Source organism: Streptomyces sp. SLBN-8D4 (assembly GCF_049739545.1).
GTDB classification, from domain to species: Bacteria; Actinomycetota; Actinomycetes; order Streptomycetales; family Streptomycetaceae; genus Streptomyces; species Streptomyces canus_C.
Genome location: NZ_JBMGQC010000001.1, coordinates 2,572,541 through 2,630,211, shown reverse-complemented (window position 1 = coordinate 2,630,211; position 57,671 = coordinate 2,572,541). Strand labels below are relative to the sequence as shown.

At 68.0% G+C, this 57,671-nt stretch carries 41 protein-coding genes and 5 pseudogenes (1 of these 46 cut by a window edge); 32 read left to right on the top strand and 14 right to left on the bottom strand.

All coding sequences use genetic code 11. The annotated features are described in order from the left end of the window. Nucleotides 1–4,198, top strand: partial view of a sacsin N-terminal ATP-binding-like domain-containing protein gene (locus RKD20_RS11520; protein ID WP_424877657.1) — the 3' portion only. Its footprint begins 197 nt before the window's first position; the window shows 4,198 of its 4,395 coding nt (coding positions 198–4,395); its start codon lies off the left edge, out of view; its stop codon occupies nucleotides 4,196–4,198. A gap of 270 nt (nucleotides 4,199–4,468) precedes the next feature. On the opposite strand, the pseudogene RKD20_RS11515 reads toward RKD20_RS11520, so the two are convergent. Beyond that, nucleotides 4,469–5,133, bottom strand: a pseudogene (locus RKD20_RS11515) (nucleotidyl transferase AbiEii/AbiGii toxin family protein). Nucleotides 5,134–5,138: 5 nt separating this feature from the next. Beyond that, nucleotides 5,139–5,531: a hypothetical protein gene (locus tag RKD20_RS11510; RefSeq protein WP_424877656.1), complete on the bottom strand. Its 393-nt coding sequence runs from the start codon at nucleotides 5,529–5,531 to the stop codon at nucleotides 5,139–5,141. Nucleotides 5,532–6,110: 579 nt separating this feature from the next. Here RKD20_RS11510 and RKD20_RS11505 point away from each other — a divergent pair. Further along, nucleotides 6,111–9,479, top strand: a complete 3,369-nt coding sequence (locus RKD20_RS11505; RefSeq protein ID WP_424877655.1) for a type ISP restriction/modification enzyme — start codon at nucleotides 6,111–6,113, stop codon at nucleotides 9,477–9,479. A gap of 699 nt (nucleotides 9,480–10,178) precedes the next feature. On the opposite strand, the gene RKD20_RS11500 is transcribed toward RKD20_RS11505, so the two are convergent. From RKD20_RS11500 to RKD20_RS11490, 3 genes and pseudogenes are all read right to left on the bottom strand, one after another. Beyond that, nucleotides 10,179–11,114, bottom strand: coding sequence for an MBL fold metallo-hydrolase (locus tag RKD20_RS11500; RefSeq protein ID WP_424877654.1), 936 nt, complete (start codon nucleotides 11,112–11,114; stop codon nucleotides 10,179–10,181). An 11-nt stretch (nucleotides 11,115–11,125) separates the two neighbouring features. Continuing rightward, on the bottom strand, nucleotides 11,126–11,572 hold the full coding sequence (locus RKD20_RS11495) for a hypothetical protein (protein ID WP_424883501.1): 447 nt from the start codon (nucleotides 11,570–11,572) through the stop codon (nucleotides 11,126–11,128). 268 nt (nucleotides 11,573–11,840) lie between these two features. Continuing rightward, nucleotides 11,841–12,452 (bottom strand): annotated as a pseudogene (locus tag RKD20_RS11490) (MFS transporter); the annotation flags it as partial. A 148-nt stretch (nucleotides 12,453–12,600) separates the two neighbouring features. On the opposite strand from RKD20_RS11490, the gene RKD20_RS11485 reads away from it, so the two are divergent. The 6 genes from RKD20_RS11485 to RKD20_RS11460 all read left to right on the top strand — a co-directional run bounded on the left by RKD20_RS11485 (nucleotide 12,601) and on the right by RKD20_RS11460 (nucleotide 18,976). Then, nucleotides 12,601–12,807, top strand: a complete 207-nt coding sequence (locus tag RKD20_RS11485) for a hypothetical protein (protein ID WP_031089454.1) — start codon at nucleotides 12,601–12,603, stop codon at nucleotides 12,805–12,807. Further along, entirely contained in the window at nucleotides 12,794–14,185 is a 1,392-nt protein-coding gene (locus RKD20_RS11480) for an amidase (protein ID WP_424877653.1), read from the top strand. The genes RKD20_RS11485 and RKD20_RS11480 overlap by 14 nt, the downstream gene beginning before the upstream one ends. A gap of 157 nt (nucleotides 14,186–14,342) precedes the next feature. Further along, complete coding sequence (locus RKD20_RS11475) at nucleotides 14,343–14,954, top strand: TetR/AcrR family transcriptional regulator (protein WP_424877652.1); 612 nt, start codon at nucleotides 14,343–14,345, stop codon at nucleotides 14,952–14,954. Nucleotides 14,955–15,997: 1,043 nt separating this feature from the next. After that, a complete protein-coding gene (locus RKD20_RS11470; protein ID WP_424877651.1) occupies nucleotides 15,998–17,242 on the top strand; it encodes a cation:proton antiporter in 1,245 nt (414 codons plus the stop codon). After that, nucleotides 17,226–17,681 (top strand): CBS domain-containing protein, encoded by a 456-nt coding sequence (locus RKD20_RS11465; protein ID WP_424877650.1) that lies wholly within the window; start codon nucleotides 17,226–17,228, stop codon nucleotides 17,679–17,681. The genes RKD20_RS11470 and RKD20_RS11465 overlap by 17 nt, the downstream gene beginning before the upstream one ends. Continuing rightward, nucleotides 17,678–18,976, top strand: coding sequence for an SLC13 family permease (locus RKD20_RS11460; RefSeq protein WP_424877649.1), 1,299 nt, complete (start codon nucleotides 17,678–17,680; stop codon nucleotides 18,974–18,976). Before RKD20_RS11465 ends, RKD20_RS11460 begins: the two co-directional genes overlap by 4 nt. A gap of 241 nt (nucleotides 18,977–19,217) precedes the next feature. Here the strand turns inward: RKD20_RS11460 and RKD20_RS11455 are convergent, their stop codons facing one another. Continuing rightward, complete coding sequence (locus RKD20_RS11455) at nucleotides 19,218–20,279, bottom strand: PucR family transcriptional regulator (protein ID WP_424877648.1); 1,062 nt, start codon at nucleotides 20,277–20,279, stop codon at nucleotides 19,218–19,220. Nucleotides 20,280–20,824: 545 nt separating this feature from the next. Between RKD20_RS11455 and RKD20_RS11450 the strand changes: the two genes are divergently transcribed. The 4 genes from RKD20_RS11450 to RKD20_RS11435 all read left to right on the top strand — a co-directional run bounded on the left by RKD20_RS11450 (nucleotide 20,825) and on the right by RKD20_RS11435 (nucleotide 28,648). After that, the gene (locus RKD20_RS11450; protein WP_424877647.1) at nucleotides 20,825–21,259 is read left to right on the top strand and encodes a hypothetical protein; all 435 of its coding nucleotides are present in this window, start codon (nucleotides 20,825–20,827) and stop codon (nucleotides 21,257–21,259) included. 136 nt (nucleotides 21,260–21,395) lie between these two features. Beyond that, nucleotides 21,396–23,441 (top strand): flotillin family protein, encoded by a 2,046-nt coding sequence (locus RKD20_RS11445; protein WP_424877646.1) that lies wholly within the window; start codon nucleotides 21,396–21,398, stop codon nucleotides 23,439–23,441. Nucleotides 23,442–23,518: 77 nt separating this feature from the next. After that, nucleotides 23,519–28,381, top strand: coding sequence for a DNA repair ATPase (locus RKD20_RS11440; RefSeq protein ID WP_424877645.1), 4,863 nt, complete (start codon nucleotides 23,519–23,521; stop codon nucleotides 28,379–28,381). 99 nt (nucleotides 28,382–28,480) lie between these two features. After that, complete coding sequence (locus RKD20_RS11435) at nucleotides 28,481–28,648, top strand: hypothetical protein (protein WP_424877644.1); 168 nt, start codon at nucleotides 28,481–28,483, stop codon at nucleotides 28,646–28,648. A 372-nt stretch (nucleotides 28,649–29,020) separates the two neighbouring features. Here the strand turns inward: RKD20_RS11435 and RKD20_RS11430 are convergent, their stop codons facing one another. Both RKD20_RS11430 and RKD20_RS11425 read right to left on the bottom strand, forming a co-directional pair. Beyond that, entirely contained in the window at nucleotides 29,021–29,512 is a 492-nt protein-coding gene (locus RKD20_RS11430) for a CBS domain-containing protein (RefSeq protein ID WP_424877643.1), read from the bottom strand. Nucleotides 29,513–29,870: 358 nt separating this feature from the next. Beyond that, nucleotides 29,871–31,304: a flotillin family protein gene (locus tag RKD20_RS11425; RefSeq protein ID WP_424877642.1), complete on the bottom strand. Its 1,434-nt coding sequence runs from the start codon at nucleotides 31,302–31,304 to the stop codon at nucleotides 29,871–29,873. A 197-nt stretch (nucleotides 31,305–31,501) separates the two neighbouring features. Between RKD20_RS11425 and RKD20_RS11420 the strand changes: the two are divergent. Beyond that, a pseudogene (locus RKD20_RS11420) lies at nucleotides 31,502–31,828 on the top strand (hypothetical protein); the annotation flags it as partial. Nucleotides 31,829–31,878: 50 nt separating this feature from the next. Here RKD20_RS11420 and RKD20_RS11415 read toward each other — a convergent pair. After that, nucleotides 31,879–32,079, bottom strand: a pseudogene (locus RKD20_RS11415) (cytochrome P450); the annotation flags it as partial. 96 nt (nucleotides 32,080–32,175) lie between these two features. After that, on the bottom strand, nucleotides 32,176–33,036 hold the full coding sequence (locus tag RKD20_RS11410) for an FtsX-like permease family protein (protein WP_424877641.1): 861 nt from the start codon (nucleotides 33,034–33,036) through the stop codon (nucleotides 32,176–32,178). A 46-nt stretch (nucleotides 33,037–33,082) separates the two neighbouring features. Here RKD20_RS11410 and RKD20_RS11405 point away from each other — a divergent pair. From RKD20_RS11405 to RKD20_RS11345, 13 genes and pseudogenes are all read left to right on the top strand, one after another. After that, nucleotides 33,083–33,253, top strand: a pseudogene (locus tag RKD20_RS11405) (MFS transporter); the annotation flags it as partial. Between the two features lie 730 nt (nucleotides 33,254–33,983). After that, nucleotides 33,984–35,333, top strand: a complete 1,350-nt coding sequence (locus RKD20_RS11400) for an ATP-grasp domain-containing protein (protein ID WP_424877640.1) — start codon at nucleotides 33,984–33,986, stop codon at nucleotides 35,331–35,333. Further along, the gene (gene lysA, locus RKD20_RS11395; protein ID WP_424877639.1) at nucleotides 35,330–36,619 is read left to right on the top strand and encodes a diaminopimelate decarboxylase; all 1,290 of its coding nucleotides are present in this window, start codon (nucleotides 35,330–35,332) and stop codon (nucleotides 36,617–36,619) included. The genes RKD20_RS11400 and lysA overlap by 4 nt, the downstream gene beginning before the upstream one ends. Then, on the top strand, nucleotides 36,616–36,876 hold the full coding sequence (locus RKD20_RS11390) for an acyl carrier protein (RefSeq protein WP_424877638.1): 261 nt from the start codon (nucleotides 36,616–36,618) through the stop codon (nucleotides 36,874–36,876). Before lysA ends, RKD20_RS11390 begins: the two co-directional genes overlap by 4 nt. Before the next feature lie 105 nt (nucleotides 36,877–36,981). Beyond that, complete coding sequence (gene acpS, locus RKD20_RS11385; RefSeq protein WP_424877637.1) at nucleotides 36,982–37,392, top strand: holo-ACP synthase; 411 nt, start codon at nucleotides 36,982–36,984, stop codon at nucleotides 37,390–37,392. 100 nt (nucleotides 37,393–37,492) lie between these two features. Further along, nucleotides 37,493–38,353 carry a cupin-like domain-containing protein gene (locus RKD20_RS11380; RefSeq protein ID WP_424877636.1) on the top strand — a complete coding sequence of 287 codons (861 nt, stop codon included), beginning with the start codon at nucleotides 37,493–37,495 and terminating at the stop codon, nucleotides 38,351–38,353. 47 nt (nucleotides 38,354–38,400) lie between these two features. Continuing rightward, on the top strand, nucleotides 38,401–39,342 hold the full coding sequence (locus RKD20_RS11375; protein ID WP_424877635.1) for a TauD/TfdA family dioxygenase: 942 nt from the start codon (nucleotides 38,401–38,403) through the stop codon (nucleotides 39,340–39,342). A gap of 733 nt (nucleotides 39,343–40,075) precedes the next feature. After that, the gene (locus RKD20_RS11370; RefSeq protein ID WP_424883199.1) at nucleotides 40,076–40,840 is read left to right on the top strand and encodes a hypothetical protein; all 765 of its coding nucleotides are present in this window, start codon (nucleotides 40,076–40,078) and stop codon (nucleotides 40,838–40,840) included. 78 nt (nucleotides 40,841–40,918) lie between these two features. Further along, nucleotides 40,919–41,686 (top strand): endonuclease/exonuclease/phosphatase family protein, encoded by a 768-nt coding sequence (locus tag RKD20_RS11365; RefSeq protein ID WP_424877634.1) that lies wholly within the window; start codon nucleotides 40,919–40,921, stop codon nucleotides 41,684–41,686. Between the two features lie 66 nt (nucleotides 41,687–41,752). Further along, the gene (locus RKD20_RS11360) at nucleotides 41,753–42,475 is read left to right on the top strand and encodes an FAD/NAD(P)-binding protein (protein WP_424877633.1); all 723 of its coding nucleotides are present in this window, start codon (nucleotides 41,753–41,755) and stop codon (nucleotides 42,473–42,475) included. A gap of 49 nt (nucleotides 42,476–42,524) precedes the next feature. Continuing rightward, the gene (gene cysD, locus RKD20_RS11355) at nucleotides 42,525–43,457 is read left to right on the top strand and encodes a sulfate adenylyltransferase subunit CysD (RefSeq protein ID WP_424877632.1); all 933 of its coding nucleotides are present in this window, start codon (nucleotides 42,525–42,527) and stop codon (nucleotides 43,455–43,457) included. A 95-nt stretch (nucleotides 43,458–43,552) separates the two neighbouring features. Further along, nucleotides 43,553–44,773, top strand: a complete 1,221-nt coding sequence (locus RKD20_RS11350) for an ATP-grasp domain-containing protein (RefSeq protein WP_424877631.1) — start codon at nucleotides 43,553–43,555, stop codon at nucleotides 44,771–44,773. Nucleotides 44,774–44,901: 128 nt separating this feature from the next. After that, nucleotides 44,902–46,236 carry a sulfate adenylyltransferase subunit 1 gene (locus RKD20_RS11345; protein ID WP_424877630.1) on the top strand — a complete coding sequence of 445 codons (1,335 nt, stop codon included), beginning with the start codon at nucleotides 44,902–44,904 and terminating at the stop codon, nucleotides 46,234–46,236. Nucleotides 46,237–46,391: 155 nt separating this feature from the next. Here the strand turns inward: RKD20_RS11345 and RKD20_RS11340 are convergent, their stop codons facing one another. The 3 genes from RKD20_RS11340 to RKD20_RS11330 all read right to left on the bottom strand — a co-directional run bounded on the left by RKD20_RS11340 (nucleotide 46,392) and on the right by RKD20_RS11330 (nucleotide 49,021). Beyond that, nucleotides 46,392–46,904, bottom strand: a complete 513-nt coding sequence (locus tag RKD20_RS11340; RefSeq protein ID WP_424877629.1) for an alpha/beta hydrolase — start codon at nucleotides 46,902–46,904, stop codon at nucleotides 46,392–46,394. A 134-nt stretch (nucleotides 46,905–47,038) separates the two neighbouring features. Beyond that, nucleotides 47,039–48,112: a hypothetical protein gene (locus tag RKD20_RS11335; RefSeq protein ID WP_424877628.1), complete on the bottom strand. Its 1,074-nt coding sequence runs from the start codon at nucleotides 48,110–48,112 to the stop codon at nucleotides 47,039–47,041. A gap of 225 nt (nucleotides 48,113–48,337) precedes the next feature. Continuing rightward, on the bottom strand, nucleotides 48,338–49,021 hold the full coding sequence (locus RKD20_RS11330; protein WP_424877627.1) for a sulfotransferase family protein: 684 nt from the start codon (nucleotides 49,019–49,021) through the stop codon (nucleotides 48,338–48,340). A 356-nt stretch (nucleotides 49,022–49,377) separates the two neighbouring features. Here RKD20_RS11330 and RKD20_RS11325 point away from each other — a divergent pair, with 356 nt between their 5' ends. From RKD20_RS11325 to RKD20_RS11300, 6 genes are all read left to right on the top strand, one after another. Then, complete coding sequence (locus tag RKD20_RS11325; protein WP_424877626.1) at nucleotides 49,378–49,524, top strand: hypothetical protein; 147 nt, start codon at nucleotides 49,378–49,380, stop codon at nucleotides 49,522–49,524. 126 nt (nucleotides 49,525–49,650) lie between these two features. Next, nucleotides 49,651–49,911 (top strand): acyl carrier protein, encoded by a 261-nt coding sequence (locus RKD20_RS11320; RefSeq protein WP_078612757.1) that lies wholly within the window; start codon nucleotides 49,651–49,653, stop codon nucleotides 49,909–49,911. A gap of 33 nt (nucleotides 49,912–49,944) precedes the next feature. Then, nucleotides 49,945–51,222 (top strand): condensation domain-containing protein, encoded by a 1,278-nt coding sequence (locus tag RKD20_RS11315; protein WP_424877625.1) that lies wholly within the window; start codon nucleotides 49,945–49,947, stop codon nucleotides 51,220–51,222. Nucleotides 51,223–51,904: 682 nt separating this feature from the next. Then, the gene (locus tag RKD20_RS11310; protein ID WP_424877624.1) at nucleotides 51,905–53,185 is read left to right on the top strand and encodes an aspartate aminotransferase family protein; all 1,281 of its coding nucleotides are present in this window, start codon (nucleotides 51,905–51,907) and stop codon (nucleotides 53,183–53,185) included. Between the two features lie 71 nt (nucleotides 53,186–53,256). Further along, nucleotides 53,257–54,066, top strand: coding sequence for a hypothetical protein (locus tag RKD20_RS11305; RefSeq protein ID WP_424877623.1), 810 nt, complete (start codon nucleotides 53,257–53,259; stop codon nucleotides 54,064–54,066). 246 nt (nucleotides 54,067–54,312) lie between these two features. Beyond that, entirely contained in the window at nucleotides 54,313–55,683 is a 1,371-nt protein-coding gene (locus RKD20_RS11300) for a hypothetical protein (RefSeq protein WP_424877622.1), read from the top strand. A gap of 199 nt (nucleotides 55,684–55,882) precedes the next feature. On the opposite strand, the gene RKD20_RS11295 is transcribed toward RKD20_RS11300, so the two are convergent. Beyond that, nucleotides 55,883–57,223: an FAD-binding oxidoreductase gene (locus tag RKD20_RS11295; RefSeq protein ID WP_424877621.1), complete on the bottom strand. Its 1,341-nt coding sequence runs from the start codon at nucleotides 57,221–57,223 to the stop codon at nucleotides 55,883–55,885. Nucleotides 57,224–57,671 lie beyond the last annotated feature (448 nt).

The window sequence follows — 57,671 nt, the reverse complement described above, 5'->3', positions numbered from 1 at the left end:
GACCAGCAAGGCGGAGCAGGCCGATTCCACTGGCAGGTTCGGGATCGGCCTGATGACCCTCCAGTCCCTCTCCCCGCATCTGGAGATTCACTGCGGGCATTACCGGTTCCGTATCGGGGACCCCGACCTCTCCGTGGCTGAGCCGTTCCCAGTGCCCGACTGGTTCGCGGGCGACACCTGGACGGTTCTGCGCGTTCCTCTGGAGCCGGGTGTGCTCGGTGCGGACGAGGTGGACGCGTGGCTTGCCGAGTGGGGGGACAGCGCGCTGCTCTTCCTCGGCAGTGTCGGCAGTGTCACGCACCTGGACGAGCAAGGTGGTGTCCGGCAGCGGCTGGCGCTCGTCCGAGAGGGCGGCGAGCCGTTCGAGGCCGTGGTGGGTGGGCAGAGCGTCGGCGTGGAGACCGGCGAGGCGCGCGCTGGCGACGGGTCCCGGTGGATGGTGTGCCGTACAACCGTTCCCAGCCCCTCCGGGATCACGCGGTCCCACAAGGCGGTGGGGCATACCACCGCAATCGCTGTGGCTCTTCCTCTCGGACTCGATGACGCCGGGCGGGTCTACGCCGGTCTTCCGGTCGCGGACACCGCTCTGGCCCTCTGTGTCAGCGCCCAGTACGACCCGATCGCCAGCCGTCAGGCGCTCGACGACACCCCGTGGAACCGCGCACTGAATGAACTGGTGGGCGACCTGTGGACGGCCGCCGTCCTGTGGCAGTTCTGGCGGGATCCGGCACGGGCCTGGCGCGCCGTGCCGCTCCCTGTCGACATGCGCGATGCCCGTGACCCGGTCGCCGCGCTGGAGCGACTACTCCTTGACCGTGCCAGGGCGGGCGTGTCCCACGGTCTCGTCCTGGACGTCGCGGAGCAGGGGCCGCTCGGGCTGGGTGACCTCGCGGTGGAGGACGAGACGCTGGTTGGCGTGGTCACCGAAGAGGAGGTCTCCCGCGTCGCGAAGCGGACCGCCGTACTGCCCGGGTTAGCGCGGGACGAGGACGGCCGATGGCGTGGGGTGCTGGCGGACTGGGAGGACCACAACGGTGCGGCTCCCGTGACGGTGGACCTTTACGACGCGCTGCGCCTCCTCGACGATGAAACCCGATCACCGCAGGCGAACATCCGCCTCTCCGCGGCGGGACTTGCCGCAGACATCTATTCCTCTTTGCTGTCGAGCCGTTGGCTCGTGGACAGCTCAGGGGGCCGTCACGGTGTGCCCCGACCTGCGGAACCTGTGGTGTTCACCGACGTCCCGCGGGGCCTCGGTGCCAGTCTCGGGTTCTCCCGGGAGATCCATCCGGCATTCCTCGCCGACACCGACGAGGCGCGGTCGGTGAGGGCGTGGCTCCGTAAGCGGGGGGCGCTGCTGACCGATGCGGACCCGGTGGCCGTGATCCGGCGCCTCGCAGCCATCGGTGCGGCGGAGAACGGCGGCCCGAATGTGCTGCGGCTGACGGATGGCCAGCTCATCGAACTGCGCGACGGGTTTGCACGCGTGCCGGACCCCGAACGTGAGACTTTGGGGCGCGATGTGGGCCACGCAATCCGGTTGCAGGGGCATCGCTACGACCGGGCAGGAAAACGTGAAGACATCGACGTCGCCCCCGCCAGGGCGTACCTGCCCGTCCGACTGGACAGTTCGGAACGCGAGGAGAGCTTTGCCTTCGCTGCTGGTCGCACGACTGGGCTGGTGTGGTTGCGGCCCCGGTACGCCGAGGTCCTGCAGCGCGGCGGCGCCGGGATGGGCGCCCGTAAGTTCTTGAGGCTCCTGGGAGCGGAGACCGCGCCCCGGTTGGGCAGGCACCCGCGGGCGCGGGAACGCTTCACGCAGAGCCCGAAGGGGTTGCCGGCGGACGTCACTTCGGGACCTCGGGCACGCACAGATGCCCTACGAGCTCTGGAAGCGACTTTCACGCTCGACGACCACGAAAGCCCCGACCTACGTGCCGTCGCCTCAGGCATAGCGTCGGAGCAGAACCCGCAGATCCGCAGGCGCAGGGCGGCAGCGCTGTTTCATGTCCTCGGGCGGGCCTGGAGCCGCTTTTCCGACCACGACGAGGTGGATGCCGTCTACGACTACTACGCATGGCAGAACCGGGGCAGGACTGCAGCCTTCTGGCTCTGGCAGTTGCGCGACACACCGTGGTTGGACGACGGTAAGGGTGCACCGTCTGTCCCGGCCCGACTCCGGATGCGGACCACCGGCACGGTCGCGGTGTACGGGGCGGACAACGAGCGATTCCTCCATCCCGAGATCCAGCAACTGGTCGGCAGACGCAGTGATGTGCTGCACGCCCTGGGCATTTCTGCGGAGGCCCGGACCGAGGACCTCGTGGAATGTCTGCAGCGCCTGCGCCGACGGGAGGAAGAGGGTGGCGACAGGGATGTGCCCGCGGCACTGATCCTCTACCAAGCCCTGGCCGAGCGCGCCTTCGTCCGCGGCACGGCCGCCCCGGAGGAGATGTCCTTGGGCTCGGTCCTCCGGGCGTTCGGCGAGGGGAGCGGCCTCGTCCTCACGGACTCTGGCTGGTGTCGGCCGAGCCAGTGCCTGCGCGGGGCGCCGCTCTTTGGCCCACTCCGTGTGTTCGCTCCCACGTTTCCAGGCAGCGAGGAGTTCTGGCAGCGGCTCGGAGTGCGCCTGCCGAATGTGGACGACGCCGCGGCCGTGATCAAGGAGCTGGCCCAGCGGGACCGGAAGCAGGGTCGGGACGAGCCGGACGGGACGACCCAGTCCATCGTCCTAGAGACCATGAAGATGCTCGCCGCTCCGGGCCGCACCCATCCCGGCGCGTTGACGGCCAAGCGCCTGGGACGCCTCCCTCTTTGGACGAGCCAAGGCTGGCGAAGCAAGCGGCCCGTGTACGCCGTCGAGGACCCAGTGGTAGCCGAGGCACTGGGCCGGGAACATGCGGTGTGGTGCCCGGGAGCCGAACTGGAGCGGTTCCGACCGTTGATCGGAGCCCTGCGCGTGAGCGAGCTCGCCGCAGAGCATGTCACCGTGTACAGCCCTGACCCGGCCCAGGCGGACCCGGACGCCACAGCGCTGGTCCGGTCAGCCGTCACCCACCTCCGTGAGGACCTGCAGCGCAACGCCGCGAGCGTTGCCCAGTCCCTGGACTGCTCGTGGGACCAGCTGGCTGGCCTGACCGTATGCATCGCCCCTCACCTGGCCTGCAGCCTCGATCTTCCGGACACGGGCGAGACGGTGCACATGCCCGTGGACACCGGGATCGACTGGTCCTCGGGCACGTTGTACGTCCGTGACACCGCCGCTCTGACACGCACATCCGGGGTGGGCCGATCGATCGCCGCCCGGTTTCCAGGCAGCCGCCGCGAGGTGGCCCTCGCCTGGGGAGCAGCGTGTGACCAGGTCGAGGAGGGCCGTACGGCCGTACAACTGAGCCTTGCCGACGACCAGGTGCGGCGCGACCGGGAAGCGGCGGAGGCCGAACGCGAACGACGGCTCAGGGAACTCGGAAACGAGGTGGACCAACGCCGCACCGCGACCAAGGCGCAGGCCAGCACAGCGGCCAGTACCTCGCGGACGGCGGTGATCCTCCCGCCTGTCCCCAGCGCACAGCCGCCCGCGACGGGGCCGTCAGTCCCGCCTGTGCCCCCAGCCGCCGCTCCACCGCGCAGGCTCGTCGACCCCGGCAGCCTCCGGCTCGTCGACCCGAGCGGCATCATCACGCCGCCGAAGTCCTCGGCCGCGGGCGCGCCCACCGCACGGCCGAGCGGGTACACCTCGGGAACGTCCGGCCTGCCGCAGCCCCGCGCCGGATCGGCCATCCCCCAACAGCACACTCCACCGCGCCCCTACACGGGCATGGAGCAGGACAAGGTGGCGCTGGACGTCGTGCGCAAGGCACTCGCCACCGACGACGACTGGCTGCGCGACCTACGGGCCCAGCGCGGCCTCGGCGCCGACGCGGTGGACGCACTGTCGCGGTTCTACGAACTCAAGGCATACAAAGACGCCGAGCCTGACACGGTGCTGCTGACGCCCGCAGAGTTCCAGCGAGCAGTGGAGAGTGACGACTTCTTCCTCGTCATCGTCTCAGGTCTGGAGGCGGGAACCGCCCCCGTCTCCGTACGCATCATCCCGCAGCCGCTCCAGCAACTGACCTGCCGTCCGAGCAGCAGCGTGACGGTCACGGGAATCAGAGGGGCGCACAGCCGGGTGTACCAACTCGAGGAGGAGAGATAGGCCAGCTGGCCGTGACGTCCTGGGAACCGAGGGACCACAGGGCGGGCAGGGACGCAGCGCCTGCAGCGTGGCGCGCACGCGTGGGGACGCACGAGGGTCGGCTCCAGTTGATCAGCCACGCCAATAGGGGCAGCCTGACCTCCGACTGATCTTCCCAGGGTCTGCCCGGCGTGCTTGGCGTGGGACAAGTCCGTAACCTACTGCTGTTCCACCTACTCACTTCTCGGCGCTTGTCTGATCGCTTGCAGATGCGATCTCATCTGGACGTGATCAGTCGATGTCCGGATCGTTGGCCTCTTCGAGGAGACGGGTCGCGAGGTCGTCGGCCCACTCCACGGCCCAGGAGCGGAGAGCCGTAATGGTGGCGTCATCAAGCCCATAGGCGGCGAAGGCTTCGTCGTCGGTCCACTCGGCGCCCGTGAGGTTCGCCTGCAGATCCTCGCGCTCGAAGCGGCCGCGGGCGTGGCGGCGGCCGAACTCTTCGAGCTCGGCATTGGTCCAGCGGCGGGAGGCTGCGAACACGTCGATCAGGTCGCGGGGCGCTCCACGATCGGCGAGGGCGCGGACTTTGGTCCCGATCACGTCCTCCTCCGCGAGGACGGGGCCGTACGGGCTCTGGGCGACCGGCCGCCAGAAGATCTCCTTGAGGATGTCGACTTCGCATTCCTGCCCGGTGGCCGGGTCCCTCACGGGCGGGCGGACAGCGGGGCGGTCTCCAGCGCGTGCACCTTCCAGCCGCGGGTTTCCAGGCCGGCGCGCAGCGTGGCGGCGATGTCGGCCATGGGCGCCGGGTTCTCGGTGGCGACGTCGAGGTCCTGGCTGGGGCGGTTCACGAGGCGGTGTGCCCGCACGGCGTATCCACCGGTGAGAACCAGTGGGTACGGGGAACCGAGCGCGATCACATCCGCCAGGAGCCGCGTGTGCAGCTCCGGCATGTCCGTCACGCGGCCGCCCGGGTGCGCGAGGCGAGCTCGGGGAAGGCGTCCTCCCATACGGCGCGCACGGTGCGGCCAACGAGGGTGCGCAGCACTGGCCAAAGATGGAGGAGCAGGTCCTGGTTGAGGTAGCGGGGCAGGTCGTCGTGCAGGCCCTCGTGCAAGACGGTGCGGTACAGGCCCATACGCTGGCGCGGCTTGCCCAGGTCGTATGACGTCATCCCGGACCAGGCCAGGTGCAGCGGCAGATCCACGACACCGTGTGTCGGCCCGTGCAGCTCGTCCAGCGACTCCGGCAGACGGCGACGGAACTTCTCCCGGTACAGCGCCAGGTCCTCGGCGTCCGCTCCCGGGACGTCCCGTGGGGTGGGTGCGGGGTGCTGCGGGCTGGAGGGCATGACTCCATTATGGCGGCCGGAGACGTTGCGAGTGTCATGATGAGTGAGCTGGCGTCCGGAGCGAGCGGGGGCGGATCTCCTGTGTGCTGGTCCCGTCCTCGGGGGTCGTCCGTCCAGCGGGTTAATGCGTATGGCGGCAAGCATCTGTAGGACTTTCGAGAGGCGGGGCAGAGGGGTCGCTCGCCTTCGGTGATTCGCACATTGTGGATCGCTGTGATGACGGAATGAAGGAAGGATTCCAGCACCCCGGTAGTAAATCGGGAATGGCGTCCCGAGAGCGCCTTCCCGCCTGAGGGGCGGTCCAGGGGGCTCTGGCGGTCTCTTTCCGACCAACATCCGCCCCTCTTTTCCCATCGGTCACGGAACGCGCTGTCCGTGCCCCTCGCGCGCCCCCCGTGCGCACTGAGCCGGTCCTTTCGCCTCCAACAAGCTGTGTCTGCGGTGATCCACCGTCCGCGTCCACAGCTTGGAGGGGACAAGGTGCCGGAGGAGTGGATACGGGCTCTTGTGTCGGACTTTGGGTCCGAGTGCAGGGAGCGTCTGCGGGTCAGCGACACGGAGGCGTCCATCAGCTTGCCGGTGGCGAAGCTGGTGGAGACATTCGGGGCGCGCTGGAGGCTGCGTCCTCGCCTTCATCCTGAGTATTCCTTGCCCGAGGCCCGGGTGCGTCCGGATTACGCGGTGGAGACATCGGGGCGCATCACCGGGTTCCTCGAGCTGAAGGCCCCGGGGCACGACGTCACGCCTGACGGCTTCACGAAGCGGGACCGGGAGCAGTGGGAGCTGATGCGCCGACTGCCGAATGTGCTGTACAGCAACGGTCACACCTGGTGCCTGTACCGAGGCGGGTCGCGGCCTCTGCGCACGGTTCGGCTCGAAGGTGATCTGTACCGGTCCGGCAGCCGGTTGCGTATCAGTGCAGCCGATGGAGCGGCGTTTCGGGATCTTTTGCGGGAATTTCTCGGGTGGCAGCCCCGACGCATCACGACTGTTGGCCAGTTGGTGTCGTCTATCGCTCCGCTGTGTCAGTACTTGCGCGAGGAGGTGCTGGAGCAGCTCGCCCTCGAACGCAGAACGCCAGACGGTACTCGCAGCCGACGACTTGTCCCCAAGCCGTTCACCGCCTTGGCGCACCACTGGAGCAAGGTGCTCTTCCCCTCAACCGATGGGCAAGACCCCGATCACCTCTTCGCCGACCGTTACACCCAGACGATCGCATTCGCCCTGCTGCTGGCTCGTATCGAGAACGTACCGCTCGCCGACCGCAACTTCGTTGATGTCGCGCATGAGTTGAAGGCAGAGAACACGGTCATGGGTCGAGCCCTGCAGTTGCTGACGGAGACGGTGGACGCCGAGTTCGCCCGCCGAATCGACACGCTCGTGCAGGTCATCGACGCTGTCGACTGGGAGGCGATCCGAGCACGGACGCCCGACGCCCACGTTCATCTCTACGAGGATTTCCTCCAGGAATACGACCGCGATCTGCGTAAACGCTCCGGCACGTACTACACCCCGCCTCGTCTGGTAAAGGAGATGGTTCGCTTCACCGACGCAGTCCTGCGTACCCGCCTGGGCTGTGTGGAGGGCTTTGCCGACGAGCAGGTGACGATCGTCGACCCTGCCATGGGCACCGGCACGTTCCTCAGCGAGATTATCGACAGGGTCGCCGAAGAACGCTCCCGCCGCGGGGAGGGTTTCCGCGGCGAAGCGGTGGAACAGCTGGCGGGACGGCTGATCGGCTTCGAGCGTCAGATGGCCGCCTACGCGGTCGCCCAGATGAGAATCACCCAGACCCTCCGTAAGCAAGTCACCGACACTCAACTCGGCGATCTGCGGCTCCATCTCGCCGACACCCTCGCAGACCCCTACGAGAGGGCCACGCTCTTCACGTTCCTGCCCGACGGCGATCCTCTGGTCGAGAACAGCCGCAAGGCGGACTGGATCAAGCGTGAGCAGAAGGTCACTGTCATGATCAGTAACCCCCCGGACCGGGAGAGAGCAGAGGGGGAGGGCGGTTGGGTGGAGAAGGGGCGCGAGGGGGATGACAAAGCACCCCTGCTCGATGCCTTCCGCCTTGGTGGCAGAAACGGAGTACACGAGAACAAGCTCAAGAACCTGTACGTCTACTTCTGGCGCTGGGCCACCTTCAAGGTCTTCGAACAGCATCGTTCCGAGTCGGACCGCGGAATCGTCGCCTTCATCAGTACCGCGGGCTTCCTCAGCGGGCCCGGTTTCCGAGGGATGAGGAAGTACCTGCGTGAGACTTGTTCCGAGGGCTGGATCATCGACCTCAGCCCCGAGGGTATCCAGCCACCTTTACGGACACGCCTCTTCGAGGGCGTTCAGCAGCAACTGACGATCGCCGTGTTCGTCCGCAGCAGAGCCGACACCGAACCTGCCCGTATCAGGTACGTCGCCCTGGACGGCAGCACTCGTGAGGAGAAGTACGCACAGCTCGAGGCTCTCGGGCCGGACAGTGACCAGTGGCGCCCGGTGCGTCAGGATGCCCATGCTCCGTTCACCCCTGCGGCCATCGGAGCATGGGATACGTATCCCGCATTGGATGATCTGCTGCCATGGACAGTGCCCGGCATTTTGCCCAAGCGGACGTGGGTGTACTCCGCGGACCCCGATACGCTGCGCTCCCGGTGGCGGAGGTTGACCGCCGAGACGGACCTGGCCGAGAAGCGTGCCTTGTTCAGGGAGACCAAAGGCGGCCGTACCATCGACCGGCCGGTCAAGCCGCTCCCGGGATCGGCACAGCGAAGGCGGTCGTTGCTGGAGGCGGGTCCCGAGTGTCCGGAGCCGGTGCCTGTGGCCTTCCGCCCTTTCGATCGGCAGTGGATCATCCCGGACAACAGAGTCCTTGACAGGTGCTCGCCGGAGCTGTGGGAGAACCGGGCCGAGGGCCAGATACACATCGTGGAGCTGCACTCAGAACGGTTCGGTGACGGCCCCGCCACGCTGTTCACCGCGCTGATGCCGGACATGCATTACTTCGCCGGCTGGGGTGGTGGCAGGGTGATCCCCTTCCTGCAGAAGGACGGCACCCCCAACGTGACCCCCGGCCTTCTCCAGCACCTTCGTAACTCCTTCGGCGGTCTGGCTGTCTCCGCCGAGGACTTGCTCGCGTACATCGCCGCGATCACGGCCCACCCTGGTTTCCGGTCCCGCTTCGATGACGAACTCACCACCGTCGGCGTCCGCGTACCGCTCACCGGTGACGCCACGCTGTGGTCGGAGGCGCTGCACATCGGGCGGAAGGTGATCTGGGCCTCCACCTTCGGAGAGAGACTCGTGGACCCGGTGGCGGGGAGGCCCGGCGGACCCCAGGAGGTCTGGACGACCGCACAGCCGGCGATCACGTACCGGAGACAGGTCGGCAGGGACGAACTACCCGAGAGTTTCGTCTACGACTCCGACCGTCTGGAACTCCACTTCGGCCAAGGAGTTTTCGGTGCGGTAACTCAGCAAATGCGGGATTACCAGGTCAGCGGACAGAACGTTCTCGACGGCTGGTTGAAACGTAGGACGGGACCGCCGTCTCGCAGAGCCGTCAGCCAGCTGGACCACATCCGGCCCGAGCGGTGGCTACCTGCCTGGAGTGAGGAACTCCAGTACGCGTTGTCCGTTCTGTGGCATCTGGTCGAGCTGCAATCGGCTCAGAATGAGCTGCTCGACCGTGTTCTCATGTCACCGCTGGTCAGCGTCGCCGAGTTGCAGCGTCGGAACGTCCTGCCCGTCCCGGACAACGCCCGGCGTTCTGCTCCCGCACCACTGCAGACCGACCCTATCCCCGGGACCGAGGGGATCGAGGGGCGTGAGCCGCACGCCGTAAGGCCACTCACCGTGGAGAAGAGCTCTCCGGCCGACGCTCCCACGCTGCCACGGAGGAGTAGGAACCCCGGCGCCGCGCAGTCGTCCCGCAGAAAGCGACAAGATCCGTAGAGCTCTTGATGAAGGTGACGCGCCTGCCGTACCGAGGGCGGGTGCGTCCGGCCAGTCCTGACGCTCATTTGACGCTCTGGGCGCACTCACGCTGCTCAGCGAGCCGCGAAAGCTGCTCTGACCTGGTCTTTTTCATGACTCACTCAGGCTGACACCTTTCCGATAACGCATCATGTGGAGTGCGTGGCGATTCTGGAACCTACTGCAAAGGGTGCCTGACCTGCAGTTGCGCAGCCCCGGTGGGTCGCTCGACCTGTTTCCCTCCGTACAGCGGGTCGGGCAGACGCACTACTTGTTCAAACTCGCCTGACCTGCGGTTACAGGGTGTGGCGGGGTTCGTACGAATGATGTCGGCGACGTGCGTTCATCATTCTTGACGCTCGAATGACGCTCGATGCGTGAGGCTGAGGCAGGGCCGCGTTGCTCGGCCGGCGATGGGCGAGTGGGGCCGGCAGGTTGCCCTCGTTCGCGACGCGTCGGCGTGACTGTCGCCCACGAGGGACAGCCGACAGCCGGCTTACGCAAAGGGTGCAAGCCGGTGATCGGTCATAACCTCGTCCGGCTCCATCGGTGGCGACGGAGCGTGTAACGGGGGAGTCCCGTAGCTGCTCCCGGGCCGTCCGGTCGCGGACGCCCAGGGCGTCCCCGCACGGACTCGGCGCGACTCGTGCGCGGCCGTCCGGGGTGCTCCGATCCGCTTCAGCCGCCGATGGGCGTGACCCCTGAGGGAGCCGGGACCAGTCGGTACCCGCCGTCCTCGCGTCGCACGTGTCCGGCGGTCGGCGGTGGGAAGTGGCTCCCCAGCAGGAGAGTTGACGTACCGGCCAGTGAGCCGAGCACCTGGTTCCGGGTCCTGGCCGCGAGTTCGGGAGCGACGTCCACACAGCTGCAGAGCTCCGGATGCGCCATCTGGACCGGGTGGTGGATGCTGTCGCCGGTGACCAGTGCGGTCTCGCCACGGCTGCTCAGTTCCACCGCTACCTGCCCCGGTGTGTGGCCGGGGGTGGGCAGCAGACGGATGCCCGGCGCGATGTCCGTGCCCTCGTCCGCGACATCGACGAGGTCGAACAGACCTGCTTCCCGGACGGGATGGACCGAGTCCCGGAACATCTGTCGACGCGCCTCCTCCATGTCGACTCCCGCCCAGTAGTCCCACTCGGTGCGTGAGGTGAGATAGCGCGCGTTCGGGAAGGTGGGCACCCAGGCGTCGCCCTCGGCACGCGTGTTCCACCCCACGTGGTCGGCGTGGAGGTGGGTCAGGATGACGACGTCAACGCTCTCCGGCGCGAAGCCCGCCGCCCGTAGCCGTGCTTCGTAGTCGCTGTTCAGGTTGTGCCAGGCGGGGTTGGAGCGCCGCTTCCCGTTTCCGATGCCGGTGTCCACCAGCACCCGCATGCCGTCCGTTTCGACGGCGAAGCTGTGACTCGCCAGGCGCAGGACGCCTTGTTCGTCGACGAATTCGGGGCTCAACCAGGGAGTCCGGCTCACGAGGCCGGTGGTTGCCCCGGGCAGCAGCCACGGACCGGTCTGGGCGGGCAGGACCACTTCGTCGATGCGTCGTACGGTGTGGTTGCCCACCGTCCAGGAAGAGGCGGGGGGAGTAGTGGACTTGGTCGTTTGCGATGAGGTGAACACGAAGACCTTCCTTACCTGTTACGGGCCGCGAGGACGGAGATGTCCGGGGCGGGTGTGCCGGGTGAGACGGATGTCCGATTGCTCGTTGCCGGGCGGGAGTGGGCGTCCGCAGACGGTGTCCGGCGCCGACTGCGCAGCGGCGCGGTCAGCGTCGAGACTGCGACGGTCGCCAGCACGGCCACGCAGCCGGCATGGGCCAGTGCTGCCGCACGCAGTCCGAAGGCGGCGGTGAGGGCGCCGGCGCCGATGGCGGGCAGACTCATCGCCAAGTAGCTGAGTACGTAATAGGAGGCGAGCGTGCCGCCCTTCTCCCGGGCAGGTACCGAGTCGACGACCGCGCGCAGCGCACCCTGGGAGACAGCTCCGAAGCCGAACCCGGCCAGCGCCGCCCCGGTGAAGACAAGTACGGGGTCGGCGAGGTAGAGGGCGCCCAGGGTCAGGACGGCCGCCGGAATCACCGCGCAGCTCCCAAGAAGAGCGGAGACGTCGGGACGCGTCCTGCGCGTGAAGTACACCGTCGGGGCGGCGACGGCCGTCAGCGTGAAGAAGACCAGGCCGCCGGCGTATTCGGGCCCGTCGGGGGAGATGAGCCGTGTGAAGCCCGGCCCCAGGGACGAGTAGAAGCCGCCGAGTGCCCAGACCGCGACGACGCCGGCGCCGTTGAGCAGGAGAACGTGGGCGGCCGCCGACGGCAGCGCCAGGTGGGGCCGCGTCGAGCGCAGTGCTCCGGGACGGCGGCGGACGGTCTCGGACGTCGAGACCCAGGGCGATCGCCTGCGCGGCGAACAAGGCGATCAGGGCCGCGTACACCGTGATCGCCGGAACGGGGGCGAAGCGCACCATGAGGGTGGCTGCCAGGACGCCGGCCGCCATGCCCGTCACCGGCGCGATGCTGTTGGCCAGAGCGGGGCGCCCCGGCCGGGCGGGGTCTTCCAGGTCGAGGAGAGCCGCACCTGCTGCGCTGGTCGCCGCGCCGGTCGCGATGCCCTGCAGCACGCGGGCGCCGATCAGGGTGGTCAGGCCGTCGGCCGTCGCGAACAGTGCCATGGAGGCGACCTGGGCCGCGAGCGCGCCCAGGAGCACGGGGCGGCGTCCGACATGGTCGGAAAGGGTTCCGGTCGTCAGCAGTGCGATCAGGAGTGCCAGAGCGTAGGCGCTGAAGACCACCGTGATGTCGAGGGCCGACAACTGCCACTGAGCCTGGTAGTGGGGGTACAGCGGGGTCGGCGCGCTGGATGCGGCGAGCAGCGCGATGAGGATCGAGGTGTGCAGTGCGAACGGCAGGCGTCCGGATGGGGAGGTGCGGGGAGGCGTGAGGCTCGCGGGGACGCTCTGCATGAGAGTCCTTCCCGGACTAAAAGCGATTGGTTTGCTTTAAGGCACCGTAGATCCTACGATCGGCTAAAGCAAATGATTTGCTTTTATGGTGGTCGGAGGTCCTGTACCAGCCCTGGCCCGTCGCGCCGCACAGATCCGAAAGGAAGCCATGACCAGCGAACTCACCCCGCAAGAGGCAGCCCGAGGGGCGCTGCGGGCGGGGCTCCCCCTCGGGGACGGCCGACATGAAGAAGTGGCCATGACGGCCAACTACATCCACTCCGTGATCAGCACGTTGCGCGAGCTCGATTTCGGCGAGACCCCTCCCGCGTCCTCCTACCGAGCCGGGCAGGGGAACGCCGATGCAACCGTTTGAACTGTCGCTGGTCGAAGCCTCCCGTGCGGTGCGCGCAAGGGAGCTGTCCCCCGTCGAACTCACCGAATCGGTGCTCGCCCGTATTTCCGCCGTCGAAGGACGGCTGGGCGCCTACGTCACCGTCGCCGCCGACGCGGCCCTGGCCGCAGCGGTCCGCGCCGAACGGGAGATCTCCGGAAGCGGACCGCGCGGACCGCTGCACGGGATCCCCATGGCGCTCAAGGATCTGATCGACGCAGAGGGGGCACCCACCACGGCGAGTTCACGCGTCCGGACAGGGCACGTGGCGGAACGCGACAGCCGGGTGGCCGAACGGCTCCGCACCGCCGGGGCCGTCCTCCTGGGCAAGACGCACACGCACGAGTTCGCCTACGGCCTGACCACTCCGCAGACGAACAACGCCTGGGATCACAGCCGGGTCGCGGGTGGGTCGAGCGGCGGCTCGGCGGTAGCTGTCGCCGCCGGCGGGGCGACGTTCGCCATGGGCACGGACACGGGCGGTTCCATCCGGGTCCCCGCGGCCCTGAACGGCGTCGTGGGCCTCAAGCCGACCTACGGCCTGGTCCCCCGCACAGGCGTGACCTCGCTGTCCTGGTCCCTGGACCATGTGGGCCCTCTCGCCCGCACCGTCCAGGACGTCGCGCTGGTGCTGTCGGCGACCGTCGGCCACGACCCGCGCGACCCGGCGAGCGTGTCCGGCCCCATGCCGGCCCGCTTCCCGGGAGGCGACCTGCGAGGACTGAAGGTCGGCGTACCGCGGAACCACTACTTCGACCGGGTCACGCCCGAGGTCGAGGAGTCCGTACGCGGCGCGATCGAGCGGCTGGCGGAGCTGGGGGCGGAGCTCGTCGACGTCGAGATCCCGATGGCGCGCTACATCCAGGCCGTTCAGTGGGGTCTGATGGTTCCCGAGGCCACCGCCTACCACGAGCGGTCGCTGCGGGCCACCCCCGACCTGTACGCGGCGGACGTTCGCATCCTGCTGGAGGCCGGCGAACTCACCTCTGCGGGCGACTACCTTCGCGCCCAGCGGGCCCGCACCATGATGCGAGACGCCTGGGCTCGCATGTTCGACGGAATCGACGTCCTCGCCGCGCCGACGGTGCCGATGACCGCCGCCGAGGCGGGGCAGGAAGCCGTCGAGTGGGCCGATGGCACGACCGAGGCCGTGTCGGACAGCTACGTCCGCCTCTGTGCCCCCGCCAACATCACCGGCGTCCCTGCCCTCACCGTGCCGGTCGGTCACGACCACGCCGGACTGCCGATCGGATTGCAGCTGATGGCGCGCTCCTTCCGCGACGCGACGGTGCTCCGTGTGGGCCGGGTCTACGAGGAGTCGGTGGCCGACGCGGGGCGGCTTGCTCCCCTCGCTGTCTGAGGGAAGGCGGACGATCCAGCCGACATGCCGTTGCGTCGCCGAAGGGGCGTCCGCCGTGCTCGGGTGCTCGGATACGTAGCCCTGTGGGGCACCGACGCCGACCACCGCCTAGAAGCAACAAATTCGCATTAAGGTGGATCGCATGAGTCCCAAGCCCATGGTCCGCCCCGGCGGGCGCAGCGCACGCGTACAGGAGTCCGTCCATGCGGCGGTACGTGAACTCGTGGGGGAGGTGGGCCGCGACGCGCTCACGGTCCCGATGGTGGCCACTCGGGCGGGCGTGACCCCCTCCACGATCTACCGTCGTTGGGGTGACCTGCAGGAGCTCCTGTCCGACGTGGCCGTCGAACGACTGCGCCCGGAAACGGATCCGGCCGATCTCGGAAGCCTGCGGGCCGATCTCGACGCGTGGGCGGAACAGTTCCTCGACGAGATGGCCTCGCCGCCCGGGCGCGCCTACATCCGGGACGCCTTGCTCGGCGATCCCGACGGCATCAATGCCGGTCAGTGTTCGGCGTTTGCCGCAGAGCAGATCGACGCCGTGTTGGCCCGTGCGGTGCAGCGGGGGGAGCCGGTGCCCGAGACGGAACTGCTGATCGACCGTGTCGTGGCGCCGATCATGTACCGCATCCTCTTCCGCCCTGGCCGACTGGACGCCGCATACGCGCGTGAGCTCGTGACGAACGCCGTGTACGGCCTGCAGATCGAGGCCGGCGCTCGCCCCACCCAGGCCGCCGCCCCGCGGCGCTCGAAGAAACCCGACAGCTGACCACACAGGAGGGTCCGTGCTCGCGGGTGTCTTCGGGCCGGATCAGCCGCTCGGCCGCCCCGTAGCTCAGGCTGATGCGGAACCAGATGTCAGGCAGGCCGACAACTGGCGGGGCGCGTCTTCCTGGACGAGGCGAAGAGTGACGTCGGCGGCGGGCAGGAACGCCTGCCCGCTCGACCGCCCGCTCCCGTGCGAGAGCCGTCGCTTCCCACCCCTGCACACGCGGCGGGAAGGGTCATGCCTCTCGCGGTGGATCGACATGCAGCGCAAAGGTTTCCGGCGTGACGCTCATTTGGCGCTCGGCGCGTCCGATCGTTCCAGAGGAGGCCGAAAACCAGCTCTGACCTGGGGTTTTATCGATTCCTCCTGGTGCGGCATGTTTCCGATGACGCATCATGTTGAGTGCGTGGCGATCCTGGAACCGGCTACAAGGCGCTCTGACCTGCGATTTTCTTGGGTTCCTCAGGCGTGGAAGGTGCTGCTCGACCCGATTTCGGAAGTGCGGGAGGTGGAGCACGCTGCGTTCGGCGAATGCCTCTGACGCGTAAATACCAACCGGCCTGGGCAAAACCGCAGGTAGCTGACCAGCTGACCAGCTGACCTCCGCCTCCTGCGTTGCCGCCCCCGCGATGCAGTGTTGATCAAGGGCCACGGGGTGCTCGGCGCGCCCATTTACCCGCCGCACGGCGGGCGGCGAAGCCGCCCTGGGTCGCTGACCTGCGGTTCCGATCATCGCCGGAAAGACCGGCGTACGGTACCCCCGATCTTCGCTGGGTTCGCGCAGAGCAGCCGTGGCGCTCATATGGCGCTGGACCTGATGGGGCGTCAGGTCGCGTACGTGTCCTGATCTGGCGCCCCCTCACGCTGACTCCAGAAGGGCGGCGCGGCGATGGGTCTCTGCAATTACAACGGCCGTGCCTCCGTGGCGCCGGTCGGCGATCTGTCGAAGGCGTATCAAGGGCAGGTAGGGTTCACCGTGGTGTGCCGGGAAGCCTGGTCGGCGAGTAGGGGAAAGATCTCTCTTCCGATCGGGGGTGGCCGTCATGGTGCTCGTGGTGGTGTTCGGTGCCGCGCTGTTGCTGGCGGTGCTGTTGTCCGGCCTGGCGGCGCGGACGGTGCTTTCCACGTCCTTCCTTTTCCTGATCGGCGGGGTGCTCGTCAGTGACGGATTCCTCGGTCTGATCCACATCACGCCGGACAGCGAGATCGTGTCCGTGACAGCAGACCTCGCGTTGTTCGCGGTGCTGTTCACCGACGGCATGCACGTGTCGCTGCCCAAGCTGCGAGCCGGCTGGAGGAACCCGGCGCGGGCCCTTGGCCTGGGCATGCCGCTCGCGTTCGTCTTCATGGCGCTGGTCACCCACTTCCTGGTGGGCCTGGACTGGACGACGTCGTTCCTGGTCGGAGCCGTGCTCGCGCCGACCGACCCGGTGTTCGCGTCGGCGATCGTCGGACGCAAGGAAGTCCCGGCCAAGCTGCGGCAGCTGCTGAACGTGGAGAGCGGCATCAACGACGGGCTCGCGCTCCCCGTGGTCCTGATGCTGATCGCGGCCGCCGGCCCGACCGCGGACAGCGCGGAAGCCTCCGCCTCCACCATCGCTCTGGAATTGCTGCTCGGTCTGGTCTTCGGTGTCGTCCTGCCCTTGCTGGTCAACCGTCTCGTACGTTTCTGGCTGCTGGGCGCCGAGCCGAAACTGCAGCCGCTGCTACCGCTGGCCACCGGCATCATCCTGTACGCGACCTGCCATCTCACCCACGCCAACCCCTACCTCGCCGCCTTCTCCGCGGGCGCGGCTCTGGCGCACGTGTCACCGGAGGCGAAAGCGTCCTTCGAACCTCTGGGCGAGGCACTGGCAGAGCTGGCGAAGTTCGCCGCGCTGCTGGTGTTCGGTGCACTGCTGACTCCGCAGCTGTTCGGTGACCTGTCCTTCGGCGGGTACGTGGCGGTGGTCCTCGCGATCGTGCTGATCCGCCCGGCCTCGCTGCTCATCTCGCTGCTCGGCGCTGGCGTCATCTCGCGCAAGGAGAAGCTGGTGGCGGCCTGGTTCGGCCCGAAGGGCTTCGCCTCGGTCGTCTACGGTCTGCTGGTGCTGCAGTCCGGCATCCCGCAGGCCGAGGAGGCGTTCACGCTCGTCGCGGTCTGCATCGCCTTCTCGATCATCGCCCACAGCTCCACGGACGTGCCGATCGCCCGGGCCTTCGACGTTGACGAACTCATCGGCATCCCGGACAAGGACCAGTCCGCCGCCGTCCCGTCGGAGGAGAGCCCCCTTGACACTCGCGCGTGATCTGGTGCGCCCCTGTTCGGCGGTGCGGGTCGACGACGGCGCCCGGGCGGCGGCGCGACTGCTGGTGGGTGAACGGCTGCCCGCCCTGCTGGTCGTGGACCGGGTGGGATTTCCGTACGCGATCGTCCCCGCCCCCCAGCTGCTGACCGCGCTGGTGCAGAAGTCCGGTGAGCCGGAGCTTCGCCCGGCCGTGACGACTGCTGATCGCCGTGAGAAAGCCCGGGGGACGCTCTCCGGGCTTTCGGTGGGCGACTGGCTGCCCCGGTTGCGGGCCACGCCCGGCCTGGTGGGACCGGAGAGCTCGCCCTTGGAGGTGGCGGCCCTCATGGCACGCAAGGACTGCCCCGTCGCCGTGATCGAGCGCGAAGATGCCTCCGTCTCGCTGCTCGGCGCGATCACCGCGGACGTCCTGTTCGAACACTTCATCGGAGGACCGTGAACGACTGGCAGAGCTGGGCGGCGGTCGTCGTCTTCGTCGGCGCGTACGCCCTGATCATCAGCGAGAAGATCCACCGCGTCGCCGTCGCCCTGGGCGGTGCCGGCCTGATGCTCGCGATCCGGGCGACCGACGATCAGTCGGCGTTCTACTCCGAGCACAGCGGCATCGACTGGAACGTCATCTTCCTGCTCATGGGCATGATGATGATCGTCGGGGTGCTGAAGAAGACCGGCATGTTCGAGTATCTGGCGATCTGGTCGGCGAAGAAGGCCAGGGCCAAGCCCTTCCGGGTGATGGCCATGCTGGTCGTGATCACAGCGCTGGCCTCGGCCCTGCTGGACAACGTCACCACTGTGCTGCTGATCGCACCGGTGACCCTGCTCGTCTGCGAGCGCCTCGCCTTGCCGGCCGTCCCGTTCCTGATCGCCGAGGTCATGGCGTCGAACATCGGCGGCACGGCGACCCTCGTCGGCGATCCGCCCAACATCATCATCGCCAGCCGGGCCGGGCTGACCTTCAACGACTTCCTGGTCCACCTGGCACCGATCGTGGTCGTCCTGGTGATCGCACTTCTCGTGCTGTGCCGGGTGATGTTCCGCAAGTCCTTCGTCTACGACGGAGACCGCGCCGCCGAGATCATGGCGCTGGAGGAGCGCGAGGCCATCAGGGACCGGACGCTGCTCGTCCAGGGCCTCGTGGTCCTGGCTCTTGTCGTCGTGGGCTTCGTCCTGCATCCCGTGCTGCACTACGAGCCCAGCGTGGTCGCCCTGCTCGGCGCAGGACTGCTCATCGCCATCTCCACCGCGGAGACCCGAGAGGTGCTCCAAGAGGTGGAGTGGCCCACCCTGGCCTTCTTCGCCGGGCTCTTCATCATGATCGGCGGCCTGATCGAGACCGGGGTGATCGGCGAGATCTCCAAGGCCCTGGCCGACGCGATCGGTGACAACGAACTCGGCGGCTCCATGACCATGCTGAGCGCCTCCGCGGTCCTGTCCGGCATCGTCGACAACATCCCCTACGTCGCCACCATGGCCCCCATCACCAGCGACCTCGTCCAGAACATGGGCGTGGGAAGCGACCACGTCATGTGGTGGGCCCTTGCCCTCGGCGCCGACCTGGGCGGCAACGCGACCGCCATCGGAGCCAGCGCCAACGTGGTCGTCCTCGGCATCGCCGAACGCAACCGCCAGCCCATCACCTTCTGGCAGTTCACCAAGTACGGCCTCGTCGTCACCGGCGTGACCGTGTCCCTCGCCCTCGGCTACGTCTGGCTGCGCTACTTCGCACTCGCCTGACGCCGCTCCGTGCGGCCAATCCCCTGTCCACGACGCCGGATCGAGAGCAGGGGCGTGGATGTCTCTCTCATGGCGTCGTTGGCCGTCATCACCATGCTGGTGATCAGAGCCGGTAGTTCTCGAAGGTGGGCGGTAGACCGGCGCTCAGTCGGCGCGGGCGGGGAGCCGACGTGGAGGAAGAGCAGGGTGGGGCCCTTGGTCGTCAGCGCGGGAACAGCGGCTCACGATGGGCTGTCGGCCGTCACATCTCGTCGTCGGGCCACCCGAGGAGGCGGGCCCCGATCACCGCGGTCTGCAGGGTGTAACGGTGGACGGGATCTCCGGGGTCGGCGCCGGTGAGCTTGTGGATGCGCTCCAGGCGGTAGGTGAAGGCCCGCACGCTCAGGTTCAGACGTCGGGCCGCCTCGGCGGCGACACAGCCGGAGTCGAAGTACGCCGTCAGCGTCTCCACGAGGGGCCGGGCGCCGCCTCGTGCGCTCAGCAGCGGGCCGAGGGTGTTGCCGACGAGGTCGGCCATGGCCTGTCGGTCGCGGGTCAGGACCGGGTAGACGAGGAGGTCGGCCGCGCGCAGCAGCGGCTCGTGGATCTGCAGCCGGTCTGCCAGGTCGAGGGCGTTGAGAGCCTCTTCGTACGAGTGGACGACACCCCCGGCACCGGGGTGGGGGCGTCCGATGGCGACCGTGCCGCCCTCGGTGGCCGCGTACGCCTGCTTGGCGAAGAACGCCAGCACGTCGTCCTGGTCGCCGGGCGCGATGCAGATCAGCCTGCCGTCCTTGGTGGTGAGCAGGATGCGTCGCTCGCCGAACCGGCCGACCACTGCGCTCTCCACCTGTCGGGTGGCCGGGTCGGTCTCCTCGACGGGCTTGCCGCCCTGCGCGACGGCGACGGCATGGGCGCGCGAGAGGAGCAGGCCGAAGCGTTCGGCCCGTTCTGACAGGCGGCCCAGGTCGCTGCGGCCGTAGAGCAGGTCGTCGATGAACTCGCGCCGCACCGCCTCCTCCTGCCGTACCGCGAGCAGTTGCGCCCGCTCGTGCCCCTCGGCGAAGGCGTCGATCGCCTGCTCGACGGCGGCGAGCGCGCGATCACCCGCTGCGGCGGAGAGTTCGGGCCAGTGGTCGCGGGCCACAGCCAAGTGCCGGCGAAGGACGGACCGCAGACCGAAGCCGGCCTCGGCGGCGCGTTCTCCCCGCGTTCGCAGGGACTCCAACTCGTCCCTGGTGAAGCGACGACCCGTCGCGCACACCTCGGTGAGTATCTGAACATACCCGTCCAGATACTCGTCGGGGACCTCCCGGCCTGTCACACGTCCTCCCGTTTTCTTGCGGCCCGCCGACACGTCCCTTGACGCACCCTGGACAAGACTGGCAGATCAGGGGCGGTGGGAGGAGCCTGGCGTCAACGACGGATCGGGATGCCCTCGTTGCGAGGGCGTTAGCCCGCGCGAGACCGGCTTCCACGAATGCCTGTTCGTCGAGGACCGCGACCAGGAGGACGCGGATGCCCGGTTCGCGACTGCCTGCATGCGAGCGAACGGGGCGGCCGCCGCCGCCCGTCTCTCCGTTCAGGTGCCTGCGGTGCCGGCACCGGGCAGCGACGGTACGACGACGGTGACCCGCGCGCGGCACAGCTCACGCAGCTCGGCGGCCAGGCGTTAGGCGAGGGCGTCGTCGCCGAGTTGTCGTCGCCCGGCATCAAGGAGACATCAAGACTGCCGGAACACGGCAATGCGCCACACGACACGGGCAGTTCAAGATGGAGGCAGCGGAAACAAGGGGAGCAGTCCCGGCACCGCACCCTGGCGACAGGGCGCCGTGCCGGGACTCGGGAACTCGGCTCGGGGGCGAGGACATGGGACAGATCGTCGACGCAGCCGTCCGGTTCCCCACCGTCACCCTCACCTCGGCCCTCGTCGTCGCTCTCGGCTTCTGGCTGCTGGTCCTGCTGGGCCGCGCCGACGTGCGCGCCTTTGACGCCGACGCCCCGTCGGTGATCAGGTCGCTCGGCGGGACGCCGGTCGCCGTCGCGGCCTCCGTCGTGATCGTGAGTGCCTGGCTCGCCAGCATCACCGGAACGCTCCTGATGGATCTGGTACGCCTGACCGGTCCCGGTGCTGCCGCGGCCCGGGTCGCACTGCTCGTCCTGTCCGTCCTCGTCGCCTGGCCGGTGGCACGAAGGTGCGCGGCCTCTTTCGTCAGGCTGCTCCCGGGTAGCCCCAGGCTGTATCGGCGTGCTGCGGCGAGCGGCACTCCGTACGACCCCGGCAGCTCCCGCGCCCGCGGCTGAGCCGCCCACAGGCCCCGCGGCTGAGCCGCCCACAGGCCCCGCGGCTGCACCGCCTTTCACGCCTGCTCGCGGCCGATCGGGCCATCCGGCCTCGCCGTCGAGGCCGTCAACTCCTCGCAGACCCCAAGGATTTCGTATGGATGCCATCACCGTGGGCGTCGGCGTGCTCATCGCCGTCTGCCTGCTCCTCGTCACCGCCGTGCTGTTCGTCGTCTCCCGGCTGTTCCGCAAGGTGGAGCAGGGCAAGGCGCTGATCGTCTCCAAAGTGCGCAAGGTCGATGTGACTTTCACGGGGCAGGTGGTCCTGCCGGTGCTGCACAAGGCCGAGGTGATGGACATCTCGGTGAAGACGATCGAAATCACCCGGGCCGGCAAGGAGGGGCTGATCTGCCGGGACAACATCCGCGCCGACATCCGGATCTCGTTCTTCGTGAAGGTGAACAAGACAGTCGAGGACGTCATCAAGGTCGCCCAGGCCGTCGGCACCGTGCGGGCGAGCGACCAGAGGACGCTCCAGGAACTGTTCCACGCGAAGTTCTCCGAGGCGCTGAAGACCGTCGGCAAGCAGATGGACTTCACCGACCTCTATACGAAGCGCGAGGAACTGCGCTACCAGATCATCGAGTTGATCGGTGTCGACCTCAACGGCTACCACCTGGAGGACGCGGCGATCGACTACCTGGAGCAGACGCCGCTCACCCAGCTGGACCCGGCCAACGTCCTGGACGCCCAGGGCATCCGGAAGATCACCGAGCTGACGGCCGTGGAGCACGTGCGCACCAACGAGGCCCAGCGCACGGAGGAGAAGGAGATCACCCGGCAGAACGTCGACGCCCGTGAGGCCATCCTGGAGCTGGAGCGCCGCCAGGCCGACGCCGAGATCAAGCAGCGCCGGGAGATCGAGACCGTGCGGGCCCGTGAGGAGGCCGAGACGGCGCGGGTGATGGAGGAGGAGCGGCTGCGGGCGCAGTCCGCGTTCCTCAGGACCGAGGAGCAGCTCGGCGTGCAGCGGGAGAACCAGGCCCGCGAGGTCTCCGTCGCGCAGAAGAACCGCGAGCGGGTCATCGCCATCGAGAACGAGCGCATCGAGAAAGACCGCCTCCTCGAGGTCATCGCCCGGGAGCGGGAGACCCAGCTGACGCAGATCGCCGCGTCGAAGGAGGTCGAGGGCGAGAAGCGGGAGATTGCAGAGGTCATCCGGGAACGGGTCGCGGTCGACCGTACGGTCGCCGAACAGGAAGAGGCCATCAAGAAGCTGCGCGCCGTCGAGGAGGCCGAGCGCGGCCGGCAGACCGTCATCATCGCCGCCGAGGCCGAGGCGCAGGAAAAGCTGGTCAAGGACATCAAAGCGGCCGAAGCCGCCGAGCAGGCCGCTGTCCACCGCGCCGCCGAGGAACTCACCCTGGCCGAGGCCCGGCTGAAGAGCGCCGACCTCGACGCGCGGGCCAAGCTGCGCCTCGCCGAGGGCATCCAGGCCGAGACGGCTGCCGAGGGCCTGGCGGCCGTCCAGGTCCGCGACAAGGAGGCCGAGGTCATCGAGAAGGCCGGCCGCGCGGAGGCCGAGGCAGCCGAGGCGCGCATGCGGGCCGAGGCGGAGGGCGTCCGGGCGAAGGCGTTGGCCGAGGCTGAGGGCATCGGCGAGAAGCTGAAGGCGGAGGCGGCCGGCCTGACCGAGAAGGCGGCGGCGATGGCCGCGCTCGACGAGGCGTCCCGCGGGCACGAGGAGTACCGGCTGCGGCTCCAGGCGGAGAAGGAGATCCGGCTCGCCGGACTGGACGTGCAGAAGCACGTCGCCGAGGCGCAGGCCACGGTACTCGCCACGGGACTGGAGAACGCCGACATCAACATCGTCGGCGGGGAGTCCGTCTTCTTCGACCGGCTGGTCTCCTCGATCGCGCTCGGCAAGAGTGTCGACGGGTTCGTCCAGCACTCCGAGACGGCCCAGGCTCTCGCGGGGCCCTGGCTGGACGGTTCGTCGAGCTTCACCGACGACCTCAACCGCGTCCTCGGCTCGGTCTCCACGGCGGACGTGCAGAACCTGACCGTCTCCGCGCTGCTGATGAAGCTGATGAAGACGGGCGGAGCCGACTCCGGCGCTCTGGAGCAGCTGCTCAGCCGGGCCGGCGAACTGGGTGTCGCCGATACCTCGCTGGCGGCCCTGAACGGCAGCGCCAGGGTCTGACAGGCCGCGGTCCGGAGCTGCCGCACAGGGGACGGCAGCTCCGGACCGCCTTTTTCCGACGTTTTGAGAGGGACTCCATGACCACCGGCCTGGACACCGGCACATATGAGGTGCTGCGCGACCGTCTCACGGCGCAGGCCGCTGAGCTCGCCCGCCGCGCCGAGGCGCTGAACGCCCGCCGCACCGAGGAGTTCGGCTCCACCCGGCTCGAGCTCGCCGGCACCGAGCGGTTGCGCACCGAGCACGCCTGCGTGCCCCGGGACATCGCCTCCGTCGGCGGCGTCCTGCTCTTCGGCCACAACGTCTTCCTCGGCCTCAAGTCCGAGACGACCGTCGGCGACGTCTTCGCGCTGCATGACCGCGACCTGAACAGGCTGCCGGACGACGCCGTTCCCGGCTTGCTCGATGACCCGGCCTTCATCCGCGAGTTCGCCGCCCTCTACCGCTACTACCGGCAGGCCCACCTCCTCCAGCTCCGCCGCGTCGACGGCAGACTGCTGGCCGTCTTCAGGACCGGCGAGAAGGCCGGGGACATCCGCGTCCTGCGCTGGGCCGTGACCGACAACGGTCAGGTGTCCTTCATGGACGCCCGCGGTGACCGTGACCACGTCTTCCCGCCCGCCCACGACTTCGAGTGGACTGTCACCACCCGGGAAGATCACGTCCTCGGCCGTCACCCCCACGTCTCCGTCGAGGGTGAGGTCTTCGTCGAGACCGTCGGCGGAACCCTCACCGTCAAGGTCGAGAACGACACGGAGACGGGCGAGGGCATCCACGCCGAACCCGTCGACGAGCCGCTGCAGTCCCTCGCCGACGCGGACATCGCGTACGCGCGCGTGGGGGCCCTGATCCTGCTGCGGATCCGCCCCTACAAGGAGGACGCCGACCGCCACCTGGTGTTCAACACCCTCACCAGGACGGTCGTCCGCCTTGACGGCATCGGGCAGGCGTGCCGTCGGCTGCCCGACGACCAGGGGATCCTCTTCCCCGGCGGCTACTGCCTGGCCACCGGCACGTACAAGACCTTCGACGCCGTCGTCTCCGAGGGCCTGGAATTCGAGCGCGCGGTCCGCTCGCCCAACGGCGAGGACGTGCTGTTCGCCTTCCACGCGCGCGTGGAAGGACGCAGCCTGCTGCTGCCGTACAACGTGATCCGCAAGGAGGTCGCGACCCCGCTGTCCTGTCACGGCTGGGCGCTCTTCGACGACGGCGCGCTCGTCGTGCTGCGAGCGGACAGCGACGAACCGCAGCGCGTCCACCCCGTCCAGCTCTGGAACTCACCCTTCGTCTCCGACACCCACGCCGCCGCAAGGCCAGCAGGCACAGGCGCGCTCGCCCGCGTCGGCAACGCCGACCTCGTGCGCGGCATCTCCGACTGCCTGTCCCTCACCCGTGCCGTCACCGAGACCACCCCGACGAGCGAGGTGTACGAGGCACTGGCGGCCGCCTGCGTCCGGGCGGCGGACTCCCACCACTGGCTGAGCGAGCCCGGACTGGGCGATCTGCACGAACCGCTCACTCAGGTCCGGACCACCGCCGAGCAGGTCCTGGCCGAGTTCGAGACCGTCCAGGCACTCACCCGACAAGCCGCGGGCGCGCTCACAGAGGCCACAGAGCGGGTCGCCGTCGTCGTACGGCGCTTGCGCGGCGAGGCCCCGCGAAGCGCCGCCGCCTGGGTCACCGGTCTGAGTGAACTCCGGCAAGCCCAGGGCCACCTGCTCACCCTCAAGGACATGCGCTACGCCGACACCGCGCGCATCGACGAACACGCCTCCGACATCGAGGGCGACCTGGCCTCCTTCGGGCAGCGGGCCGTCGCCTACCTCGCGCGCGAGGACGCCTTCGGCGCCCACCGGGCCGACCTTGAAGAGCTCGTCGCCGACGTGGAGGCGATCGCCACCGTCGCCGAGGCCGCGCCCGTCGGCGCGCACCTCGACGAACTCGCCGACGGCCTGCGCACGGTGACCGAGGTCGTCGCCGGGCTGGACGTCGGCGACGCCACCGTCCGTACGTCCGTTCTGGAACGGATCGCCGAGGTCCTGAGCGGCGTCAACCGGGCCCGCGCCCTGCTCGACGGCCGCCGTCGCGCACTCCTGGACCGTGAGGGACGGTCAGCGTTCGTGGCCGAGTTCGCCCTGCTCGGCCAGTCGGTCACCGGCGCGCTCGCCGCCGCCGACAGCCCCGAGACGTGCGACGAGCAACTCGCCCGCATGCTCGTCCAGCTGGAGAACCTGGAGTCCCGGTTCGCCGAGTTCGACGACTTCCTCGGCGACCTCGCCGACAAGCGCGACGAGGTCCACGAGGCGTTCTCCGTCCGTAAGCAGACCCTTGCCGACGCCCGCGCCCGCCGCGCCGAACGCCTCGTCGACTCGGCGGCGCGCGTCCTGCGGACCGTCACGCGTCGTACCGCCACGCTCGCCGACACGGAAGCCGTCACCACGTACTTCACCTCCGATCCCATGGTCGCCAAGGTCCGCCGCGTCACCGACGAGCTACGCGAACTCGGCGACCAGGTCAAGGCGGAGGAACTCGACGGACGCCTCAAGGCCGCCCGGCAGGAGGCGCTCCGTTCCCTGCGTGACCGCACCGACCTCTACACCGACGACGGCCGAACCCTCCGACTCGGCACGCACCGCTTCGCCGTCAACACCCAGCCCCTCGACCTCACCCTCGTCCCGCATGGCGACACCCTCGTCTTCGCGCTCACCGGCACCGACTACCGCTCGCCCGTCACCGACCCCGACTTCACCTCCACCCGCCCGTACTGGGACCGCTCGCTGCCGTCGGAGTCGCCTGCGGTCTACCGGGCCGAACACCTCGCCGCCCGGCTGCTGGACGAGCACGGCCCGGCGGCCCTGGAGGAGGCAGACCTGCCCGCCCTCGTACGACAGGCCGCGCAGGCGGCGTACGACGAGGGGTACGAGCGGGGTGTCCACGACCACGACGCGGTCCTCATCCTCACCACGCTCCTGCGGCTGTACTCGGATGTCGGCCACCTGCGCCACGAACCCGCCGCCCGCGCCGCTGCCCAGATGTTCTGGGCCCACGGCACGACCGCCGAGGAAAGGCAGGACTGGCAGCGGCGCGCGATCTCACTGGCCCGTGCACGGGACACGTTCGGCCTGGCTCCGGCGATCGGCGATCTGCGGCAGGAGTTGACTGAGGTGATCGGCACGGAAGAGGCGGCCGCCTACCTCTTCGAGGAGCTGACGACCGGCCCCGACGGTTTCGTCATGAGCGCGACCGCCCGCACCCTGCTCGACAAGTTCCGCCGCACGGTGGGCTCGTCGGCCTACGACGAGGACCTCGCCGCACTCGGCGGCCTCGCCGCACGCAAGCAACTCGTCGAGGCGTGGCTGACCTCGTACACCGCCTCGACCGGCACGAACGCCACCCCCGACGACCTGGCCGAGGCGGTCACCGCCGAACTCTGCCCCGACCTGGCACGCTTCGACTCCGACGCGCGGCTGACCGAGGCGGTCCATGGACTGCTCGGGGTCCACCCTCGCATCGTCGACGGTTCCCTGCCCCTGCGCATCGACGAGTTCCTCGCCCGCACCCGTGCGTTCCGCGGCCACGACGTCCCCGGACACCGCGCCTACCAGCGCCGTCGTACGGAGTTGGTGACGGCCGAACGCGCCCGGCTCCGGCTTGACGAGTACCGGCCCCGGGTGATGTCCGCGTTCGTGCGCAGCAGACTCATCGACGAGGTCTACCTCCCGCTGATCGGCGACAGCCTCGCCAAGCAGCTCGGCACCACCGGCGAGTCCAAGCGCACCGACACCGGCGGCCTGCTCCTGCTCGTCTCCCCGCCCGGCTACGGCAAGACGACCCTCATGGAATACGTCGCCGACCGCCTCGGCCTGATCCTGGTGAAGGTCAACGGCCCCGCCCTCGGCCGGGCCGTCACCTCCCTCGACCCGGCCGAGGCCCCGAACGCCTCCGCCCGGCAGGAGGTCGAGAAGATCAACTTCGCGCTGGCGGCGGGCGACAACGTCCTCCTCTACCTGGACGACATCCAGCACACCTCGCCCGAACTGCTGCAGAGGTTCATTCCGCTGTGCGACACCACCCGCCGCATCCAGGGCGTACGGGACGGCGAGCCACGTACCTACGCTCTGCGCGGCAAGCGCTTCGCCGTCTGCATGGCAGGCAACCCCTACGCCGAGTCCGGCGCCCGCTTCCGCGTCCCCGACATGCTCGCCAACCGCGCCGACGTCTGGAACCTCGGCGACGTTCTGACCGGCAAACAGGACGCCTTCGCGCTCAGCTTCGTCGAGAACGCCCTCACGGCGAACCCCGTGCTCGCCCCGCTCGCCGACCGCGACCGCACCGACCTCGACCTCCTCGTCCGGCTCGCCCAGGGCGACACCACGGCCCACGCCGACCGGCTCACCCACCCCTACGGGCCCGCCGAACTGCAGCGGATCCTGGCCGTGCTGCGCCACCTGCTCACGGCCCGCGACAGCGTGGTAACGGTGAACGGCGCCTACATCGACTCAGCGGCCCAGTCCGACGCCACACGCACAGAGCCGCCCTTCCAGCTCCAGGGCTCCTACCGCAACATGAACAAGATCGCCCAGCGCATCCAGCCGGTCATGAACGACGCCGAACTGTCCGCGCTGATCGACGACCACTACACCGCCGAGGCCCAGACCCTCACCACCGGCGCCGAGGCCAACCTGCTGAAGCTGGCCGAACTGCGCGGCACACTCACCGCCGAGCAGGCCGTGCGCTGGGCCGACGTCAAAATCGCCTACCTGCGCACTCAAACGCTCGGCGGACCGGAGGACGACCAGCTCACCCGGGCGATCGCCGCCCTCGGCCTGCTCGCGGACCGCATCGCCGCCGTCGAATCCGCCATCAACCGCGCCGCCGACCCACACCACCTCATGGCCACCCCGACGGCCCGTCACGCGGTCCATCCGCGCGAGGAATAGCTCCCCGCATGTCACAGGCCCGGCCGAACCGCCGTGCCGGGCCCCGACCACGGGACGACTCACGTTCTACACGGCGATGGCGCCACCGCGCTCTTACCGGTGCCGGCCGCACAGATCGCCGTGCTGCTCCGCCACGAGCGGCGACGGACGGGCTCCAGCCCTGAGGCCCGTCGCATCGAGGAGGCCGCGGCACAGGAGACCCGGGACGCACGACGCCAAGACCACGGCCGCCGGCATTTCAACGGGACCGGCACGATCGCGGCCTGAGGGATCGAGACGCGCGCCAAAGGCTGTCCGATGATGCGGGGGTCGGGTCGGTCGACCGAATCTCGCAGGCGGCGCCCACCGTGACATGTCAGGCGGCGGGCCCAGAACGCGGGGGTTGGCTCCGTCGGCGAGGCGAACGGTCCTTTGTGGTGTGCATGAGGATCAGCATCGCGGCAGCGAAGGCCACGCTCAGCACGATCAAGGCCAGGCCCACGGGGTTGGTCGGGTTGTACTCGTAGCGGTTCGCCCTCAACTGCTCCGTTGGAAGACGGGTTCGTTCGCGTCGAAACACACAGCGAAGTTCCTTCTTCGAGCGCACGAATGACGGGCCGGAGCACGGGAAAACCCCGGCCTCGACCGGCCCGACTGCCGTCACGAGGAGTCAGATGCTCCCGTGGCCCCGAGGAGTTCGTGCAGAAGATGTGAGGCGGTGATCACGCCCAGCAGATGCGTACCGCCTTCCTTGTGCCTGCCCGTCGCCGTTTCCGCCACGGCCACCAGGGGGCTGCGCACCCGTGCCATCAGCGCGGCCACCTCCAGCGCGGTGTCGTCCGGGTCGGCGATCGGCGGCGGGGTGGCCTCGTGGGGCAGGCAGTCGCCGACGCGGCGGCCTGCCAGGGCCTGGCAGAGCCGGTCGGCGTGCTTCTCGTCGACGACGGCGGCGAGCGTCGGGTCCTCGATGACGTAGCCGGGCACCAGGATCTTGATCATCTGGGAGGCGGGAAGGATCGCCCTCGGCTCGCCCCGTTCGTCCACCACGAGCAGGGCCGGCAGTCTGTGCTCGGCCAGGAGTCGGGCCGCCTCCATGGCGTCGCTGTCGACGCTCACCGTCTCGTACTCGACCGCCAGGTCACGAGCGCGCATGGCGGGCTCCTCATCTGCTGGAAAGGTTCCTGTACTCACCGTCTTACGTCATTGGCGAGCGGGCCAGGTCATCGACGCGAAACATACGCGGCGCCACCGATAGAACCACCGGGCGGGGGAGAAGACGCCGCTGCCGGGCCGCGGCGACGCCATCAGGACCGATCGCCGATGCCCTCGTCGCCGGGCTGTGGACGCGTGGCGCTCCGGCGGAACCGGTCACCACTCCTTCTCCGCGACGGCCGAGCGGCCGCAAGATGTTCGCGGCCGCCCGGCGGCACGTCGGCGGCTGCCCGGCGTCTGTTCCTGGAGCCCGGGCGGTTCGCGACCGCCCGGGCTCGCTCCACCGCCAGTGCCGACGTCAGCCGGTGATCTCGATCTTGCCGTTCGTCTCGGCGGACGCCGCGGCCTCGGGCTGCGGGCCACTGCTTCGCTGCGTGATGTTCTTCAGCAGCTCTGCGAGGTCGACTCCGGTGGTGGAGCTGAGGAGTTCGACGCCCTGGGCGACGTTGTAGGCGACCGTGCGGGACAGTTGCGAGGCACCGTCGGTGGAGATCACCGTCATCTTGTCGATGGCGCTGAGCGGCTCGGATGCCTTGGCCACGACCTGGGGCAGGACCTCGACGAGCATCTGCAGTACGGCGGCGTCGCCGTACTGCGCGAACGCGTCGGCCTTCTTCTGCATCGCCTCGGCCTCGGCGGCGCCCCTCGCGCCGATCGCGGCGGCCTCGGCCTCGCCCTCGATACGGACCGCGTCGGCGAGCGCGGCGCGGTGCGCCTTCTCGCCCTCACCGGTCAGCCTCGAGCGCTGGGCGTCCGCCTCGGCCTGCTTGACCAGCGCGACCCGGCGGGCCTCGGCCTCCTGCTCGGCCTGGTACCGGGCGGCGTCGGCGGGCTTGCGGACCTTGGTGTCCAGCTCGCGGTCGGTCAGCGCGGCCTGCCGCTCGGCGACCTTCTCCTGCTCGCTGAGCACCTCCTGGCGGCGGGCCGCCTCGGCCAGCGGACCGGCCGCAGCGGCGCGGGCCGCGGCCTCGTCCGTCTCGGCCTTGATCTCCGCCTGCTTCAGCGCGAAGGTGCGCTGCGCGATCGCGATCTCCTCCTCCGCCTTCAGCCGGGCCTGCTCGGCAGCCCGCCGGGCGACCGCCTCCGCGATGTCCGCCTCCTGCTTGGCGCGGGCGGCCTCCGGGCGGCCGAGGTCCTCCAGGTAGGAGCCCTCGGTGCTGATGTCCTGGATCTGGAAGGCGTCCAGCACCAGACCCTGCCCGGACAGGCTCGCCTCGGCCTCCTCGGCGACCTGGCCGGCGAACGCGGCCCGGTCGCGGATGATGTCCTCCACCGACATCCGGCCGACGATGGCGCGCAGCGCGCCGGAGAGCACCTCCTGGGTGAAGCCGACGATGCCGTCCTGCTGCATCAGGAACCGCTGGGCCGCGGCGCGGATGGAGTCCTCGCTGCCGCCGACCTTGACGATGGCGACGCCTTCCAGGTGGGCCTTGACGCCACGCAGGGTGACGGCGCCGCGCACCGCGACCGGGATGTGCCGCGAGGAGAGGTCGAGGGTGAACTTCTGCTGCACGAAAGGCACGACGAACACTCCGCCGCCGACCACGACCTTCTGGCCGCTGTTGTCGGTGAAGACCCGGCCGGTCTCCGGGGCGGTGGCCGGCTTGCCGCGCCGGCCGGTGACGATGAAAGCCTCACTCGGCCCGGCCACCTTGTACCGGGTGACGACGACCAGGCCGAGCAGCACGAGGAGTACGACGACTCCCACCACGGCGAAGACGACTGGACTCATGGTGATTCCCCCTCAGCCCTCCCAGGGGACGGCGGATCGATACGGGTTCGTATGAAGAAACGGCCACCGGCGCTGCCGGTGCGCCGGGAGTTGCGGCGATGCCGTGCGGGTCAGCGCTCCACAGGGCGTACGGACACCGCTGTCTGAGACAGCGTCCTCTCCACCCAGACCTCGGCCCCGCGGGCGAGGCGAGCCGCTACTCCGTGTCCCCCCACAGCAACCGCATCGCCCTGCGGATTAACGGACCCGCCCTGGAACGAGCGGTGGACAGCGAACTCCCCAGCGAGGGCATGGTGCTCGGCGCGGTCCAAGTACCGCCCGACGGCAGGCCGGTGCTCTTCCTCGCCGATTCCCCCACCACCGGCGGATACCCCGTCATCGGCGTCGTCCCCGAGACCGGTCTGTCCGCCGCTGCCCAGGCCCCGCCGGGCCTTCCCGTCCGCTTCGTGCCGCTGCGGGACCGCCGCCCCGCCGACTGCTCTGGATCACAGCGATCCAGCGGAGGCGGTGACCGAACTCCTTGACGAGGCCGGAGGCCGGGCAGTTTCGTGGCCAGGGTGGTGAGGGTGGTGAGGGCAGTGACCATCTCCATGCGGGCCAGTCGGGCCCCGATGCATGAGTGGATGCCTGCGCCGAAGGCGATGTGGTGTGCTGTGCCGCCGCGGTGGGGGTCGAAGGTGTCGGCCTGAGTGAAGGCGGCCTCGTCGCGGTTCATGGAAGCCAGGAGAAAGCGGACGGGGGTGTTGGGAGGGCTGTCGCTGACAGGGGAGGGCACGACCGCGGACGTCCGTCGACAGCGGAAGACCCCGGCCCGTGAACACGGCTGGGGTCTTCCGCTGTGCGAAGCCGCCGGCGGTGGCGGCGGCTCGGCTCAGTCGGCGGCGAGCAGGTGGGCGGGGGCGATCCGGGACAGCCCCCGGATCGGCACCGTCAGAGCCGCCACCACCAGGGCGGTCGCCGCGAGCGTGGCCAGCAGCGCGGCGCCGGCGACCGGGAACAGGTGACCGTGCAGCACGCCCCGGCCGAGGGTCAGCACCCCAGCCAGACCGGCCCCCGCACCGGACAGGCCGCCCAGCAGAGCCAGTCCGATTCCCTCGTAGAGGGTCAGCTTCGCCAGCTCGCGATTGGTCCAGCCGGTCGCCCGCAACACCGCGAGATCGGCGGCGCGTTCGCGCTGCGAGATGACCAGGACGTCGATGGCGCCGGCGGCGCCCAGCAGCAGGGAGAGGGCGACGCTGAGGTAGTCGGCCTCGCGCGCCTGCGCCACCACGGCACTGCCGAGCAGCGACCCGGCCACCTCGCCCCGGAAGGCAAGCGCCAGGGCGAGCAGCACAGTGAAGGCGGCCACTCCCAGCGCCAGCCCTGCCGCACCCGGCAGCGTGCGGCCCCGCACCCGCAGCAGGTTGAGCATGGCCAGTCCCGCCACCGAATGCACCGGGTGCGCGCGGCGGACCGCCGTCACCGGGGGCCGGACGGCTTCCATCGGTCCCAGCCGGGTGGCGAGCCAGGCGGGGATCAGGCCCGCCGCCGTGGCCAGGAGGAGCGCCACCGGGAGCACGAGCAGTGACTTGGCGCCGGCTTCGGGCTGGCCCAGCACGTACGCGAGCACCGTGCCCACGGCTCCGGCGGCGAGGCCGATCAGCGCCCGTTCGGCGAGGACCAGGCGGAGCACTTCGCCACCGCTCCAGCCGAGGCAGCGCAGCGTGCCGATCTCGGTGCGACGTGAGCGCACCGAGGCCAGCGCCGCCTGGCCGAGGAAGAGCGCGCACACGACGAGGACCAGCTGCACGCCTCTGATCGGCGACTACTACAGCGGTCACCGGCGGGTGAAGTACCTCGCCCTGCAGACCATGTGCGCCTCCGCGTCGGCCACCGTCTTCTTCGTGCTCGGCGGCGCCGCCGGATCGGCGGGCTGGCGCGTGCCCTTCTGGGTCCACGCCGTGAGCCTCGAAGGGGCAGGGCAGGACGCGCACCGCGGCCGATCGGACCGCCTTGCGCGCCAGGCGCTCCTGGATCATCGCGATCCGGCGGGTGCCCTCGACCATGAGGGGCAGCAGTTGGAAGGTCTGCACGGACGCCTCCACCTGGGGACTGATCCCTATCATGCTGAGCTGGCGGGCGGCCGGGGCGTCGTAGGGACGCTGGTAGACGGCCCAGGGCAGACGCCCCAGCTGGTCCAGGGAGAGTTCGTCACCGATCTCGGGGTGATCGTCGGCGACCAGGAACAGCCAGCGGTCCTGGTGGAGGTCGACGGCGGGCAAGCCGTCGATGACGCCGTGCGGCATCAGCAGTCCGTCGACGGTGCTCAGCACCGCGGCGGTGTTCATGGGGCGCCGGTCGAGCCCGGCGACACACGATTGAAGTCCTGGCGCATCTTCCGCAGCTCCAGGTGCGGGCCCGAACCGAATGACGTCAGTCGCCGCGGCTGTCCTCACGCTGGAGCGGCGAGCTGATCGCGCGCCTACGCCGTCGTTACACGCCTCCGGCGACCGCCGCACCCAGATGATCTCCGTCTACGAAAATTTTGCCATAGCCACGCTCACTCGTACGCCGACAACAGGCTCAGCGATTGGAGCTACTGACAGGTGCCAGTACCGGTTGCCATCTTCACGCTGCATTGTCGACACAAGTGTGCGGTGCCATGGCTTGCAGGAACTATCGCGGTACCGAGGAGTCGCAGTGGGGTTCGCCGAACGATTGAAGCGTGATCTCGTCCAGGACGAGAAAGCGCGATTCGTATATATCAATAATTTTGAAGTGGAACGCAGCTGGGCTGTCGGTGAACCCAAACTGCCGGGCGCGGGCATTTCCTTCGCCTCGGCGACGGTCAACCGTATGGAGGAGATGGGCGTCCTGCTCGCCGAGAGCGCGGACATCGTGCTCCTGAAGGCGCCGATGGACAGTGACTATGCCGCGTACCTGCGTGCGGTCGACGCCTCGGCCGGTGAAGTGGTCGCGGTCGAGGCGTCCCTGCCCTCACGCACCGTCACGGAGGACGCGCTGGAATCGCCCCGGACGCTGGACTTCCTGCGCGGGCTGGCGGACGGCCGTACGTACCTTATGCCGATGGGAATTTCCGCAGCCGAGGAACAGCTCTCCGAGGCGGTGGGCCTGCCACTGGCCGGCCCACGTGCAGAGGTCTGCAAGCGGGTGAACGGCAAGATCTACAGCCGTCGTCTGGTCGACTCGCTCGGGCTGGCCGCCGTGCCGGGTGTGGTGTGCGAGACGGTTGCCGAGCTGGCCGCAGCGGTCGAGGCGCAATGTGCCCGCGGCGGGCGGGTGGTGGTGAAGGAGTCGCTGGGTGTATCGGGGCGGGGCATGGTGGTGCTGCCGGACCGGGCAGCCGCTGACCGGCTGCTCCGGCTGATCGGCCGCCGTGGGCAGCAGACGCGGGTGGACATGGTGGTCGAGTCCTGGATCGAAGATGTCACGGATCTCAACTACCAGTTCCTGGTGAGCCGTTCTGGGCAGGTCCGGTTCGAGGCCGTGAAGGAGGCGGTGCTGCACAACAACGTGCACCAAGGACATCGTTTCCCGGTGGATCTTTCCGAGGAGCATCTCGGCACGCTGCATGAGTCGGCCCTTCTGATCGGCCGCGCGCTGCACGCGGACGGCTACTACGGAATTGTCGGCGTGGACGCCATGATCGGCCCGGACGGGGTGTTGTACCCCTGCTTGGAAATCAACGCGCGATTCAACATGTCGACCTATCAGAGCCGAATCGCGGAGCGCTTCCTCTCAGCAGGACGACACGCCATCGCGGCAACCTTCAACCTCAAACCGTCGCGGGCCCACTCCTTTGCCGAGGTTGCCGCCGTCCTGGGCCGATCCATATTCGACGGAACCCATGTTCCGGGCGTTCTCGTCAACAATTTCGCCACGCTGAACGCGGGCATCGGTCCGGGGGACGGTCCGTTCCACGGGCGCATATATGGAATCTGCATCGCCGCCGACGCCGGCTCGGCGCTCGCCTTGCGGAGCCGGACCGAGGAACGACTGCGCACTCTGGTGGCAAGGGGGAGCTCATGAGCATCCAAGGGATCACCTACACAGAGCTGGCGGAGCGCTTCGGCACGCCTCTCTATGTCTACGACGGTGATGTTCTGCTGCGGCGCCTGCGCGAGTTGTCCGAGGCGCTGCATCCCGCACTCGAAATCTTCTTCTCGCTGAAGTCCAACCCTAATGTCAGCGTCTTCAGCACACTCAGGGAGGGCGGCGCGCACGCGGAAGTGTCCTCACTGGTCGAGCTGCGCACCGCGCTGCTGGCCGGAGCTCAGCCGCAGGACATCATCTTCCTCGGGCCCGGCAAGAGCGAGGAGGAACTGAATGCCTGCCTGCGGGCAGGCATCTACGCCATCGTCGCCGAGTCGCTCGACGAGGTGGACCGCATCGAGCGGCTCGCGTCCGAGAGCGGTGTCCGGCAGCGGGTCATGCTCCGGATCAACCCGGCCTTCCTTGCCAGCGGATCCCGGCTGACCATGGGCGGCAAGCCGCGGCAGTTCGGCATCGACGAGGCCCAGGTGCTCGCTGCCGGGGACCTGACGTCGCGTTACCGCCATGTCGAGTTGGCGGGGATCCACGTCTACATGGGCACCCGGATACTCGAGGCCGAGGTGGTCGCGAAGAACACGCGTTACATCCTGGAACTCGCCGATCGCGTCGCGGCGGCCACCGGAATCCGCATGACGGCCGTCGATATCGGCGGCGGCCTGGGGGTGCCCTACTTCGAGGGTGAGGACGACCTCGGTGCGGCGGAGCTGGCCAAGGAACTCAACCCGCAGATCGAGGAGTTCACGCGGAGCCACCCAGATACGCGGCTGCTGATGGAGTCAGGCCGCTATCTGACCGCCCCGGCAGGCATCTACATCGTGTCGGTGCGTTACGTGAAGGAATCGATGGGCGAGATGTTCGCGGTTGCGGACGGCGGCACCAACCACCACATGGCCGCGGTAGGCATCGGCTCGTTCGCCAAACGCAACTTTCCCGTGCGACTGCTCAACCGCGACTCCGGCGAGGAGCTGCAGAGCTGGAACGTCACCGGCCCCCTCTGCACGCCCAACGACACCCTGCTCAAGCGTGCCGCGTTGCCGCCGCTGCACGTGGGTGACCTGCTGGGCGTCGAAAGGTCGGGTGCCTACGGTCCCTCGGCCTCACCCGGCTTCTTCCTCGGACACGGCTTCCCCGCGGAGGTTCTCGTCCGGGACGGCGAGGCGCACCTCGTACGCAGCCGCGATCTGCCTGATGACCTGTTGCGTCAACAACACCTGTACAGCCGACGCGCGTCGTCGGCCGGCACACGAAATGAGGTCTCGTGAACCGTGAGCAGATTGTCGAGCACATTCGGATCGCGCTCTCCAGCGTACTCAACAGGGAGATCGAACAGCTGGAGGAGAACGTCCGCCTTGTCGAGGACCTTTCCCTGGACTCCACCAGCGTCATCGAACTGCTGATGGCCCTGGAGGACACCATGGGCCTGGAGCTGGACGTGGAAGACCTGCAGCCCGAGGTGTTCCAGACCGTCGGGAGTCTGGCCGACTACCTGGCCGCCGAGGTTTCGGGCCTGGTGTCCTGAAGCCGACGGAGGGCGTCAGATGACCGTGATCACTGCTGCCGCACCGGAGGCGTCCTCGTCCTCGGCGACGGCGACCGCCGGGCGCTGCCGGCGGAGGGAGCCGGTATGAGGGTCGGTGTCGACCTGCTCTCCGTCCAGCGGTTCTCCCCGATCGCACGGCACGACCGCTACCGCTCGCTGGTCTTCACCGAGGACGAGCTCGCCCAGGCCTGCACTCTGGGGCCGGAACGCAGCGTGGAGCGGCTGGCGGGCCGATTCTGCGTCAAGGAGGCGACATGCAAGGTCCTCGGACGGGGATTCTGGCAGGGGATCCGTTGGCGGGACATCGAGGTGCTCGGCGACCCCTGGGGGAGACCCGTCGTCACGCTGAGCGGCGGCGCCCGGCGCATCGCCGACGAACTGGGACTGAGTGGCCTGGAAGTCACGCTCACTCATCAAGCGGAGCTTGTGGTGGCGGTGGCGATAGGAGTGGCCGAGAGGCCGGGGGACTGCGACGCACGGTCGCGGAGCTCATGAGCGGCAGCGGCCCTGCCCATTCACATGGCCTGCGACCGACCTGCGCGTCCGCCGCGCCCCGGCCGGCTTCCAGCTGTTCTCTCGCGTTAGGGGGTCCTGAGTGACTGATCGCGACTCGACATCAGAGGTTGATCAGAACGAATTTGTAAACACCTACCTTGCCAAGAACATGCCGTTCGTGGCCAGGGACTGCTTCACGCGCAGCGGGCCGTTGGCTTCGCCGTGGGACCTGGAGCCCCTGGCAGAGAAATTCGGCGCGTACCACGTTCCTGTCTTCGACACCCTGTTCGAGATGCAGCGCTCGATGAGGTTCAGCGACTATGTGTCGGCGATAGCAGCCGAACGGACCGGTGCGAAGCCCGTGTCGTACGTGCGTTGGTACGCCCGCCAGCGCCACTTCCAAATGATATGTGCAGACGAGGCATTCGCAGAACTCGCGGAAAGCTGGACAGCTCCGTCATGGGTCCCGTCGGGGGGCTATGTGTTCCCGCCAATCAAGGAGAATGCTGATCCGGTAAGGGACAGATTTCCCGCGAAGGGCTTCTTCGTCTGCGCCGCAGGAGGCCGTACTCGGCTGCACGTGGATCCCTGGGCCAGCGATGCTGTGCTCTGTCAGGTCACCGGGGCGAAGCGCTTTGTGATGTACCCCCCGAGCGCGGGCGAGTTCCTGTCGGACGGAGATGCCGTCGTCGACCTGGAGGAGCCGGACGACGAGCGGTTTCCCACCTGGAGGGAAGTCCGGCCCGCTGTGGACGTCACCCTTTCCCCGGGTGACGCCATCTATATCCCTGCCGGGTGGTTTCACGCGGCTGTCGCTCTCGCGCCCAGCGTCTCGATAACGTGGAACTTCGTCCATGAAGTAAATGCCGCCCGGTTTGCGGCATATCTTGAGTCCGGCGGCTCCACGGATGCCACGGTCAAGTACTTTCACGCCACCCACGAGGTCGCGCCGGCCTCCTGAACGGCGGGATCGAGCGCGGCAGGGCCGGATCCAGGAGGAGGAGTCACGTGAGCAAGAACGCCCCCACGCTGAAGGAGGAAAAATCCATCCCGACCTTCGAGGCCCCGGTCGACTCCCCGTTCTCGTGGCTGCGGGAGGCGACGGCGGCCATCCGTGACCAGATGCTGGTCCACGGAGCGGTCATAGTCCATGGCCTGCCGATAGACGGACCAGACGGTCTGGCCGAGGCACGGAATTCCCTGGGGGTCGACAACTTCACACCCACTGAGGCGTTCAACCACCGGAGCGACTTCGGCAAACACATCCTTTCACCCATCAGCTGGCCGCTGGACCGGCACATTTGCCCGGTGCAGGAGAGTTCCTTCAGCCGTACCTTCCCCTCGGTCGTGCTCACTGCGTGCGTCACGCCGCCGGACGGCGACGGGCGAGCCTACCTGGGCGATGCCCGCCGGATAGGCCGGCACCTGCCCGCGCACCTCGCCGACCGGGTACGGACGGACGGTTGGACCATGGCCCGGACCTTCCACGCTGGATTTGGCATTTCGTGGCAGGAGGCATTTTCCAGGACGGATCACGCATCCCTTGAGGAGCTTCTCAGGACGGAGGGAATCGAATACGAGTGGCTCCCCAGCGGTGCCCTGCACACCGTGCGGCACCTGCCCGGCTTCATCGACCATCCGGTGACCGGCGATGTCTGCTGGTTCAATCAGCTCTCCTTCCTCAATGCCGGCAGCCTGGAGCCTGCGGAACGCCGGTTCATGGCCAGGGCGTTCGGGAAGTACCTCCCGATGGACTCCTTCTTCGGTGACGGGTCGCCGCTGTCGGAGGAGGATGTGAAGGCCATAGACCATGCCTACGACTCCTCGCGGATCGACGTTCCGTGGCGCCGCGGAGATCTGCTGATCACCGACAACGTCTCCATGGCCCTGGGCCGATCGCCGATCGCGGGCGCCCCTGAATTCCTCGTCGCCCTCGGGCAGGGCTACTGAATCCGCTCATTGTCGCGCGAACATGGGTGATCAAGACATGGAGGGAAAAATTCCCCCGCCGCTGAACAGCATGCGTCGAATCTGTCAACGCGGCCTCGGCGGCATAATACATCCACGTGCGTGCCGAACTCGCCGCGAATGTCCCTACCGGCGTTTTCGGGTGGGTTGCGCCCTCGTTTCATGAAGCACCGAATTTATCCGTTCTTGATTGCTACGGTTCTCGGCGCTCGATAGGTTAATTTCGATCGCGATACGGGGAGGGTTCCTGCATGATGAACCTAAGGCTCGCGAACCCCGGGCTGCACACGGTTCCGGTGGCTGCCGAGGTGCAAGCTTTCGACGCCAAGGTCCGCCCTCGCGTAACGAGGCGGGTGCTCCGGTCGTCGGGATTTGGTCCGAGCCCCTTGCAGTAGGGGACATCTGTGACACGGGGGCGATGCTCTGATGCGCGACAGCCAACCTGCCGACTCAGTCGGCCGTTCGACGGGCTTGTGCGTGAGAAGCCACTTCGAGGCATGCCTCCTTCAATAGATACAGTCGATGACTTCTGCCGTGGACTGGTACTGACGATGGCGAACCGGTTCGAGCGGCTTGAAGGACTTTCATCCGCTTGATCTGATCCGCGTCGGCCGCGCGGAAATTTCAAGCGTCCACGAAAAGCTGCTCGATGCCGGGTCAACTTTCGCATTCCCCCAGGGGAACAAGACGAGGAAGGCTCTCTCGCGTGCGCACTATGGTTGAAGCTGATATAGAAGTGATTGTGAGCTGGTCCAACCCGCGCCACCCCGACGGTCCCCAGTTCACGGAGCAGAGCAGAATGAGGGCCGGCGATCGACTGAGTTTCGGCAGGGTGAGTGGTACCGGAAAACTGCAACCAGGCGCCGCACCCGGCATTGGTGCGTTCGAGGTTTCCGACCGCCACCTCCTCTTCTCGAACCTCACTGCAAGCACTACCTTCGCGATCGAGAACCTGGAAGGCGGCACGGAACTCGTAAAAGCGCGCCCCCGACAATTGGACATGGTAATCCCGTTCGAGATGTCACGCATCCTGATACCTACCGGTACGAGCGTAAGCGAAATCACCGTCTTCGCTTCCCCGCCGGTCCTGCTTCGATCCGACCAGGCCACCACGTTTTCCGCCTCCGCCGTATCCAAGCTGGATACGACAAGTAAGTATTTCGCCGTTCTCGTCGCGCTGTGTGAGCCACGGTTGCGCGGTTCGTCCATGGCGGCCGTACCGTCCGTTCAGGAAGTGGCCGAAAGACTCAAGCGGACCAAGCAATTCAGGGGCGCGAACCGGAGCAGCATCAACTACCACATCGACTATCTGGCCGACCGGAAGCTCCCGGTCAGCCAGTGGGCCAAATATGTGGACGAGGGTCGCATGCACTCCAAGCGCGAAGCCCTGGTCGCGTTCGCACTCCGCTTCGACCTGGTGCGAGAGGAACACCTCAGTCTGCTCCCCGACCTCAAGTACGCGAGGGTCCTGCGTCGGTGAACCGCGGGTCTCCCTGTCAGCCCGGTCGCAGGCCAGGCGCGATTCCATGAAGGTTCTTCACCCAGATAGGATGCATTTATGGAGCCTGCACCTCTGAAGGTCGGGACCTGGAATATCGGGGGAGGGATCCTCGGCGAGTCCCATCAGCGAGGCGTGGATCCATCACTCGATCGTTATGCGTCAGTCCTGGAGGAATGCGGGCCCGACGTGCTGTGTCTGCAGGAGGCGCACGATTACCACGGACGTCAGGTGGGCCAGGCGGAATGGCTGGCGAAGCATCTGGGGTATCCGTACTTCGCGTCCTTCCCGACAAGCAGGTCCCACATGGTGGAGAACGCTTCCCTGGCGCTGGGGATCGTGTCCCGGTTCCCCATCCGGGATGCCGTGTACAAGCAGTTCCCGAATCCCCGGCTCCGGGTCGTCGGCCCGAACGGCGAGAACTGGGAGCTGCACGACAAGGGTTATGTGGTCGGCCAGTTGGATCTGGGCTGGGGAACGCTCGGACTGGTCAATGGGCACTGCTTTCCGCTCCAGCACTTCGGAATAAGCCCGACCGAGCCGGTTTTTGCGCAGATGTGGCGCATGCTGACGGCCGACCTGCTGGCCGTCGGCGCCGCCGGTCCAGCACTCGCCGCCGTCGACCTGAACTACGCGCGGATCAGGGACCTGCTGGTCGATGTTCTGCGTCCGGGGCGTTATTTCAACGCATTCGACGGCACCCCCACAACGCCCCAGGGCGTACAGAAGGACTACATTCTCTACGGGGAATCGATCCGGTTGCTCACCACCACGGTGGCGTCGACCGGTTCGGACCATTCATATTGCCAAGCAAGTTTTCTGATGTAGCTCCGGCGGGACGTACGGCTCCATGACTGCACGTGACATGAGCAACCGGCTGCGAGAGGGATCTGAATGGGAATGCACGATGCGCGAAGTCACCGGCCTGTCGTCGCTGTCGTAGGTCTTGGCATAGCCGGTTCGCTTGCGGTGGTGCATCTGTGTGATGGATCGTCGAGCCATCCTCAGAATGTGCCGATAGAACTGCTCCTCATAGATCCGGGCGTTGTGGCCGGAACCATTCGACCTCATCGAGACTCGGGGCAGCGCCTGCTGAGCGCGCATGTCGAGGACATGAGCTGCTATGAGAGAGAAGCCGACCACTTTGCGCGTTGGCTGTGCCGGCGTGGTGAATGCCCGTCGCAGACCGGTCTGACGCCCACCTGGTATCGCTACCAGAATTACCTTGCGCACACCGTCGGCGAGTCGATCATCCAGGCGACCGGCTCTGCGACTGTGCGGAGAATCAAGAACCGTGTGGAGCAGATCGAAAAAACGGATGAGTCCGGGTATGCGCTCTATTTGGACAACGGTGAGCTCTGTCGGGTGGATTCCGTGGTCATGGCGACCGGACTGAGATGCGCCTGGGAGCCGAAGGACGGTGATCGGTGGGCATCGCGGTCCGTCGACGGTGACGTTTCTGAGCCCCGTGGCAGCGAGACGGGATGGGGACCTCACGCGCACTTCCTGCCGGATCACCGTGAAATGCGATCGTCCGCTCCCGTGGACTGTGTGCCGCTTCTACGCCGAGAAGCGGCGAAGGTTGCCGCTTCGGTACTCGCGGTCCGGGCGTCGTGAACAGGACCGGATGGGGCGTCAGTCCTCGGCGTCCGCGGGAGGGTGATCAATGAGCGGCGTGCACTCCTCTCCAGATGTGCGTGTTCTCGGTCGGGACCCCCATCTGGACGTACTCGAGTCGGAAGGCGTACATATCCTCCGCGAGGTGGCCGGCGAGTTCGAGCGGCCGGTGATCCTCTTCTCGGGTGGCAAGGACTCCATGGTCATGCTGCACCTCGCGTTGAAGGCCTTCACGCCGGCCCCGCTGCCGTTCGGGCTGCTGCATGTCGACACGGGGCACAATTTTCCCGAGGTGCTGTCCTTTCGGGACCGTGTCGTCAAGCAACACGGGGTGCGGTTGCACGTCGCCTCCGTACAGGAGTTCATCGATCGCGGAGAGCTGCGGGAGCGCCCGGACGGCACCCGTAATCCGCTGCAGACACAGCCGCTCCTGGCCGCCATAGAGACGGGCCGGTACGACGCGGTGTTCGGCGGCGGACGGCGCGACGAGGAGAAGGCCCGGGCCAAGGAACGGGTGTTCTCGCTGCGCGACCAGTTCGGCGGCTGGGATCCCCGCAAGCAGCGCCCCGAGCTGTGGCAGCTGTACAACGGACGGCACGCTCCCGGCGAGCACGTACGGGTCTTCCCGCTGTCCAACTGGACCGAGCTGGACGTGTGGCAGTACATCGCCCGCGAGGGCATCGAGCTGCCTCGGATCTACTTCGCGCATGAGCGTGAGGTGTTCCGGCGCTCGGGGATGTGGCTGACCGCGGGCGAGTGGGGCGGCCCGAAGGAGGGCGAACCGACAGAGGTCCGACTGGTGCGCTACCGCACCGTCGGCGACATGTCCTGTACCGGTGCCGTGGACTCCGAGGCCACCACGCTGGACGAAGTGATCACCGAGATCGCGGCTTCCCGGCTCACCGAACGGGGTGCGACGCGTGCCGACGACAGACTTTCCGACGCCGCGATGGAGGACCGCAAGCGTGACGGCTACTTCTGACCGGCCACGCTACGGCGCCGAGGCCGACGCTTCGGGCGCTCCTTTCGTACAAGTCCCATCCACGCGATACGTCTCGTCTCTTGGAGAGTGCTGATATGCAGCAAGCGCCGGCCGTCCTCCACCTTGGCTGGATGTACCCGGCCATCGCCGCGCTCATCCGCTCCGGGGCGGCCGTGACCTGCGCGGTGAAACCCGCCGACGCACCGGCCGTCCGCGCGATGGGCGCACGCGCGGTGGTGGTGTCCGATCCGGCCCGCAGCACCGATGTGCTGGCCGGACTCGACCGGGCCGGCCTGGCCCCCGATGTCTTCGACGTCGTGTGCAGCGGGATGGAGTTCTGCCTCCTCGACGCGGCGGCGGTCTCGGGCGACGCGACAGCGATCGCCCGGGCGCTGGCGATGCGCGACAAATTCATCCAGAAGCGTGCCGTCCGGGAGGCCGGGGTGCGGACCGCCGACTGCGCCGTGCTGGAGGCGCCCGGTGCCGCGGCCGTACTGCCGTCGTTCCCACAGGTGCTCAAGCCACTGGACGGCGCCGGGGCCCGGAACACGTTTCTGGTCGCCGACGAGCAGGACCTGGCCGCCGTCCTCCGGCAGCCGGTGGTCGCCGCCACCGGCGGGCCCTGGCTGTTGGAGGAGTACGTGCCCGGCGTCGAGTTCCAGGTCGACGGGTTCGTGGAGGGCGGGGAGCTGCGGCTGTTGTCGATCTCCCGGTACGTGCAGAACCTGATCGAGGTGCACAGCGGCGGGCTGGTGGCCAACATCGTGCTGCCGCCACGCGCTCACCCGGAGCTGTACGCGAAGGTCGGGGCGCTGGCCGAAGCGGCTTTCAAGGCGCTCGGGCACCACGACGGGATCTTCCACCTGGAGGTTTTCCAGCACGCCGAGGACGGAGACATCGTATTCGGCGAATGCGGGGCGCGCGTGGGCGGAGGCCGGACCGACGAGGTCATCGAGCGTGCCTTCGGCGTCCGGCTGCACGACGTGTGGGCCAGGCTGGCGACCGGCCGTCCCTCCGGCGTCACCGGTTTCCCCGGCCACGTCGACGGCACAGTGTTCGGCGGCATGCTCCTGTCCGCACAACCGGGCCTCATACGCGCCGTGCCCTCCGACCGCGAGGTCCTGGACCGGCCCGGCGTGGTGTACTCCGAGGTCACCGCCGGTCCCGGCACGGTCCTGCCCGACACCACCGAGGGCACGCATCTGTGGGCCGGTCTCGCGGTCGTCTCCGGGGCGGACGAACAGGAGGTCGAGGACCGCATGCGACGGCTCGCCGACTGGTTCACCGCGCGGGTCGTCTACGAGGCGGCCGACTGAGCGAGCCGCGCTCTTCCCGGGGAGCCTCCCCGTATCGGCGGCCGAGGGGCGCGTCGATGAGCGCGCCACCGCGCTGCCCATGGCTCGCAGACGGTGGCGGAAGACCACAACTGCGAAGGACCTTTCTGATGTCCAGGACCACCGCGGCCGAGCAGCTTCCGGCCACCACCCTGCTGCGGTTCGCCACCGCGGGCTCCGTCGACGACGGCAAGTCCACCCTCGTGGGACGGCTGCTGCACGACTCCAAGTCGGTCCTCGCCGACCAGTTGGAGGCCGTCGAGCGCGTCTCGAAGAGCCGCGGTCAGGAGGCCCCGGACCTGGCGCTGCTCACCGACGGCCTGCGCGCCGAGCGCGAACAGGGCATCACCATCGACGTGGCCTACCGCTACTTCGCCACCCCGAAGCGCCGGTTCATCCTCGCCGACACCCCCGGCCACGTGCAGTACACCCGCAACATGGTCACCGGCGCCTCCACCGCCGACCTCGCCCTCGTCCTGGTCGACGCCCGCAAAGGCGTCGTCGAACAAACCCGCCGCCACGCCGCGATCGCCGCGCTGCTGCGGGTGCCGCACGTGGTGCTGGCCGTGAACAAGATGGACCTCGTCGGCTACGAGGAGGCCGTTTTCGCGGCGATCGCCGAGGAGTTCACCGAGTACGCCTCGGCGCTGGGGAGCCGCGAGATCACGGCGATCCCCATCTCGGCGCTGGTGGGCGACAACGTGGTGGAGCCTCACGCCCACATGGACTGGTACGACGGTCCGACCGTGCTGGAACACCTGGAAACGGTACCGGTCAGCGACGGCCTGACCGCCTGCCAAGCACGGTTCCCCGTGCAGTACGTGATCCGCGCGCAGACCAGCGAGCACACCGACTATCGCGGCTGCGCCGGCCAGCTCGTCACCGGCACCTTCCGCATCGGCGAGGCCGTCACCCTGTTGCCCTCGGGACGTACGACGAAGATCATGGGCATCGACCGGCTCGGCGAGGCGGTCGACGTGGCGTGCGCCCCGCAGTCGGTGACGGTGCTCCTGGAGGACGACATCGACGTCTCGCGCGGCGACCTCATCGTGCCCACGGCGGATGCGCCCGCCCTCACCCAGGACATCGAGGCCACCGTCTGCCACGTCGCCGACACCTCACTGACGGTGGGGCAGCGGGTGTTGCTCAAGCACGCGACTCGCATCGTCAAGGCGATCGTCAGGGAGATCCCCTCCCGGCTGACCCTGGAGGACCTCTCCGACCACCTCAGCCCGAGGCTGCTGAGGGCGAACGACATCGGCCGGGTGCATGTGCGCACCGCGGAACCACTGCCCATGGACGCCTACGCCGACTCCCCCCGGACCGGATCCTTCCTGCTCATCGATCCGGCCGACGGCACCACGCTCACCGCCGGCATGGCGGGCACCGCCTTCACGGCCCCTGCCGTGCAGACCGTGCAGGGCGACGAGGGGTGGGGGTTCTGAGCTGAGCCGGGCGCGTTCGCCGCCCTCGCCGACGTGGCCGCCGACACGGCTCAGGGGTGATGCGTGCGTCGGCCGGTCGGCGGCGGGGCGGTCTCGGTTCGGGGCGGCGGTCCTGACCGTCCGGCACCAGCCGGTGGGTCACGTGCCCTTCGGCGTCAGCGGGTCGCAGGCCAGGCGACGTTGTCGAGGAACTGCTCCACCGCTGTCGCCACCTCGCCGAGCACATCGGCGGATTCCTTGAGGGGACGACCGGGCACGAACATGCTGTGATCGGCGCCGGCGACCTCGACCACATGCGGAGTGAGCGACCGGGCGATGTCACCGTCCCAGAACTCGTCGGCTGTCCCGCCGACGAGCAGGAAGGGCGCGGCGCTCTGCTCCAGCCCCTTGATGATCTTCTCAGCGACCGGTGAGTTGGCCAGAAACGGCGTGAACCAGATGGCAGGCAGACTGTGTTCGGCCGCCACGGGTGCCGCTCGACAGCCGAGCGACTTGGCGATGATCACCGTGTCGCCGGCGCCGACTGCCGTCAGTTCTTTGACCGCTGAGGTCACCCGCGCGATGATCATTGCGTCTACGTCATCAGAGTCCAGGTCCCCGGCGCCGAGATCCCACTCGACCGGGTACATGAACGCCTCGCGGCGTGCCGCCGCCTCCCGGTTGAACATCAGCAGTGACGTGCCCGGACCGTAGACCCTGCCGGGCGCTATGACCACAGACCGCCTGTTGGGCTTGCTGTTCTCGTCCGTCATTTCCTCATCCTGTTTCTACGCGATGGCTCGGGTTCGACAGGGGCGGGTGGTCAGCCATCTGGGCCCCGGCGGGCGAGCCGCTTCGTTTCGTCGATGCCGAGGACACCGTTGGAATTCTCCGTGAAGACGGCGCCCCGGATGGCTTTGGGCGCCTCCGACGTCCTGCCGTAGCGCAGGTGGTTGATTCCCCGGGCCTGTGCGTACTGGAACGGCTGGTGGAAACCCACGCTGATGTACACCGCAAGGTGTTCTTCATCGTTCTCGCCGGACAGCCCGAATTCGCACACCTCCATCTCGTCCGCCCACACCACGGCTGTCGCCACACCGCACAAGGTGGGCGACCGAGCGGTGAACACAAGGACGTCGACGTCAGGATTTTCCTGCAGATCGGAATAGCGGAAATCCACGAACTCGGGTGGCTCAGGGTCGCCTTTGGCGGTGTGCTGGCGGGAAATCAGTTCGGCAGCCCAGGGGCGGGCTTCGTCCCAGGACAACGCCCCGCCGCCCGCCACTCCATCTGTCACCGGTGTCGCCGCGATCCTGCGTCGGTCCTGGCGGAACGTCCTCCGCACCCGGCGGGGAAGTCTGTTCTCCCACTCAGGATCGGCCAGACCGAACACGTGGGCCTCACGTGGCAGTTCGACCCAGGCGATGAGGTCATCGGTGGCCGCGTCCAGCGCCTTCCGGGCATCGGCGTGCATGTAGGGGAACACCAGACAGCGGTCTTCGTCCGCGGCGATCCGGGCGAGTTCGACCAGGAGACTTCGCAGAGTGTCCGGTGTCCTGGATTCCACGTCGACGTGCAGACCGGTGCGCCGGTCGCCGCATCCGCCGACCAGCAGCGACGCCTGGGGTGTGCAGTCGTCTCCGGCTCCGTCCGGCAGGCCCCATGAACGCGGGTCGTATCTGGGGTCCGGCCATGAGCTCATGCGGGACCGGTAGACCGGGATGGCCGCCCTCAGCCGGTCGTCGTCGGTCCACCAGAGGTAGCGGCTGATCCACCTGGGGTCCTGCTCCTTCTGAAGCAGGCGGGTGTACGAGGACGCGAAACCAGCGGTTGTGTCGAGAGCGTCGAACTGCTTCTGGTCGAAGTCCGCGACAGCCGAGGTGAAGCCGATCGCCATGTATCCAGCCCTCCGTGATCCGGTGTCCAAGGTGCCGGCACATCCGTTCCCCGGCCGTCCTGGAGGCGCCGTCGGGGCGTGAACCCCGCCTGCCACCGCGCCGAGGGGTGCTGCCGAGAGACGGCCCAGGCCGGCCGGCGACGGCAGGCAGTTCGGACAGGAGGAGCCCAGGAGCACTCTGCAAGAGGATCGGCTGCGGGTGTGACTCTGCTCCGGGGCGGCGGGCTACAGGTTCATCTTCTGAAGGACGTGCAGCGACCCCTCGATGTGCTGCTCGTTGAAGACCGCGGAGCTGTTGACGTGCGGCAGGGGCGCCTCCGGGACGGGAACGTCCAGGAAGGCGCAGAGCGGCTCCCAGCCGTCCTTCGGCGACCATTCCAGCAGTCGCTCGGCTGGAATGTGTGCGCGCACCTCCTTGATGTGCCGCTCCATACCCGCGGCCACGACGTCCTCGTCGAAGACCTCGGGGTTGGGGCCGAACAGCTCGGCCCGGTTGTACATGCCCCGCAGCATCGCCGTGTGCCGACGGATGTCGGGATCGGCGGCCTCCACGGCCGCTGCCAGGTGACGGCCCACCGTGTCGCCGTACGTAAGGCCCCAGATCGTGTCCCGGATACTGCGGGCCCACGAGTGCCCGTCTCTCACACTGAGCAGGACCTTCGCTTCCGGATAAGCCTCGGCCAATTCCCGGTAATAGAACGATGCCGGGTAATCCACCGCCGCCGAGAATCCAGAGAATATCGCTTCCCAGTCCGGGGCGCCCTCGTAGGCGGATATCCACTTGGACATGTGGTTGTGATCGGTGGGTATCGAGACCATGTGATAGCAGGGGCCGAATCCCAGCATTTCAAGCGCGATCTTCTGAGTGAGCGTCGCAGTGCGCGGCAGGCCCGCCCCAATGATCTTCATGTAACCTACTCACACTCGGCGTGAATGATATGGTCATGATCTACTCCTGTGCCAAGCACAATAGACGGCGCCCATGAAATGGTGTACTGACAGGTGCCAGTACCGGAGTGCTTCCTATTCGCTCCGCGGAGAACAGAAGCGCGTCGTATTTCGCAGGGGCGGTTCTGGAAACCGAAGATTCAGGCCAGGTTTCGCCGGTCGAGAACCTGTGATGCGCCCAACCGGTCGGGACTTCAGATCTCCCCGAGTGGCCGGAGAAATCCACGCAGAACGCCTTCACCGGCGGGTGGCCGACGCGGTCCACGGCGGCGGCCGCCGGAGAACCGGGCTTCGCCGCCCCGGAAGACGATCTCGCGGTGGATCTGTTCGACGGGCCGGCGGAAGACGCCGAAGCCGTCGCGGATCTCGTCGCGGCCGGCATCACCGGCCCACAGCTGCCGCACTGGCCGAGGACACGAGTCGACCGGATGTCCGCGCGGGCGCGCGGCGTCGGCAAGCCCTGACTGCTGTCAGTACACGCGCATCGTGCCGACCGCTAACTTGCATTCCGCCGCCTTGAACGACGTGCACACCGGAGAGCACGCGGCGATGCTGTGGAGTTCCGACAGGAACCTACGTTATGGGGAGAGATGTCAGAACGTACCGTAATCCTGACCAACATATGGCAGCAGGTTCTCGGCAACCCCAACCTCGACGAGAACTCTGATCACTTCGAGAGCGGTGGGACGTCGCTGCACATATTGCAGATCATCGGTGAAATCCACCGAGCTTTCGGTGTCGAGGTGAAGCTGCGTGACGTATTCTCCCACGCTTCGCCGCGAAGCCTCTCGGATTTCCTGGAGGGCAAGCTGGTGCCGGAATCGGCAAGCGGGCCTGATATCAACCGCTGACGCATTCAAGCGTCACCCACCCGAAGGTCAGATGTGACAGTATCTCATGTCGGGGCCTCCCTGGGACCGACTTCGCTCGCAGAAAAGGCAAGACTGACCGGAGAGTTCGCCGACTGGCACAATCTGTTTTACCGGACCGTGTGGATAACCGGGACATTGGACCTAACTGCGGTCCGTGCTGCCTGGCGGCGGGTCTGTCGGCATCACGACGCCCTCCGCAGGACATATGTCTCGGCGGACGAGGCTCGCACACACGCCGACGCTCTGAGCGAGGTGGAGTTCCACACGGCGGAGACGGACGACGAAGCGATCGAGCTGATGCGCAGCTTCCTCGGCACTCCCTTCAGTCTGGACGGCCCGGGCTTCTCGCGCATCGCCCTCGTGCAGCGCAGCGAGCGAAGGTACCTCCTCGGTGTCGCGATGGACCACATCATGACCGATCTGCTCTCCTGGAATCGTATCCGGGCGGATTTCAAGGAATTTTACGACCGGGCCCTGGCCGGCGATACCGGTGATGCGACGGGCGTGAACGGCTATCACATGTTCGCTGCGGAGCAGCGCCGCCTGTTCTCCGGTGAGTGGGGAGAAGAGCGCAAAGAATTCTGGCGCTCATACACTGATGAGTTCGGGGCGTACCCTCCGCCCTTTATGGCCGACGCCAAACACGCCGGAGAATACCAATACAAGGTTATCGACCGCGCCCTCCCTGCGGATGCCAAGGCGCGGGTGGACGCGCTCTCGCGGCAAGCCCGGGTGACGCCCTTCGCAACGGTATCCACCGGAATTCTTGCGGGTGTTAGGGAAGTCGCCGACGATCCCACGGCGGGGATCTCCGTCACTCATCACGGTCGCGGTCTGCCAGGTACCTCGGAGACGGCTGGGCTGTTCGCCCAAACCGTTCCGCTGCATCTCGGACGCCGGGTCACGAGTCCCCTTGAATCGGTCCAGGAGGTGTTCCAGCGAACCCATGACGTCTTCGAGTACGCACTTCCGCTCACCGTTGCAGGGAGGGCCTGGAACGAAGCGCTGACGGGGGTCGGCCGAGCGGCCGCCGGACTCTATCTCGAACTCAACGAGCGCCCGAGGTCCACGTACTACACGCCGTGGTTCACCGGTACCGAAGTGGAGTACGTCGAACTCGGCTTTCCCGGCGACAAGGTCTGGGACGAGACCGTGATCGTCTCGTGGAACCTGTACGAGACGGGTCCAAGGCTCGTTGCGGAGTACAACAGCAACTACTTCCCGGACGCGGCTGTGGAGGAACTCCTCGAAGCAGCCCAGAGGTTCGTCCTCTCGGCAACCACCGCCTAGCCTGTCCGTCGCGAAGCGCAGGCTGGACCCCGGACGGCTGCAGACCGACCGGCCCGCAGCCGTGGCAAGTCCATGACCTGCCGCAGAACGGCGAACGAGGCACACGGCCGCGGTCGCGCCGCCGATCGGGCCCGGGGCGGCGGTCGTGCGGACCGGCGGCCGCAAGTACGAAGGGTAGAGGGTGTCAAGTCGATGAGCGGTGACCCGAGGCGATCGAGGCGGTGCTGATGGTGTGCCGGTCCCGCAGCCGCCGAGGATCGGGCCACAACGCCTCTGAGTTCCGAAATCCCGCGGTTTTCTGCCGGGCCGCCCGAGCGAGCGTGATCGATACGGTTGGTCAAAATCGCCGATCCTGTTACTTGTTGGGACTCACGGGGACGGAGCTCTGGCAAACTGATTTCGAGTTCTAACAGGCACGAATGCGGTGCCGTTTCTGACTCTCATAATCGAGTCGGCTTGATGCTGCAGATATGGGACCGGCGATCAAAGCGGCGGGAATTTTGACTGACTGCGTCAATTTCCGTACTCGTCGCCGCGGCCCGGCTGTTGACGCTGTCCCCCATGAATCGAACATATCGGCCACGAAGCCGCAGGGGTGGTGCCAGTGGCTCGGCCGGGCAATGTCGAGTGTTCCGCCACGGACCCTGAAAACCCGATGATCCGTCTCCTGGAGTGTTCAGACATGCAAAAATCCACTGCACCGAGTTCGCTGTGGCGGCCTTGGACGCCGATCACCCAACAGGCCCACTCGTTGCGGATCGTCGAAGCAAAGGGCAATCGCGTCCGCGATGCGGAGGGCAACTGGTACCTGGACGGCATCTCCGGTGTGCTGAACGCTTCCTGCGGGCACGGACATCCGCGGCTGATCGAGGCCGCGACCCGGCAGCTGGAGCAGCTCGTCCACTACGACCCCATGGTGTCCAGCCACGATCCCGCCGAGACACTGGCCTCCAGGCTGGCGGAGACCCTGCCGGGTGAGCTCAACGAGACGGTGCTGCTCAACAGCGGCTCGGAGGCCACAGAGGCGGCCCTGCGGATCGCTCTGCAGTTCTGGCGCAACAAGGGCGAGGACCGCGACCGAGTCATCACTTTCGAGGCCGCGTACCACGGCACCACCTACCTGGCCCAGCAGCTCTCGGGGCTGCCGTTCACGGTCAGTGAGTGGGCCCCGCCCTTCCCGATCGACCACGTCTCCCTGCCGGCGTCGCCTCGCGACATGCGTACCCAGGAGGCTGCCGACGCGCTGATCGGGCTGTTCGCCGCTGCACTGGAGGCCGGCCCGCCCGCTGCGGCGGTCATGGTCGAACCGCTGCTCGGTCTCGGCGGGTGCGTCGTCTTTCCCGAGGGATTCCTCGCCAGGCTCCGGCAGTTGTGCGACCAGCACGGAACGCTGCTCATCCTCGATGAGGTGTTCTGTGGATTCGGCCGCACCGGCCGGATGTTCGGATTCGACCACGACGGGATTACGCCGGACATCGTCACCATGAGCAAGGGCATCAGCGGCGGGTACCTCCCGCTGGCCGCCGTGACGGTCACCTCGTCGATCAAGGAGACCTTTGTCCGGGAGCCGATCGCCCAGGGGCTCCGCTACGGGCACACGACGGGCGGCCACGCCGTTGCGGCCGCCGTCGGGAACACCGTGCTCGACGTCATGGCCGACGAGAAGCTGGTGGAGAACTCGGCCGCCCAGGGCGCCGCGCTGCTGGAGGGCCTGGGCGAGTTGGCGTCGAGCCCGCTCGTCACCGACGTCCGCGGACTCGGGCTGGTGGTCGCCATCGAGGCGGACAGTGCCGAGTCAGGCGACGCCATCGCGGCGGCCATGGCCCGAGCAGGCGTCCTGGCACGCCACGAGCGTGGCGTGATCCGGATCGCGCCCCCGCTGACGCTCACCGGCGCCGATACGGAGGAGATCCTCCAGGCGATCGGGACCGCTGTCGACGTCACCGCTGCGGCCCGTGGTTGACCCGGAATCCCTGACCGCTTTCCGGACCGAGTAGCTCCCGGCCGGCAAGCGGGTCGAGGGAGGAGGGCAACGTGCTGAACAAGGTTCACTTTCCTATGCATATCGAGTCACAGGATCGTCAGTATCCACAAAGGGAGACACAGGCCATGGTGCGGGTTTCGTCGGAGGCGACCCTGCAGGATATAAAGGACGAGCTGGAACTGGTCGTGGGCAGCGGAGGCGGCTCGACCTTCCAGGGGTCGGAGTCGGTGGTCCGTCAACTTTCCGAGCCAGGAGAGCTGCGATCTCTGATCGGACAGATCATCTCTGACGACGCCGCCCTTGCCGAGGTCGCCGCGCGTTCGTACTACCACGCAAACAATTTCCTGAAGGTCGTGCTGCTCGCCGGGGACAAGAATCCCTGGAAGCTGCGCCTCCATGTGTGGCATCCGCAGCCGAACACCTCGGGAATCATCACCGAGGACATCCACTCGCATCGGTGGGACTTCACGACCGCGCTGGTGATCGGTGAGTACTTCGCTCAGGAGTTCAAGATCGGTCCCGGGGTCGAGTACTGCCACTTCAAGTACCGGCCGATCGGACAGGGCAACACCTTCTCCCTGGAGGAGCAGGGCAAAGAGCAGCTGTACGCCGCGTTCGAGGCGGTCATGCCGGCGGGAACGGTTTACCACATCAATCACGAGATTCTGCACTGCATCTCTCGGTCTGCCGGTAAGGCCGCAGCGTCGCTCGTCCTTCAGCAGCCCGCCGCGGAGGAGTTCACGAACGTCTACCGGACCTCACCGGTCGGCGATCAGGCCGTGACCGAGATCGAGGTGGAGCGACCGTCCGTGGTCCAGTTGCGGGAAGAGCTGACGACCTTCCTGAGTTGGCTGGACTGACCCGACAGGCCGGTTGCCCAGTCAACGACGGTTGCTCTCCCGGCTGAAGCCGAGGGGGCACTCCGGCTGGGAGCGCCTCGCCGGCTCTGCCCGGCCGGACTCTGCGGATCACCTGTGCATCAGCCTCGGCCGATCGGATGCCGTCATCTGAGAAGTCCGGTCGTCGGTCCCGGATGGTCTCCACTCGACGGAGCGCGGGTGTCGACAACGCTCAGTCCCTGTCTCCAGCCCGAGGAGAGTGTGCAGATGCAACAGTCACGCGAGATGTCTTCTGTTCCACGACCGCTTGCCGACGGAGATTCGGAGAGCCTGGTTCAGTGGAACTCCGACGGGTACGACCGGCGAGTGACGGCGGAGCTCGGTCGGGCACCCGGCACCGAATCGACGCACCTGTTCACAGAGGCTGCACAGCGTCGGAACCTCTCCGGGGACGAGCTGGCCGCTGCCGGTGCGGCGCGCGACGAAATCAAGCGGCGCGCACACAGGATTTCCGAGTTGCTCGGACACGTGGAGAGCCTGCCGCTGACTGCCGATGAGCGTTCTCTTCTGCGGCCACCGTACGGTCGGGCCAACCATCTTCCCAGCCCCAATCGCCCCTACGCTCACCTCGCCGTGCACACAGGGCAGGGCGCCGTGAGCGTCACACCCGTCTGGGCGACCACGACCGGCGGCAACGTGGTCATGAGCACGGTGGAGAACAGGATCAAGGCAAGGGCTACGGCTCTTGACCCGATGGTCGCGCTGTCCGTGTCGGCCGGCATCGGGAACGAGATGTCCTTCGAAGTGGGTGGATTCGCAAGGCAGTCGCCGGACGCCGACCGCGAACTGATACGAACCTTGGCCGGGATGTACAGCAAGCCGAGGATCGGCGAGCACGTGGACGGCAACTACACGAGTTGGGACCAGCGGGAACGGAACGAGCGAATTCGGCTGGAGATCCTGGCCTACCGTGTGCGCAATGAGCTCGGGGACCACCCCGTGCATCGATCCGCCCCTTACGTCCAGGAGCTGGCGCCGAGATACAGCGATGCCGATCTTTCCCAGCTGCCCGCACGGAAATCCCACGATCGCTTCTGGACGACGGACGAGGATTCCCCGGAGGGTGAGTCCGATCCGAGTGAGGCCCGTGACGAGCTGGCCATCCTCGGTATGACGCGCCGTGCCAAGGAGAGCGAATATCGCTCGGTGCACCCCACCTACGGACACTTTGCCTGCTTCGACGAGCACGGCCTCCTGCGCTGCCGCAACATCGGGTTCGATCTCGTGGACGTCGAAGGGGAGGCTCGAATCTCGTTCCTCGTCAGGAAGCGTGACTCCCTGGTCCTGCGAAGGAACCCCGCCGGAGCCCTGTCCGTGGCGAAGTACAGCAGCGGGAGCGTGTGGCTGCAGTCCCAGGGGCGGATCCACTTCCACGAGGATCCGGATATGCTCCGGGCCGCGATCCGACGCCTTGAAGGCCGGTACAACCGCGTTCACCAGCGGTTGGCGCTCGACCTGGGCATGAGCGAGCGTCCTTCTGAGGACTACATGCTGGCGACCCTGTCCCGGCAGACGGTCAGCAGTCGCTACCGCGAGACGGAGCGGTCACTGCGTTCCGCCGGCAGGCACGGGCGGTGATGCCCGGCCAGGGCGTGGCTGACGCGACCGGGGCCGACCCGAGGTCGTGGTGATCTTGTGGGGTACCTGGTCGCTGCGGTGCGGTCCGCGACGTACCCGGCGCAACCCTGGTCGCGGGCGGAGATGTGCCGGGTGTCCGCCACCGTCTGCTTCAACAGGCTGCCCACGCGTCAGCGCCTCGCCCCGGGCGATCGGCCACTCATGATTGCGACGGGGCGCCGAGGTAGCCGGGAAAACGGCCTTCAGGGTCGCGGGCGTCGCGGATCTGCTGGTATTTGGACCAGGCCGCGTCGGACATCACGCGGTCGGGCCGCGCCGTGAAGTCGCTGTCGCCCAGGTAGCAGCCCGCGGAATACGGTGCCACGCGGTTCATCGTGCCGTCCAACCACGAACGGCACCGGGCGTCCTCCTCCGGGATTTCGCCGATCACGTACGCGGCGAAATACAGATCGGTCTGCACGGACAGGGCCATGCCCGGCGGACGGCGGGACAGCAGCGGGGTGAAGTCTCCGAGGACCGTGAACGTCCTGGCCGTGGGCAGAGCCGTGAAGGCGGGTACCAGCGCCGGGAGCAGCTCGGGAGCGGGACCGGTCAGGAAGGCGTTGTCCGCGAAGTAGCGATGGAGTTCGGGGTTGGCCCGCAGCTGCTCCGTCTGCAGATCAGCGAATGCCACCGGCTGGGCGACCTGGGACGTCGTGGCCTTGTCGGCCACGGGACAGGTGCTGAGCGCGGCCAACGAGGTGGGCCCGCCGTCGAACGAGAGCGCGTCGATGACCAGCACCGGGGAGTCGGATCCGGGGGGAGTGCAGCTGACCGCGCACAACTCGACGGACGGGGGCAGGTCGTGGCGCGCTGTGAGGTACCAGCTGAGCACCTCCGCAGTGAGTTCGGCAGGGAAGACGTAGCTGGATTTGGTCAGTTCTCGGAACCGCGGGCGGGTGCGCAGTCGGAACTCGGTGACCACACCGAAGAAGCCGGGGCCCGAGCCGCGAGCCGCCCAGAACAGGTCGGCGTTCTCCGTCTCCGAGCACCGCACCAGTTCGCCGTCGGCGGTGATCACGTCCATCGACTCGATGGACTCCGCCGCCCAGCCCCAGCCGCGGGTGTTCCAGCCAATGCCCCCCTGCAGCAGGAAGCCGCCCAGGCCCACGGTGGGGGAGTGGCCTACAGGGAAGAAGCGGTCGTACCCGGCCAGGTAGGGGTCCAGGTCCAGGCCGCCGCGTACCGCCGGACCGGTCGCGACGATCCCGCTGGTGGGGTCGTAGGACATCCCGGTGAATCGGGCGAGGTCGATGAGCAGGGTGTTCTCGCGCAGCGACCAGGCCGGCCAACTGTGCCCGCCTGAGCGGACCGCGACCTGCCAGCCCTCTGCCGCGGCCATTTTCACTCCCGCTGCCACATCCGCGGCATGAGCGGCACGCAGCACTGCCGCCGGCCGCCGGGCCGGCCGTCGTTGGTTGAAGACGCGCGAGGTCGCGGCGTCGGCGAAGCCACGGTCGTCGGACCACCAGAAAGCCCCGGTGAAAGCAGCGGTCACCATGCGATTCCCCCATCGGTCTGCAGCAGAGCACAGAGCGGATCGGATCAGGTCGGACCAGCGGATGCCTTCAGAACGGACCGGGTGCCCTCCGAGCGCCGCTGTCTGCGCGTACCGGTCCCGGGGCCTCAACGGCCGGGCACGCCCGTCAGGAGGCTGGGTTCAGGATTCTGCCGATGATCCGCGGCTGGGTGCCGGCCACTCTTCGATTGCTGCTCTGTCCGTCGGCGGCGGCCTGAAGCGTGCCGCAGGGCAGTAGGTTATTGGCGAGGGGGATGTATCCACACTGACAGCGGTCAGGATCACTCCCCGCGGCGCAGACGATTTTCCGGACGGGCGATGCAGGGACCGCATCACGGGTCCGAGGCCGCAGACCGGTGGACCTGGGCCGTGTCGTGACCGTCCACGGGGTGTTCAGAGGGCGCAGCGGAGGCCGGTGCGGCCGGGGTAT

Coding starts and splice junctions, on each gene's coding strand:
- RKD20_RS11510 (WP_424877656.1), bottom strand. CDS start 5,531: ATGCCCTCCAGCCCGCAGCACCCCGCACCCACCCCACGGGACGTCCCG.
- RKD20_RS11485 (WP_031089454.1), top strand. CDS start 12,601: ATGACCAGCGAACTCACCCCGCAAGAGGCAGCCCGAGGGGCGCTGCGG.
- RKD20_RS11480 (WP_424877653.1), top strand. CDS start 12,794: ATGCAACCGTTTGAACTGTCGCTGGTCGAAGCCTCCCGTGCGGTGCGC.
- RKD20_RS11475 (WP_424877652.1), top strand. CDS start 14,343: ATGGTCCGCCCCGGCGGGCGCAGCGCACGCGTACAGGAGTCCGTCCAT.
- RKD20_RS11470 (WP_424877651.1), top strand. CDS start 15,998: ATGGTGCTCGTGGTGGTGTTCGGTGCCGCGCTGTTGCTGGCGGTGCTG.
- RKD20_RS11450 (WP_424877647.1), top strand. CDS start 20,825: ATGGGACAGATCGTCGACGCAGCCGTCCGGTTCCCCACCGTCACCCTC.
- RKD20_RS11445 (WP_424877646.1), top strand. CDS start 21,396: ATGGATGCCATCACCGTGGGCGTCGGCGTGCTCATCGCCGTCTGCCTG.
- RKD20_RS11440 (WP_424877645.1), top strand. CDS start 23,519: ATGACCACCGGCCTGGACACCGGCACATATGAGGTGCTGCGCGACCGT.
- RKD20_RS11430 (WP_424877643.1), bottom strand. CDS start 29,512: ATGCGCGCTCGTGACCTGGCGGTCGAGTACGAGACGGTGAGCGTCGAC.
- RKD20_RS11425 (WP_424877642.1), bottom strand. CDS start 31,304: ATGAGTCCAGTCGTCTTCGCCGTGGTGGGAGTCGTCGTACTCCTCGTG.
- lysA (WP_424877639.1), top strand. CDS start 35,330: ATGAGCATCCAAGGGATCACCTACACAGAGCTGGCGGAGCGCTTCGGC.
- acpS (WP_424877637.1), top strand. CDS start 36,982: ATGAGGGTCGGTGTCGACCTGCTCTCCGTCCAGCGGTTCTCCCCGATC.
- RKD20_RS11370 (WP_424883199.1), top strand. CDS start 40,076: ATGGTTGAAGCTGATATAGAAGTGATTGTGAGCTGGTCCAACCCGCGC.
- RKD20_RS11365 (WP_424877634.1), top strand. CDS start 40,919: ATGGAGCCTGCACCTCTGAAGGTCGGGACCTGGAATATCGGGGGAGGG.
- RKD20_RS11360 (WP_424877633.1), top strand. CDS start 41,753: ATGGGAATGCACGATGCGCGAAGTCACCGGCCTGTCGTCGCTGTCGTA.
- cysD (WP_424877632.1), top strand. CDS start 42,525: ATGAGCGGCGTGCACTCCTCTCCAGATGTGCGTGTTCTCGGTCGGGAC.
- RKD20_RS11350 (WP_424877631.1), top strand. CDS start 43,553: ATGCAGCAAGCGCCGGCCGTCCTCCACCTTGGCTGGATGTACCCGGCC.
- RKD20_RS11345 (WP_424877630.1), top strand. CDS start 44,902: ATGTCCAGGACCACCGCGGCCGAGCAGCTTCCGGCCACCACCCTGCTG.
- RKD20_RS11340 (WP_424877629.1), bottom strand. CDS start 46,904: ATGTTCAACCGGGAGGCGGCGGCACGCCGCGAGGCGTTCATGTACCCG.
- RKD20_RS11335 (WP_424877628.1), bottom strand. CDS start 48,112: ATGGCGATCGGCTTCACCTCGGCTGTCGCGGACTTCGACCAGAAGCAG.
- RKD20_RS11330 (WP_424877627.1), bottom strand. CDS start 49,021: ATGAAGATCATTGGGGCGGGCCTGCCGCGCACTGCGACGCTCACTCAG.
- RKD20_RS11320 (WP_078612757.1), top strand. CDS start 49,651: ATGTCAGAACGTACCGTAATCCTGACCAACATATGGCAGCAGGTTCTC.
- RKD20_RS11310 (WP_424877624.1), top strand. CDS start 51,905: ATGCAAAAATCCACTGCACCGAGTTCGCTGTGGCGGCCTTGGACGCCG.
- RKD20_RS11300 (WP_424877622.1), top strand. CDS start 54,313: ATGCAACAGTCACGCGAGATGTCTTCTGTTCCACGACCGCTTGCCGAC.
- RKD20_RS11295 (WP_424877621.1), bottom strand. CDS start 57,223: ATGGTGACCGCTGCTTTCACCGGGGCTTTCTGGTGGTCCGACGACCGT.